Raw genomic sequence first — 55889 nt, forward strand, 5'->3', positions numbered from 1 at the left:
CGGGCCGCGCGTGCGAGCACATCGTCAGCGATACGCGTGAGATCCGAGGCGCCTTCCAGCTCGTCCGCGAGTCGTGCACCCGCCAGACGATAGAACTCGGAGCGGTTCATGCCATGTCGACGCGCTACGCGCTCGAAGCGCGCGAAATCGCCATCCGGGACCGAGATCGCTGTCTTCATGATCCGAGTATAACCATTTATACCCGCAGCGGGCGCACCGTCGCGTAGGCGTCCGCGACATCGCGGGTCTCGCTGTCGTAGACGCGCACGATGCCGGCATCCCCCTCGTGCCGCGGCCACCCCGGATCGCCGTCGGTCACGAACGCCACGGCTGACGCGTGCACCTCATCGGCGAGGCGCTGGGGCGGGTTCGGACCGGCGAGGTTCTCGATGCGCGGGCCGTCGAGGCAGTCGAAGAAGAACGGCACGTCGAGGCAGTGCTCGGCGAACCCGAAGCGACCCGAGGGCCAGGAGAACCGGTACACCCAGGTCGGCGCGTCGCCACGGGCGTCCGACACCCGCAGCACGCCGACGCGGAACATCCGATCGGTGAGCACGCGTCCGGCGAGACGCGGCTTTCCGAGGCGCACGATGTCGGCGTTCGCGGCGAGGTACTCGGCACGGATGCCACGGGGCAGCCCGAGCCGGTTCAGCAGCACGGTGCGAGGCACCCAGCGCAGCGCCTGCGCGGCGGCGCCACCGAACACCATCGAGAACTCGTCGTCGGTCGCGCCGAGCACGAGCGGCTTGTCGGCGCCGATGCCGGCGCGCAGCGAGGCGGGCGTGGGGCGGGGGATCAGGTCGCCGTCGACCGTCGGCCCGAGCGGCAGTCCGTGGTCGACGAGACCGGCGATGCCCGTCGGGCTGAGCTTCATCGCCTCCTTCTGCAGCGCGAGCAGGCGCAGCTCGTCGACGCTCGACATCCCGGCGACGGTCGGCTCGACCCCGGCGGACGCGGCGAGCGCTCGCCCGAAGGCCTCCGCCCGCGCGGACGTGACGTCGGTGAGCGCCGACGACAGCGCGTACACGCCGTGGAACAGGTGCTGGGCGGCCGGCATCCCGAGCAGCGTGAGCACGGCCCCGCCACCCGCCGACTGCCCCGCGATCGTGACGCGCGAGGGGTCGCCGCCGAACGCCGCGATGTTCTGCTGCACCCACTCGAGCGCGAGCAGCCAGTCGCGCACGCCGCGGTTCGTCGGCGCGCCGTCCATCCAGCCGAAGCCCTCGAAGCCCAGGCGGTACGAGAGCGTCACGGTCACGACGCCGTCGCGGTTGAAGCCACGGCCGTCGTACCAGGGGCTCGCCGGCGACCCGGTCGTGAAGCCGCCGCCGTGGATCCAGACGAGTACGGGCAGACCGCTCGCCGCGGGGTCGGGCGTGAACACGTTCACGTTGAGGGTCGATGCGCCCTCGACGCTCGGCTCGGGGATCAGGGTGTCCCCCTGGTCGCCGCGCTGCGCGGTCGCGCCGAACTCGAGCGCATCTCGCACGCCCTCCCACGACGCATGCGGGACCGGGGCGGCGAAGCGCAGGTCGCCGACGGGCGGCTCCGCGAACGGGATGCCGAGGAACGCCGCCGATCGCGGCATCCCCTGCGTGCCTTGCCCTCCCGCGCCTTGCCCTCCCGCGGTCGGGCGCCAGCGTCCGCGGACGCGCCCTGCAGCGGTGTCGACCTCGACGAATTCACTCATCCCAGCAGTCTGCCGGATGCGGCAGGGCGCTAGCCCTGCACGCCTCCGCGCCGAGGGCGTATGTTCCCGCCGAATCCGTATGATCCCGACGTCGGCACGGTGTCACCTCGGCGGCAACATGCCGACTCGGCGGGCGAACGGACGAGCGAGCACGCACCAGGGATGCCGGGGCAGCCCCGCAGGGCCTCCGCGCCGAGAGCGGCGCCGAGGGCGTATGTTCCCGCCGAATCCGTATGATCCCGACGTCGGCACCGTGTCCCCTCGGCGGCAACATGCCGACTCGGCGAGACGAGCGGGTCAGCCCTGCACGACCTCGGCGTGCGGCATCCGCTCGCTCATGACCCGGACGGCCTCGGGGCTGTCATCGACGAGCACGGCGTCGCGCCCGAGCGCCGAGGCGACGGCTCCGGTCGTGCCGCTGCCCGCGAAGAGATCGAGCACCCGATCGCCGGGGCGGCTCGACGCGCGCACGATGCGGCGCAGGATGCCCTCGGGCTTCTGCGTCGGGTACCCCGTCTTCTCGCGTCCGGTCGTCGGCACGATCGTGTGCCACCACACGTCGGTCGGCAGCTTGCCCCGCGCGGCCTTCTCGGCCGTGACGAGCCCCGGAGCCATGTACGGCTCGCGGTCGACGTCGTCGGAGTTGAACACGTACGCCCGCGGGTTCTTCACGTACACGAGGATCGTGTCGTGCTTGGTCGGCCACCGCCGCCGCGACTTCGCCCCGTAGTCGTACGCCCAGATGAGCTCGTTCAGGAAGCAGTCGCGGCCGAACACGGCATCCAGCATGACCTTGGCGTAGTGCGCCTCGCGGTAATCGAGGTGCAGGTACAGCGTGCCGTCGTCGGCGAGCAGCCGCCAGGCCTCCTCGAGGCGCGGCATGAGGAACGCCCCGTAGTCGTCGAAGCGGTCGTCGTAGGTGCGCAACATGCCCCGCACCCGCTCGTACTCGTGGCCGTGGAACCCGTGCCGCACCTCGGTCGCGCGGTGCTCCGGTTCAGAACTCCGGAGATCCGGGTTCGCATCGTCGCCGCCCTCGCGTGATTCCGGGGGCGTGTCCACCGCGACGGACGGGTTCTCCGGAGTTGTGGACGTGCGACGGGCCGTCACGATCTGCCGCTCCTGCGCGCGTCCGGTGTTGAACGGCGGGTCGAGGTAGACGAGCGTGAAGGATGCCGTGGGCAGCGTCGCGGCGACCGCGAGGTTGTCGCCCTGGATGACCGTGACGGCGCCGGGCGCGCCCTCGGTCACGGAACCCGGTGCAGCCACGCGTCCGTGGCGAACTTCGACTCGACGAGCGCCTCGGCGTCGGCGTACTCGTCAGCCGTGATCGCTCCGTCCTCGGCGTGCGTGAGCGACCGGAACGTGGCGATGAACCGCTCGATGATCTCAGCGCGCGACAGGCCCGTCTGGCTGCGGAGCGGGTCGACGCGCTTGGCCGCCGAGGTCGTGCCCTTGTCGCTGAGCTTCTCCCGGCCGATGCGCAGCACCTCGGTCATGGTCTGCCCGTCGATGTCGTACGAGAGCGTGGCGTGGTGCAGCACCCCGCCGTTCGCGAGGCGCTTCTGCGCGGCACCGCCGATCTTGCCCGAGGAGCTCGCGATGTCGTTGAGCGGCTGGTAGACGGCGTCGATGCCCAGCGAGCGCAGCGCCTGCAGCACCCAGTCGTCGAGGAACGCATAGGAGTCGGCGAACGTCATCCCCTGCACGAGGGATGCAGGGACGTACAGCGAGTACGTGATGATCTGTCCCGCGGCCATGAGCATCGCCCCGCCGCCGGAGATGCGGCGCACGACGTCGAAGCCGTGCCGGTCGGCTCCCTCGGGGTCGACCTCGTTGCGGTAGGACTGGAACGAGCCGATCACGACGGCCGACTGGTCCCACTCCCAGATGCGCAGCGTGGGGCGGCGACGCCCCTCGCCGACGCGGGCGGTGAGCACCTCGTCGAGCGCGAGGTTCATGCGCGGGGACACGGCCTTCTCGTGCACGATCTCCCAGTCGAAGTCGCCCCACCCGGGGGCGGTGACGAGGGCGCGGCGCACCGCGGTTCCCACAGCCTCGGGCGTGAAGCCGAGCAGCTGCGCCCCCTCGGGGAGCGCCGCGCGCACGGCGGCGGCGATGGTCGTGGCGTCGGACTCGACGGGCAGGCCGTTCACGGCGGCGTCGATGTCGTCGATCGCCGAGTCCGGCTCGAGGAAGAAGTCGCCGGCGAGGCGGAATCGCGCGATCCGATCGTCCTCGACCTCGAGGTCGACGACCACGAGCTTTCCGCCTGGGACCTTGTATTCTCCGTGCACGGTTCCAGCTTAAGGCGCGCTCCGCGCGGACGGGGGCGGATGCCGGGCTCAGCGCCCGAGCACGACGGCGCGTTCACCCGCGCGGATCGGCAGCGACCACCGGTTCTCGCGCGGCGGCTGCGGGCACACGAACTGGTCGGAGAACGCGCAGGGCGGGAGGTACGCCCGGTTGAAGTCGATGATCGCCGATCCCCCGGCATCCGGTTCTTCGATCGGGAGGAACCGGAAGCGGTACGTCTCGGTGCCGTTCGTGCCGTCGGCGAAGACGGCGGTCAGCGCGCCCTGCGGCGTGCGCGTCGCCGACAACGACAACGGGATGCCGTCGAGCTCGAAGCGCAGGCGCCCGGCGAGCGGCTGCTCGTGCACGGCGCCGTCGATCGCGGTGATCGTGATCGTCTCGTCGGGCGTCGCCTCGAAATCGGCCCGTACCCGCCACCCCTCCCGTGGCGGGTACGCGTCGATGCCGCTGAAGCGCTCGCGCTGCGGCCGCCGCGGATTGAACACCCGCAGCGCGACGACGCCGCGCCGGTCGAACACGCGCAGCTCGCGCCGCCCGAGTCGCATCGTCTCGCGCCCCCGCAGCGTGACGATGTCGCCGGCGGTACCGAGGTCGCTGCCGCGGATGCCGCCGTCGCCCGTGAGCGCCCACAGACCGGGAACGCCCTCCACGGCCGCGGGTTCGGTGATGAGCCAGTTCGTCGATTCGAGCGCGGCGGGCCCGTACTCGGCGCCGGCGTAGCGCTCGCGCGACTCGTGCCAGTGCCGCCACTCCTCCTCGAAGCCCACCGTGCACCTCCCTCTCACCCTCCAGCCGCGAATCTATGGCGAGGAGCGGATGCCGGGAGGGCGCGACGTCACGCGGATTCACCCTCCGTCACACGGGGTCACGGGAGGTCACGGGGAGACATCTCCCGCGGGGTCAGCGCCGGGGGATGCGTGCGTCGAGCCACGACAGCACGTCGGCACGGACCTCGGCCTGGTTCAGCTCGGCGAAGATCTCGTGGCGGGCGTCGGGGTAGACGAGGGTCGTCACGTCGGTGAATCCCGAACGCGTGCGGTACGCATCGGCGAGCTTGTGCACGCTGCGCGGGCCGCCCACCGGATCGTCGCGTCCCACCATCAGCAGCAGGGGGATGTCGTGGCCGAGGTCGCGACGCGGACGCCCGTAGAGCTTGGCGGCCTCGATCGGCCCGAACAGCTTCAGCAGCGGCGTCTCGGTCGTGAGCGGGTCGTCGTGGAACGCCTCCCAGACCGCGGGGTCACGACTGAGCCACTCGAGCCCGGTGGCATCCGTCCCCGCCCAGCGGGCGTTGAGCGGCGCGGCGTTGAGCGATCCCGGCATGCGCAGCGCGGAGCCCGACAGGATCACGGCATCCCACGCCTCGGGGTGGTCGTTCACGAGCATCTGGGCGAGGAACGAGCCCCAGGAGTGCCCGAGCAGCACGAGGGGGAGGTCGGGATGCTCGTCGCGGATGATCCCGGTCAGCTGCCAGATCGCGGCCTCGGTCGCGCGGATCCCGCCGGCGCCCAGACGTCCGAGCTTCGCGGGACCCTCGTGCTGGCGGATGCCGGTGCGGCCGTGACCGCGGTGGTCGTCGGCGTACACGTGGAAGCCGGCCTCGGTGAGCGCCGCGATCAGAGCGACATAGCGGCCGGCGTGCTCGCCGACACCGTGCAGCAGCTGCACGACTCCTCGCGGCTCACCCGCCGCGGGGTGCACGTCGTAGACGATGGCGATGCCGTGGGCATCCGTGAACTCACGCGTATCCGTCACGGATCCACCCTAGTGACCACTGCTCGGCGTCACGACGCCAGAGCGGCCACGACCGCGCGGGCCGTCTCGAGGTCGGTGACCTCGTACCCTCCGACGCCGTCGGCGGCCGATCCCATGCGCACGCCGCCCTGCTCGTGCACGGTGCGCTTGGCCGAGAAGTGCAGGGCGTCGACGCCGATCCCGGCGAGCGCGGCGGCGCACGCGGCATCCACTCCGCTCCCCGCCATGACCTCGATCGCCCCATCGGCCGCGGCGACCATGGCACGCAGGGTGTCGATGCCGTCGACAGCGGCGGACGCGCCGCCCGAGGTCAGCACACGGCGGAGCCCCAGCGACCGTGCGGCGGCGAGTGTCGCGAGCGGGTCGACGCTCACGTCGATCGCGCGATGCAGGGTGACGGATGCCGCGCCTGCGGCGTCGCGCAGACGTGCCATGGCGTCGAGGTCGAGCGCTCCCCCGGCATCCAGCGCGCCGACGACGACGCCGTCGGCCCCCGCCTCGACCGCGCGGCGCACGTCGAGGACGGACAGGGCGATCTCGTCGGCGTCGTAGTGGAACCCGCCCGCACGTGCCCGCACGAGCACGTGCACCTCGATGCCGACCTCGCGCGCGGCCTCGACCGAGAGCTCGAGCGTGGCGGGCGACGGCGTCAGTCCGCCGAGCGCGAGGGCCTGCGCCAGCTCGACGCGGGCGGCGGCCACGGCTCCGGCGATGCGGACTCCCGAGGGTCCGGTGACGGCGATCTCGAGTGCGGGCGTGCGGGTCGTCATCCGTCCATTCTGTCCTGGTCGGCGGACGTTTCCCGGCATCCCGCCTCCGATCGGACTTTCGCACAGGAGGAAAATTACTTAGACTGTCTAAGTAATGTCTGCGCCTGATGAAGCCCTCCACCTCACCGCGACAGACCTGCGCATGGCCGTGTTCCGCCTCGCCCGCCGCCTCCGCTGCGCCCGAGCCGTCGACGCCATGAGCGATGCGCAGCTCGCTGTCCTCGCCACGCTCCGCCTGCACGGACGCCGTACGATCAGCGCGCTCGCCGAGCGCGAGCGCGTCACGGCGCCGTCGATGACCAGCATGATCAACGGCCTCGAAGAGCAGGGATACGTGATCCGCATCCCCGATGAGGAGGATCGCCGACGCGTGCACGTCGACATCACCGAGGCGGGCACCGCGATCGTCGCCGAGACGATCCAGCAGCGCGACCAGCTGCTCGCCGACATGCTCGGCGAGCTCGACTTCACGGACGACGAGCTCGCGACGCTGCGCGAGGCGGCCGCCCTCATGCGCAGGGTGGTCGACCGATGAGCGCCATGTTCCGTTCGTTCGCGAACATCAACTACCGCATCTGGTTCGCCGGCGCGCTGGTGTCGAACGTCGGCGGGTGGATGCAGGCGACCGCCCAGGACTGGGTCGTGCTCACCGAGCTCACCGACAACGACGCCGCCGCCATGGGCGTCACGATGGCGCTGCAGTTCGGGCCGCCCCTCGTGCTCGTGAGCCTCACCGGCTGGGTCGCCGACCGCTTCGAGCGCCGCCGCATCCTCCTCGCGACCCAGACCTCGCTGCTGATCCTCGCGATCGCCGTCGGCGTGCTGCTGCTGAACGGCCTCATGACGCTGCCGATGATGTTCGGCTTCGCCGCCGCGTTCGGCGTCGTCAACGCGTTCGACGCCCCTGCACGCCAGGCGTTCGTGTCCGACATGGTGTCGGTCGGCGACACCTCGAACGCGGTCGCCCTCAACTCGGCATCCTTCAACCTCGCCCGCATGATCGGGCCCGCGGTCGGCGGCCTCCTGATCGTCGCGATCGGCTCGGGCTGGGTGTTCATCGCGAACGCCGCGACGTTCCTCGCGATGCTCGTGGCGCTGCTGATGCTGCGCACCGGACAGCTCGCGCCCCGCCTGAAGAACCGCAGCCGCGGCGGGCTCGCGGCCGGATTCCGCTACGTGTGGGGGCGCAGCGATCTGCGCGTCGTGTTCGTGACCGTGTTCCTGATCGGGGCGTTCGGCATGAATTTCCCGATCTTCGCCTCGACCATGGCGCTGGAGTTCGGCGCCGGGGCCGACGGCTACGGCGTGCTGAGCTCGATCCTCGCGATCGGGTCGCTCGCCGGCGCCCTGCTCGCCGCACGCCGCGACCGCGCCCGCGTGCGGGTCGTGATCTTCGCCGCCGGCGGGTTCGGCATCGCCGCGTTCGTCTCTGCCGCGATGCCGACGTACCTCACGTACGCGATCACGCTGACGTTCACCGGGTTCATGATCGTGACGCTGCTCACGACCGCGAACGGATACGTGCAGATGACGACCGATCCCGCGCTGCGCGGGCGTGTGCTGGCGCTGTACATGGCCGTCATCATGGGCTCGACCCCGGTCGGCGCACCGATCGCCGGGTGGGTCGCCGACACGTTCGGACCGCGGAGCGCGATCATGCTCGGCGGCACGGCGGGGTTCGTCGCCTGTGCGATCGGCCTGATCTGGGTGCTCACCTCGGGGCGCGTGCATCGGCACGAGGACCGCCGCTTCCTGCTCACCCTCGATGAGACGCGGCCGCTCAGCGTGGTCGACGAGACCGAGCTCGACGATCCGTCGACCTCGGCCGAGCCCGTCGACTACAGCGAGAAGGCCACGGCGACGTCGCCGATCCGCATCGCACCTCAGGACTGACCCCCGCCTGTTTGTCAACGCCCTCCGGGGCGCGCGTCGGCGAGCGTAGCGTCGCGATCATGGACGAGAACACAGGACGTACCCCGCACGCCGAGGACCCCGCCGAGGGCGCCGACACCAACGCTCAGGGCGCGGCCCAGGGCGGAGCGATCCAGGGCGACAGCTCACACGGCGCATCGCCGCGTGGAGCCATCCAGGGCGAGGCCGAGGACGGCGACCCGCAGGGCGCGACGCAGGGCGGAGCCATCCAGGGCGACAGCGCGCACGGCGAGTCGCCGCACGGCGCGATCCAGGGCGACGCGAACCCCGACCGCGGCGCGCATCTGGGCGGCGACGCGACGACCGAGGAGCAGCTCGACGCCGACACCGAGGTCGACCGCGACACGCTGCGCACGCTCGACCCCGACGACAGTCCCGCCTGAGCCCGGGCCTGGGGCTACGCCCCCAGCACGTGCTTGAGCTGCTCGACGGCCCAATCCAGCTCGGTCGCGCGCACCACGAGAGGCGGCGCGATGCGGATCGTCTGCCCGTGCGTGTCCTTGACCAGCACGCCGCGGTCGAGAAGCTTCTCGGCGATCTCGCGACCGGCGCCCTTCGCGGGATCGATGTCGACACCGGCCCACAGACCCGCGATGCGCACGGCCGTGACGCCGTGGCCGATCAGGGGTTCGAGCGCAGCGCCGAGGTGCTCGCCGAGGGCGCGGGCGCGCTCCTGGAACTCCCCTGTCTCGAGCATCTCGACCACACGCAGCCCCACGGCCGCCGCCAGCGGGTTGCCGCCGAAGGTCGAGCCGTGCTCGCCGGGTCGGATGACCCCGAGCACGTCGCTGTTCCCCACCACGGCAGACACGGGCAGGATGCCGCCGCCGAGCGCCTTGCCGAGCAGATACAGGTCGGGCACGACGCCCTCGCGATCGCACGCGAACGTCTCGCCCACACGGCCGAGGCCCGACTGGATCTCGTCGGCGATGAACAGCACGTTCTTCTCGTCGCAGATCTCGCGGATGCGGCGCAGGTAGCCCTCCGGCGGGATGATGACCCCGCCCTCGCCCTGGATGGGCTCGATGAGCACGGCGGCCGTGTCGGCCGTGATGGCCGCGGCGACGGCATCCGCGTCCCCGTAGGGCACGACGTCGAAGCCGGGCGTGTACGGGCCGAAGCCGGCGCGCGCCTCCTCGTCGTCGCTGAAGCTCACGATCGTGGTCGTGCGGCCGTGGAAGTTCCCCGCCGCGACGACGATGCGGGCGGCGCCGTCGGCGATGCCCTTGACCCGGTAGCCCCAGGCGCGCGCGACCTTGATGCCGGTCTCAACGGCCTCGGCGCCCGTGTTCATCGGGAGCACCATGTCCTTGCCGGCGAGCTCGGCGAGCGCGGCGGCGAACGGCTCCAGGCGGTCGCTCATGAACGCACGGCTGGTGAGCGTCACGCGGCCGAGCTGCTCGGTGAGCGCCGCGACCAGAGCCGGATGCCGGTGCCCGAAGTTCACGGCCGAGTACGCCGCGAGCAGGTCGAGGTACCGCTTGCCCTCGACGTCGGTGACCCAGGCGCCCTCGCCGCGCGCGATCATGACCGGCAGCGGGTGGTAGTTGTGGGCGACGTGGGGCTCGGAGCCGACCTCTGCCGCCGATCCCGTGGTCTCCTCGACCGCGGTCACGCGGCACCCCGCAGCTCGAGCGTGCAGCACTTGATGCCGCCGCCGCCGAGCAGCAGCTCGGACAGGTCGATGAGGATCGGGTTGTAGCCGCGCTCGCGCAGCTGCTGCTCGAAGCCCTTCGCGCGCGGCGAGATGATGACGTTGTAGCCGTCGCTGGCAGAGTTCAGGCCGAACACCGAGCCGTCCTCGTCGGAGACCAGGATCGCGTCTGGGAAGCGCTCCTCGAGGATCGCGCGGCTCGTCTCGTCGAAAGCCCCGGGGAGGTAGGCGATGTTGGCGCGCTCGGGGCCGCCGTTCTCGACGCCCTGCACGGGGTCGAGCACCGCGATCGCGGTGTCGAGGTGGTAGAAGCGCGGGTCGACGAGGTTCAGCGACACGACCTCGCGGCCGAACACCTCGCCCACCTCGCGGTGGCTGTCGCCCGTGGAGCGGAAGCCGGTGCCCGCGAGGATCACGTCGCCGACGAGCAGGAAGTCGCCCTCGCCCTCGTTGACCTCCTCGGGGATCACGGTGTCATAGCCCGCGGCGCGGAACCAGTCGGCGAAGGCCGGGGCCTCGCCCTGGCGCTCCACGAACCGGAACTTCGGCACGTACGCACGCCCGTCGATCAGGAAGCCGCCGTTGGCGGTGTAGACCATGTCGGGGTAGTCGGCGAGCGGCTCGATGAGCTCGACCTCGTGGCCCAGCTCGAGGTACAGGTCATGCAGCTTCTGCCACTGCGCGACCGCCTTGGCCGTGTCGGTCGGCTTCGCGGGCTCCATCCACGGGTTGATCGAGTAGTTCACCGTGAAGTGCGAGGGCTCGCACATCAGGTACCGCCGGTGGTGGGCGGTGCGGACCGGCGCGGTCGTGGCCGTGGTTTCGACAGACATGGGGCTCCTCGAACGGATGCGGCGGACGCTGTCCAGGGGCCCGGCGGTCCTTCGACCCGTGCCGCTCCGAGGGAGTCGGCGCTCGGGGAAGATGCGACTCGAGCACGCCGGGATCCATTCTGTCACCCGTCGCCTGGACGCCGCCAGAACCCGGATGCCCGGACTCACGCTCCGCGCACGACCACCTTGCCGACCGTGTGCCCGGCCTCGACGTGCCGGAGGGCGTCGCGAGCGTCGTCGAACGCGTACTCGCGCTCGATCACGGGCGTGACGCGTCCCTCGGCGACGAGGTCGAGGAGGGTCGCGAGCACCTCGGCGCGGGGCGTCGCGAGCAGCGGACGGATGCGACGGCGTGACCCGATCGACCGGAACCCCGCCGCGAGGATGCGCGGCATCGGGCCGAGCACGTGGCCGCCGTTGCCCGCCGCCAGCACGACCGTGCCGCCGGGAGCCACGAGACGCTGCAGCGCCGCGAGCTCGAGGCCGCCGGCGATGTCGATCACGGCGTCGAAGTGCCCCTCCGGCAGCGTCGCGAGCGGCGTGCGGCGATGATCGAGGGTGCGGACGGCGCCGAGGTGCTCGACCAGCCGGGAGTTGCGCTCCCCGCACGTGGCCCACACCTCGGCCCCGCGCAGCGCGGCGAGCTGCACCGCGAAGGTGCCGACGCCGCCGGAGGCGCCGATCACGAGCACGCGGCCGGTTCCGTCATCCGGTGTTCCTCCTGCCGTACGGATGCCGACCCCGGCGAGGTCGAGCGCCTGCCAGGCCGTGCCACCGGCGACCGGGAGGGTCGCCGCGATGTCGGAGGCCACGTCGGGCGGCACCGCGACGAGACGCGAGGCGGGCACCGCGACGTGCGGGGCCAGACCGCCTCCGCCGACGAGCTCGCCGACCATGCGGCTGCCGAGCTCGACGCCGATCGCCTCGGGCCCGAGCTCGACGACGATGCCGGTGACCTCCATGCCGCGCACGGGGTTCTTGGGGCGCGTGAGCCCGAACACCGGACGCACGAGCAGCGGGTCGCCGAGCAGCAGGCGCACGTCGCCGGCGTTGAGCGAGGTCGCCTCGACGCGCAGCACGACCTCGCCGCGCCGAGGCACCGGGATCGGGAGCTGTGCGAGGCGCACGCCGTCGGCCGGGCCGTAGGTCTCGCGGCTCCAGGCGGGCATCGTGTCCGGCTGTGAGCTCGGCGTGCTGGTCGGGGTGCGACGTGCTGCGGTCATGTCATGCCTCCGTCGGTGCGGCGTCGGGGTACTGGAACAGATCGTCGAGGCCGACGCCGAAGGCTCGGGCGATCTGGAAGGCGAGCTCGAGCGTCGGAGAGTACCTCTCCTGCTCGATCGCGATGAGGGTCTGCCGGGTCACGCCGATCGTGCGGGCGAGCTCGGCCTGCGTGAGGCCCACGGATTCGCGATGGGCGCGGATACTGTTCGAGACGAGCGTCGGCTTGACCATCACACGAGACCTCGGCGGTAGGCCACGGCCCGGGCGACGCCCCCGACCACGGCCGAGACCGCGAATCCGGCGAACATCGTGTTGGCGATCCAGAAGACGTCGGCGCCCACCGCGCACAGGACGATCACGCCGAGGCCGGCGAGCACGAGGAACGACTGCTCGACGCGCGTCCCCATGCGGCCGATGTCGCGGTCGCGGATGTCCGACCGCCCCACCCCTTCCGGGTCGCGAGCGCCGGCGATCATGCCCCAGACGATGCTGACGACGATGGTCGCGACGATGCCGATGCCGATCGTCCACAGCATGAGCGGGAACCAGTCGATGGTCTCGACGGGCCGGTTCGCCGCCTGCTGCAGGACGATCACGACGTACGCGGGGAGGACGAGGATGCTCACGATGAGCCCCGCCCAGACGTTGCGCTCTTCATAGACCATGACAGCCTCCGTGTAAAAGATTGTTTACACGGAGGCTACGTCGCCCCGGGCATCCATGTCAAGAATCTTTTACACGGGAATCGAGGACTGGTCAGATGACCTCGGCGCTCCAGTCGTCGGGGTTGCCGTAGCGGTGGGCCGTGATCGCGATCGCCTGCTCGTGCACGAACGGCAGCAGCTCGATGCGCCCCGCCGACGTGACCTCCCCGTCGTACACCGCCAGGTCGGGATCTCCGTCGAGCGCCGATGCGAGGGCGCCGTGCAGCGCGGCGACCGCCGGTCGCTGCCCGACGAGACGCACACGGGCGGGATGCTCGGGCGACCGCATCCGCGCGATCCACTCCTCGTCCGTCTCCATGAAGACGACCGCGCCGAGCTCGCCGAGGGCGTGCCGCACGGACGACGGCAGCCCCACGGGCGTCGAGAGCGTGAAGCCCGCGCCGGCGCGCACCGCGGCGACCACGACCCGCAGCAGCTCCTGCCACCCGGCATCCGCGGTCGCACGGATCGCGACCGGCACGGGCCGGTACCGGAACAGGTTGCGCTCGACGCCGAGCTGCGAGACGTCGCGCACCCGGCCGAACTCGCGATCCCACGCGAGCGCATCCGAGAGCGCCGAGCGGCGCAGCCACTCGAACGCCTCGTAGTCGAGCGACGACTGCGCGGCCTCGATGAGGTCGGTGATGCGCGAATCGAGGCCCCGCAGATGCAGCGTGCTCGACACGGGACCCGAGCCCCGCGAGCGCCACGACCCCAGGCCGATCAGATAGTTCGGGCCACCCGCCTTCGCCCCCGCACCGACCGAGGAGCGCTTCCACCCGCCGAAGGGCTGCCGCTGCACGATGGCTCCGGTGATGCCGCGGTTCACGTAGAGATTGCCCGCCTGCACGTGGTCGAGCCACACCCCCAGCTCGTCAGGATCCTGCGTGTACAGCCCGGCGGTGAGGCCGTAGGCGACCGCGTTCTGCATCTCGATCGCCGCCTCGAGTGTGGGCGCGTGCATGACGCCGAGCACCGGGCCGAAGAACTCTTCGGTGTGGAAGCGCGAGCCGGGCTGCACGCCGACGCGGATGCCGGGGCGCCAGAGCCGGCCGGACGGATCGTCGGCGGCGACCGCGGGCTCGATCAGCCACTGCTCGTCGCCCTCGAGCTCGGTGAGCGCCCAGGCGAGCTTGCCCGACGGCCGCTCGATCACCGGGCCCACCTCCGAGCGGGGATCCTGGGGCCAGCCGACATGCAGCGAGCGCGTGGCGTCGGCGAGCTGTCGGGCGAACCGCGGCGAGCGCCCCACCGGACCCACGAGGATCGCGAGCGACGCCGCCGAGCACTTCTGCCCGGCGTGCCCGAAGGCGCTGCGCACGAGATCGGCGACGGCGAGGTCGAGGTCGGCCGAGGGCGTGATGATCATGGCGTTCTTGCCGCTCGTCTCGGCGAGCAGCGGCAGGTCCGGGCGCCAGGAGCGGAACAGCGCCGCGGTCTCCCATGACCCCGTGAGGATCACCCGGTCGACGGCGGGATGCGCGATCAGTTCGCGCCCCAGATCGCCCTCGTCGATGTCGACCAGCACGAGGGCGTCGCGGGGCACGCCGACCTGCCACAGCGTCTCGGCGATCACGGCGGCGCAGCGGCGCGACTGCGGTGCGGGCTTGAACACGACACCCGACCCCGCGGCGAGCGCGGCGAGCACGCCCCCGGCCGGGATCGCGAGCGGGAAGTTCCACGGCGGGGCCACGACCGTCACGCGCGCCGGCTCGAACGAGGCGCCGGCGACGGCATCCAGCTCCCTCGCCTTCGCGGCGTAGTACCGGGCGAAGTCGACGGCCTCGCTGACCTCGACGTCGGCCTCGGCGAACACCTTGCCGGTCTCGGCTGCCGCGACCTCGATCAGGTCGCCGCGGCGCCCCTCGAGCGCGGCGGCGGCCCGCAGCAGCACCTCGGAGCGCTCGGCCGCCGGACGCGCTCCCCAGGAGCGTCCGGCATCCTGCACCCGCGCGACGGTCGCCTGCAGCGTCTCCGGGTCGTCGATCCGCGCGGCGGCGATCACGGCCTCCCCGAGCGTCGATCCGTCGATGCGGGCGAGCACGTCGCGCGCCCATTCGCGGTTCGCCGGCAGAGCCGCGTCGCTGTCGGGGGTGTTCTCGAATCCGGGGGCTCCCCCGGTGCCGCGCTCGAGCTCGCGCGGGTCGTACACGGCCGTCTCGAGGAATCCGGCGTCTCCGCCCGATCCTCGCGAGATCCCCAGCACCGCCTTCGTGAGGTCCTGCTCCGGCGCGGGAGCGGCGACCACCGGCCGGGCGGACTCGTGCACGGGCGCGCTCCGGTCCTGCGTGCGGCGGGCGCCGGTGCGCAGGTTCGGCGAGGTCGAGCGGTCGAGGGCGTCGAGGAACCTGTCCTGCTCGCGCACGAACAGCGCCTCGTCGTCGCCCAGCCGGAACGCCGCGGAGAGGAAGTTCTCGGACGAGGCGTTCTCCTCCAGTCGTCGCACGAGATAGCTGATCGCGACGTCGAACTCGTCGGGCTTCACCACCGGCACGTACAGCAGCACCTCGCCGACCTCGCGCGACACCGCCTGCACCTGTCCCTGGGCCATGCCGAGCAGCATCTCGAACTCGATCGACGGCTGGCCGGCGATGGCCCGGCCCTCCGCCGCGGACGCCGCTCCGACGAGTCCGCGCTCGCCCGCGAGCAGCCACGCGTACGCGATGCCGAAGAGGTTGTGGCCGGCGATGCCGAGATGCACCGCGCCGATGTTCTCGGGGCGCAGCGCCCAGTCGAGGCAGCGCAGGTAGTTCGCGTCGGTGTCGACCTTGGTGTCGTAGGTCGCAACGGGCCAGCCGTGCATGGTGGCCTCGACGTGCTCCATCGCGAGGTTGGCGCCCTTCACGAGTCGCACCTTGATCGGGGCTCCGCCGTGCTGCACGCGCTCCTGCGCCCAGGCGGTGAGCTCCTGCAGCGCAGGCAGCGCGTCGGGCAGATACGCCTGCAACACGATCCCGGCCTCGAGCGCCTGCAGGCGCGGATCCTCCAGGATGCGGGTGAACACCGCGATCGTCAGGTCGAGGTCGCGGTACTCCTCCATGTCGAGGTTGATGAAGGTGCCGTCCGCCGCCGCGGTCAGGTACAGCGGCAGAAGGCGTTCGACGACCGACGCGACGACCTCGTCGAACGCCCACATCGAGATGTGGCTCATGATCGCCGACACCTTCACCGACACGTAGTCGACGTCGGGGCGCCGGATCAGATCGTGGATGCCGTCGAGCCGGCGCCGCGCCTCGGCTTCGCCGAGCACGGCCTCGCCGAGCAGGTTGAGGTTGAGGCGGGCACCGCCCTCGCGGATCTTCGCGATCGCCGGTCCGAGCTTGGCGGGGCGCGCATCGACGACGAGGTGACCGACCATCTCGCGCAGCACGCGACGGGCGATCGGCACGACGGGTGCGGGAAGTACCGGGGCGACGCCGCCGCCGATCCTCACGGCCGAACGCAGATACCAGGGCAGGAAGTCGGGCACGATCGGCGCGATGCGGTGCAGCTGGGATGCCGCGGCGCCGAGGCTCTCGGGGCGCATGACCCCGTCGACGAAGCCGAGCGTGAAGGGCAGGCCGTTCGCATCCTGCAGCACTCCCGCGAGCCGCTCGGCGGCCGGGTCGACGTCTGCCGCGGCGGCCTCGGCGACCCAGCGGCGGGCGAGCTCGATCGCGCGGTCCGCGAGGGTGTCGGATGCGGGTGCGGACGGCGTCTGATCGGCCATGCCCTCAGCCTAGGACGGCGCGGGCTCGTCACCGCGTCCCCGCGCCGCCCGCATCGCCCCTCCCTCGCCCTCGCTGTGCGGCTCACCCCGCACCCAGGTTGCACCATCGCGTCGAAAGTGCATGTTGCCGACGCCGGGAACATACGACCTCGGCGGGAACATGCGACCTCGGCGACGAACAGGCGGGCGTGGGTCAGCTCGCTGAGGCGAGCATCGCGTCGTAGCCCTCGCGGAAGGTCGGGTAGACGAGGTCGCCCAGCAGGGTGTGGGCGCGGGCGCCGTCGAGCACCGTGCCGCCGCCGACCTCCGGGGTCGTGTGCGGGGGCACCGCGACACCCAGCCGCTCGGCGAGGTGCGCGACGACGTCGCCGAGCCGCACGGGTTCGTGGTCGACGGCATGCACGAGCGCGGGCGGGGCGTCGGCACGTAGCAGCGCCTCGAGCAGGCGCACGAGGTCGTGTTCATGGATGCGGTTGGTGCGGCGCTCATGGTCGACCGCCGCCCCCTCGCGCACGCGCCGGATCAGTGAGTCGCGTCCGGGCCCGTAGATGCCCGCCGGGCGCACGACCACAGCGCCGAGCAGGTCGACGGCACGTCGTTCACCGTCGACGAGCGCTTCGCCGCGCTCGCCGGTCAGTCGCGGCTCATCCCGCTCCGTGAGAGGTGCCCGTCCGTCGGCCCCGCCGAAGGTCTCGGAGGCGTAGCCCTCGAACACCCGCGTCGACGACACGAACAGCACCCGTTCGGGACGCGCGGGCAGCGAGGCGGCGACGTGCGCGAGCGCCGCCGGGTAGATCGAGCCCTCCGGCCCCGTCCCCGGCCCCGTCCCCGGCGGCAGCGTGATCACGACCGACTCGAACGACGGCAGACCCTGAGCGAGCGCCGTCGGCAGCGGATGCCGGAGGTCGGCCTCCATCGCCGCGAACGTCGACGGCAGCCCGGCGGCGTCGCGCCGGATCGCCGTGACCTCGTTCCCGTCCGCGACGAGCCGTTCCCCCAGCGCCGTGGCCAACGCGCCGCAGCCGACGAGCAGTGTGCGTCCGGGGCGTCGGCCCCCGGCATCCGTCATGCGTCAGCTCCAGTCGCTCGGCGCGGGCGTGCGTACGGGCGGCAGCGCCGAGGCCGCAGCCCAGTCGTGCACCCAGGAGTCGATCTCACGCAGGCCGTCGGGCTTGCCCACGGCGGCGAACAGCTCCTCGTTGCTCACCGTGCCGCCGGCGCGGCGCAGCATCCGCGCCCGCACGATCGCCCGGGCATAGACCTCCCCGTCGACCACGGCGCGGTGCTCCATGAAGACCGCCTTCTCGTCATGGCCGATGAACCTCGTCTGCACGTCGAACCGCTGCCACAGCTGCAGCGACTTGCGGAACGTGATGGTCTCGCTCGACACCACCGCGTACCAGCCGCGGTCTTTCATGGCGTCGAAGAGGCCCGTGCGGATCAGCAGGTCCCATCGTCCCAGGTCGAACAGCGACAGATAGCGGCCGTTGTTCATGTGCCGCAGGATGTCGATGTCGCTCGGCAGCGTCGTCAGCCGCACGGTGCCCACGGCCGTGGGATCGAGGGTCTTGCCGCGGCGCACGCGGAGGCGGGCGGAGAGGATCACGAGGAGGGTGCGCCAGATCACATTCACGAGGAACGATCGTAGCCATCGATGCACGATCTCCGAACTTCGTTGTGCGATGTCTCCATAGGGTGTTACGGCGACATTTCGGCATTCTCCTCGATTTCCGGTTCTCCGAACCCGCGCGTAGAGTCACGGCATGAGCGCCGAAGCCCAGCCTGAAGTCATCGTCCGTCCGGTCCGTGATGTGGACGCGGAAGCTCTAGGCCGCGTGCACGCGCAGTGCTGGCACGAGACCTACGACCACCTGATCAGCAAGGCCGCGCTCGAGAAGGTCTCGCCCCGCCGCATGGCCGAGCTCTGGACTCACTGGGCGTCGCAGGGCCCCGAGTTCACGATGCAGGCCGCGCTGGTCGACGGCGAGATCGTGGGCTTCGTGGGCTCCGGTCCGGCCCGCGACAAAGACGCCCCGGCGTTCCGCGAGCTGTACTTCATCTACCTGCTCGACGCGTTCCACGGCACCGGCATCGGCCAGAAGCTGTTCGACGCGGCGGTCGAGAAGGACGAGCCGCTGTATCTCTGGGTCGCGGAGGACAACCCGCGTGCACACCGCTTCTACGTGCGCAACGGCTTCACCCTCGACGGCGCCACCCACACCGAGCCCTTCCTCGGCGAGACGCTGACCGAGGTGCGCTTCACCCGCTGAGTCGCCTCCGCTCGACGAGCCGAGCACGCTGCCCTCCCGCGACCGGCCAGCGAATATACCGCCATGCCGGATGCCGCCCATTGACGTGCCGTCTCGCGCGTGCCAGGGTCGGGGCATCGGAGGGGGGTGCGGTCGTGATCACGAGTGCACGAGAAGAAATCCGTGTGCCGGCGGAGCATCGGTTCCTCGGCCTCGATCGCAGGACGTTCGCGGGGCCGCTGGCCGTCGTCGTCGTGTTCCTGCTGTTCACGGTGGTGATACCGCGGATCGACGACGCGATCCCCTGGTCCGATCCGGTGCAGGCGGGTGAGCAGCTCGCGCTGACCGCGGAGGTCGCCGTCACGCCGCCCGTCGGCTGGAACGTCGAAGAGGGACATCGCCTCTCCGCCGACGGCACCGTGGCGCAGAGCGGGAATGTCCAGATCTCCGACTCGGGCGTCACCGTCGTCGTCAGCACCGGCGTATTCGACGGGACTCCGGCTCAGCTGCTCGCCGAGCAGGAGAAGGCCACGGCCGCGACATCCGATCCCGCGCTCCGGTTCCAGGGCTCGCCGGCGACCACGCGCACCGACTCCGGTGAGGTGGGCGCGCTGCAGCAGTACGGCTCACTCCACGACGAGGGGCTCATCGCCGCTTTCGTCATCGACGGGTCGGGCATCACGCTCACCGCGCAGGGCCCCGCGGCGCAGATGCGCGCGGCTGCCCCGCAGATCGAGAAGATGATCGCCAGCATCCGCGCTCTCGACTCGGGGAAGACGTCGTGAGCGCCTCGCTCCGCTCGGAGTCGGCGCGCACGACGACCGCAGCCGAGCGTCGCCGCGACGCCATCGACCTCTCGGGCTGGGGCCGGCGCTTCCGATTCGTGCAGCCGCGATCGCTCGCGTTCTGGGTCTACCTGGTGCTGACGGCCATCGGGCTCGTGCACATCTGGTCGTACTTCCGACAGGACGTCGTGTTCTACGCCGAGCCGTTCGCCGTGGCCGCCGTGCTCTGCCTGCTCTGCGGAGTCGCCTGGGCGACCTGGTTCCATCACATCGACCGCTGGGAGCGCCAGCCCGCCGGTCTTGTGACCGCCGCGATCGTGTGGGGCGCTATTCCCGCGACGTTCGCGTTCGCCCTGCCCGTGAACACCGCGATGCTCGGCATCTACCCCAAGCTCTTCGGGCAGGACTGGGCGTCGAACTGGGCGGCCGGTCTCACGGCGCCCTTCACGGAGGAGGCGGCGAAGTTGTGCGGGCTCGTGCTACTCCTCGGCCTCGCCCCGCGGCTGATCCGCACCGCGAACGACGGACTCATCCTCGGCGCGTTCATCGGTCTCGGTTTCGCGGTGTTCGAGGACTTCCTCTACGCCGCGAACGGCACCATGACCTCGTTCAGCAGCAACCCCGACAGCGCCGCCGTCACGGTGTCGCTCACGCGCATCGCCACCAGCGCGGTCTCGCATCCGCTGTTCAGCGCGCTGGTGTGCAGCGGGGCCATCTATCTGATCGGCACCGCCGCCCAGCCTCGCCGAGTGCTGCGCGGCATCCTGTTCGTGCTGGCTGGGATGTTCCTGCACTTCACGTGGGACGATGCGTCCGGCCTCGGCGGAGACAACGGTCTCGGCATCATCGCCGTGATGGCGGCGTCGATCATCGCCGCTCTGGTGATCCTGACGATCGCCTTCCGCCTCGCAGCGCCGCGCGAGCGCGAGTTCGTGCGCGATCTGCTGGCGCCCGAGGTCGACGACGGCACCGTGTCCGCCGACGAGGTGGACGCTCTGGTGGATCGCCGCGCCCGACGCGCCTGGCTGCGCTCGGCGCCGTCGCACCGCGCCCGCCGCGCGCGCAGGCACCTCCGGCGCGCACTGTTCGACCTGTGCCACGAGGTCGCCCGTGCCGACGGCGTCCCGACGTCTCGCCTCGATCACGCGCGCGCGGAGGTCAGTCGACTGCGCGACCGCGCCGCCGACTGACCGCGCCTCCAGGGCGCACGCATGGCGCCGCTGCGCGCAGCGTCAGCGGCCGGAGACGGTGCCGAACAGCTTCGCGATCGGGGCGATGACGAGCGGCCGCGCCGCGACCCACCCCACCGCGATCACCACCAGTGAGGCGACGAACACCCAGAATCCGGTCCAGGTGACGGCATCCTGCGAGGCGTACATGTGGTTGAGGTTGCGCAGGAAGCCGGTCAGCATCACCAGCGCGACGTGCGCGACGATGAACAGCACGAAGTACAGCATCACCGGGAAGTGCAACGCGCGCGCCCACTCGATCGGGTACGCCTTCGACAGCCGCTCCGCCTTCTTGGGCCACATGCCCGACATGCGGAAGCCCGTGATCGCGGCGAGCGGGGCCGCGATGAACACCGTCGCGAAGTACGCGAGCTGCTGCAGGCTGTTGTAGTTGTTCCAGCCGTTCTCATGCGGCCAGTCGAACGAGACGTACTGCAGCGCCGCCGACAGCGCGTTCGGGAACACCTCCCAGCTCGTCGGGACGATGCGCACCCAGTGGCCGGTCGCGAAAAGCAGCACGACGAAGATCACGCCGTTCACGAGCCACAGCACATCGAGCGCCTGGTGGAACCAGATCGTCAGGCTGACCTTGCCCTTGGGATTGTTGCGGGGGGTCCAGAACGCGGTCGGTCGCTTCTCGGAGCGGATCGTGAGCCCCGACCGGATGATCAGCACCATGAGGAACGCGTTGAAGAAGTGCTGCCATCCGACCCACGGCGCGAAGCCCGGTTCGACCGGCACGGTCGGCGCGTACTCGCCGGGGAACGCGACGAGGAAGTCCTGCAGCGCGGGGAGGCTCAGCAGCGTGCGCACGAAAGCCACGGCGGCGCCGGCGAGGATGCCGAGCGCTGCGGCGCCGAGAAGCACGGCGATCGCCTGCGTCCAGGTCGGGCGTCGGCGTGTGGATGCCGAGGCCGCCGCCGGCATGCGGCGCGGTGCGCGGCCGTTCCACACCGTGCGGGGTGCCCGCAGCGGCGTCGAGACGTCGCGCGTCGCGACGGCAGTCGAGGCCGAGGTCGCAGCCGCAGCCGCCGCCGCCGGTTCGGGGGCCGCCGCCGGTTCGGGGGCCGCCGCCGGTTCGGGGGCCGACACGCCAGATGTCGGCGTTACGGCCGCATTCGGTCCGAGATGTGGCGTGTCGGCCCCCGTTGTGACGGAGGAGGGGACGGTGCCGGCGGGCGGCCACGGCTCGCCGCCGCGGGTGCGGGGAAGGCCTCGGCGGACGGATGCGGTTCCGGCATCCCGACCGTCGCGCTCGGACGACGAGGTCGATCGCGACGAGATGCTCGCGCCGTCGAACGGCTCGCCCGTCGGCGGCCGTGCGGGCGTGGACGCGCTCGCCGCCGCGTCGCCCAGCGGTTCGTCGAGCGAGGAAGCCGCCGACCCCGCCGACCCCGCCACACCCCGCGGCTCATCGAGCGCGGATGACGACGTCACCGGAGACGAATCGCGTTCCCCGATGGACGACGCCGCTGCGGGCGGCCCCGCGGGCGGCCACGGCTCGCCTCCCGGGGTGCGCGGGAGACCGCGGCGGAGCGTCGCGCCGGCGACATCGCGCGTCTCGTCGCGCTGCGCTCGCTCGCCGGCCTCAGCCGTAGCCCCAGCCGTGGCCTCGCTCGTGACCTCATCCACTCCGGGGGCCGACACGCCGGATTGCGGCGTTTCCACGCCGGAAGGTCCGACATGTGGCGTGTCGGCCCCCGGAGTGTCACGCTCCGGAACAGGCGCCACGGAGCCGGCGACGCCAGCGACCTCGGCGACGCCAGCGACCGTAGGAGCCTCCGCGACCTCCGCGACCGCTCCCCCGGGCGGCCAGGGCTCCCCGCCGAGCGTGCGCGGGAGGCCGCGGCGCAGCATCCGCTCTGCCATGGCTACTTCTTCCGCGCCTCGAGCGCCGCGATGATCTGCGGCACGAGCGTGAACAGGTCGCCGACGACGCCGAAATCGGCCACGTCGAAGATCGGCGCCTCGGCGTCCTTGTTGATCGCGACGATCGTCTTCGAGGTCTGCATGCCCGCGCGGTGCTGGATCGCTCCGGATATGCCGAGAGCGACATACAGTTGCGGTGACACCGAGACCCCGGTCTGCCCGACCTGATGCGACTGCGGGATATACCCGGCGTCGACCGCGGCCCTGGACGCACCGACCGCGGCGCCCAGCGCGTCGGCGAGCTCTTCGACGAGCACGAACTTCTCCTTCGAGGCGAGTCCTCGCCCACCCGACACGACCCGGGTCGCGCCGCGCAGCTCGGGCCGTGACGACGCCTGCTCGACGGCTTCGATCGCGCCGACCGTCGCGGCAGGCAGGGCGGATGCCGTCAGAGCGGCGACCTCGTCCGGCGCCCCGCCGTATGCAGCCCCCGCGAACACCGGGTCGTCGACGGCCGCCGCCCGAACCTCGACCGCACCCTGGCGCACCGTGATCACAGGTGCGCCGAACGTGGGCGCCGAGTCGACGAGATACGCGCCGCCGTAGACGGAGTGATGCGCGACGATGCCTTCCTCGTCGCGGGAGACGCCGACCGCGTCGACGGACAGGGCGAGCTTCGCCCGCACGGCGAACCGGCCCGCAACGTCGCGGCCCGCGATCGAGTTCGAGATGAGCACGGCATCCGGCCGCATCGCGTCGTAGGCGCGCTGGAGCGCATCGACGACCGGCACTGTGAGCAGAGATGCATCCGCGTCCTCGGACATGATGACCGCGGCTCCCAGCGCGGCGAGTTCGCCGGCTGCATCCGGCGCCCCGCCCACGATCAGCGCGACGGGCCTTCCGATGGTCGATGCCGCGCCGAGCAGCGCAGCCGTGCTGCTCGCCGGACGCCCGGTCGCGTCGAGGTCGACGAGCACGAGGATCGGGTTCTCGGGATAGCCCATGGTCACACCAGCCTGTTCTGCGCGAGGTACTCGACGAGCTTCTCGGCGGCGTCGCCCTCGTCGACGATCTTGACGCCCGCCGCGCGCGGAGGCTTCTCCGACACCGCGGTCATGATGGTCCGCGGCGCCGCGGACGGGTCGGCGGAGACACCGAGGTCGGCGAGCGAGAGCACCTCGAGGGGCTTCTTCTTCGCGGCCATGATGCCCTTGAAGTTCGGGAACCGTGCGTCCGGCAGCGCCTCGGTGATCGAGATCACGGCGGGCAGGGCGGCCGAGATCGACTGCGCCCCGGCATCCGCTCCTCGCGTGCCGGAGACGCCCTCGGACGTGATCTCGACGGAGGTGAGCGCGGTCGCCTGCGTCCAGCCGAGGTGCTCGGCGAGCATCGCGGGAATCACGCCTCCCGAGCCGTCGGTCGACAGGTTGCCGGTGATGACGAGGTCGGGCTCGCCGCGGCGGATCGCGGCCGCGAGCACCTCGGCGGTGAGGCCGAGGTCGGCGCCCACGAGTTCCTCGTCGGCGACGTGCACGGCCGAGTGGGCGCCGATCGCGAGTGCGCGACGCACCGAGGCCGTCGACCCCTCCGGGGCCATCGCGAGCGCGACCACTTCGGTGCCCTCGTTCTTGTCGGCGTGGCTGAGCGCGACCTCGAGCGCCCGCTCGGTGATCTCATCGAGCACCACGTCGCCCGCACCGCGCTCGGCGAGTCCCGTCTCGAGATTCAGGCTGCGGTCGCCGTAGGTGTCGGGCACCTCTTTGACCAGGACGAAGATCTTCATCGACTACTCCTCACGACTGCCTCGATTCTAGCGCGCTGAAACTGAGTCCCATCCGACGAGCGACCCAGGACCAGCACGCCGCACGCGCCTCCATGCCCTACCGTAGAAGCGTGGTCAGACCCCGTCCGCTCCCCGTGGATCCGCTCGCCGAGGCGAAGCGGCAGTGGCTCGCGCACGGATGGACGGATGCCGCCGACGGCATGACCGTCGTGACCTCGGTCATGCGCGCGCAGCAGCTGCTTCTCGCCCGGGTGGATGCCGCGCTCAAGCCCTTCGCGTTGAGCTTCGCGCGCTACGAGATGCTGCGCCTGCTGGCCTTCAGCCGCTCCGGACGCCTGCCGCTGTCGAGCGTGGTCGCCCGACTGCAGGTGCACGCGACGACCGTGACGAGCACGGCCGAGCGGCTGGTGCGCGACGGGTTCATCGTGCGCGAGCCGCACCCGCACGACGGCCGCGCGGCACTGCTCGCCCTGACCGACTCGGGTCGCGCCCTCGTCGAGCGTGCCACCGCGGCCCTCAACGCCGAGGTCTTCGTCGACCCTGGCGTGAGCCGCGACGACGCCACCGAACTCGTCGCGATCGTGGCCCGCATGCGCAAGGCCGCGGGCGACTTCGCCGATCCGCGCCCCCAGCCCGACGCGCTGTGACATGGCCGCGTTCGTGCTGGAACGCGTGATCGCCGCTCCCCCGGCCGAGGTCTTCGCCGCGTCGCTCGACCCCGAGCTGCACGTGCGGTCGATGGCGCGGCACGGCGAGACGATGGTCGAGGCGCCGGCGGGCGGTGTGTTCACCGAGGGCTCGACCGTCACCTGGCAGGCCGGGCACTTCGGCATCCCGTTCCGACTGCGGTCGCTCGTGTTCGACATCGACGCGCCGCATGGCTTTCGCGACCGGCAGATCGCCGGCCCGTTCAAGGCGTTCCTGCACGAGCACGAGTTCGAGGAGCATCCGCGGGGCACGCTCATGCGCGACACGATCACGTTCCGCTCGCCGTTCGGGCCGCTCGGTCGTCTCGTCGACCGGCTCGTGATGCGCGAGCACATGCGCCGCTTGATCGAGGAGCGCAACGACACGATCGCTGCCGAGATCGAGGGGCGCGGGTCTACGCTGTCGCCATGAGCGAACTGCGTCTGCACACCGTCCTCGAGGGCCGTGGCCCCGCCGCGGCGATCATCCTCTCCGACGAGCAGGTCGCCTCGTTCGGCGCCGGCAAGGCGTTCCCCGTCGCCGTCACGATCGGCGGACGCACCGCGCGGCTGCGCCTCGCGCGGATGGGCGGGCAGAACATGATCGGCTTCAGCAAGGCCGTGCGCGCCGACCTCGGCGTCGAGATCGACCAGGAGGTCGACGCGGTGATTCGACTCGACGCCGCCGAGCGCACGGTCGAGGTCCCACCCGCGCTGGCCGCGGCGCTCGACGCCGACCCCGCCGTGCGCACGGCGTTCGACGCCCTGTCGTACTCGGTGCGCAAAGAGCACGCCCGCACGGTCGCCGAGGCCAAGCAGGAGGCGACGCGCGACCGCCGGATCGCGAAGATCGTGGAGTCGCTGCGCGGCTGAGCCCGCCTCTTCGCTGTCATAACTCCGGAGATCCGGGCACCGCAACGCCGTATCCGTGGCCTGGAGGGCCCATCGGGGCCGATTCTCCGGAGTTGCGCTCATCGATCAGCGGTTCTGGAAGTCGGGTGCACGCTTCTCCCGGAAGGCGGCCATGCCCTCCTTCTGGTCGGCGGTGTCGAACAGCGCCGAGAACGCCTGCTTCTCGTGCGCCAGACCGTCGGCGAGAGTCGTCTCCATCGCGGCGTCGAGAGCGGCCTTCGCGGCGAGCACCGACGGCAGCGACTTCGCGGCGATCGTGTCGGCGAGCGCTGTGGCCTCGGCGAGCAGCTCGGATGCCGGCACGACGCGCGACACGAGACCGGAGCGCTCCGCCTCGACGGCATCCATGAGCCGCCCGGAGAGCACGAGCTCTGCGGCCTTGTAGTAGCCGACCGCACGGATGAGCCGCTGCGTGCCGCCCATGCCGGGGATCACGCCGAGGTTGATCTCGGGCTGGCCGAACTTGGCGGTGTCGGCGGCGAGGATGATGTCGCACATCATCGCGAGCTCGCATCCGCCGCCCAGGGCGAAGCCCGAGACCGCGGCGATCACGGGGGTGCGCACGGCGGCGAACTCGCTCCAGATGCCGAAGTGGTCGGTGTCGCGCATCTCGGCCCCCGACATGCCCTCCATCTCCTTGATGTCGGCACCCGCGGCGAACGCCTTCTCCGAGCCGGTCACGACGATCGCACCGACGCCGTCATCGCCGTCGAACGCCTGCGCCGCGGCGGTGATCTCGTCGGCGAGGCGGGAGTTCAGGGCGTTCAACGCCTGCGGACGGTTCAGCGTGATCCATCCCACGCGTCCGCGCTGCTCGACCAGGATCGTCTCGTACTCGGTCATGAAGGCCCTCTCCGTCGTGGTGATTCCAGTATGTCGCCGCAGTTGCATGCCCGACCGACGGATGCATGCCCGACGCGGCGCTCCCGGCACGCATCCGCGGTGTCGATATGCATCCGTCGAAAGCCTCACACGACTCCGTCGCGGATGTCGGTGATGATGCCCGAGAAGTCGCGGCTCGCTCCCTCACCGGCGGCGAACGCGGCGTAGAGCTGCTGCGCGAGACGGCCCATGCGGGCATCCGTCGAGGTCTGCTCGATCGCCTGCAGTGCGAGACCGAGGTCCTTGGCCATGAGCGCCCCCGCGAAGCCCGGCCGATAGTCGCGGTTCGCCGGGCTCGTGGGCACCGGACCCGGCACGGGGCAGTTCGTGGTGATCGACCAGCACTGACCGGATGCCTGCGACACGACGTCGAACAGCGCCTGATGCTCGAGCCCGAGCCGCTCGCCGAGAACGAACGCCTCGGCGACGGCGATCTGCGACACCGCCAGCACCATGTTGTTGCACACCTTCGCGGCCTGGCCGAGCCCGGGTCCGCCGCAGTGCACGATGCGCTTTCCCATGACCTCGAGCAGCGGCAGCGCGGCGGCGTAGTCGTCGTCGGATCCGCCGACCATGAACGCGAGCGTGCCGTTCTCGGCGCCGACGACGCCTCCCGAGACGGGGGCGTCGATGTTGCGGTGCCCGGCGGCGAGCGCGAGCGCGTGGGCGGCCCGCGCCTCATCGACCGCGATCGTCGACGACTCGATGAACAGCGTCCCCGGTCGCGCGGCCGCGAGCAGCTCGGTGCGGTACGCGTCGATCACGTGCCTCCCTGCCGGGAACATCGTGATGACGACGTCGGCATCGGCGACGGCTTCCGCTCCGCTCGCGGCGACCGGGATGCCGGCGGCGCGTGCCGCGTCGATCGCTGCCGGCACGGGGTCGAAGCCGTGCACCTCGTGCCCCGCTGCGACGAGGTTCTTCGCCATCGGCAGGCCCATGTGGCCGAGTCCGAGGAACGCGATGCGGGTCATGACTGGCTCCGCATCGATGCGGAGCCAGCCGGACGCAGCATCTCGCGCCCGACGATCAGGCGCATGATCTCGTTCGTCCCCTCGAGGATCTGGTGCACGCGCAGATCTCGCACGACCTTCTCGATGCCGTAGTCCTGCAGGTAGCCGTAGCCGCCGTGCAGCTGCAGCGCGCGGTTGGCGACGTCGAATCCGGCATCCGTCGCGAAGCGCTTGGCCATGGCGCAGCGCATGGTGGCGTCGGGCGCGTGCGCGTCGACCGCCTCAGCGCCGTCGCGGACCATGAGCCGTGCTGCCTGCAGGTCGGTGCGCATGTCGGCGACCTGGAAGAGGATCGACTGCTTCTCGGCGAGCGGCTCGCCGAACGCGACGCGCTCGTGCACGTACTGCACGGCCCGGTCGAGCGCCCACTGCGCGCCGCCCAAGGAGCAGGCGGCGATGTTGAGGCGGCCGCCGTTGAGCGCCGACATCGCGATCGCGAAGCCGCACCCCTCCTCGCCGAGGCGAGCGGATGCCGGCACACGCACCCCGTCGAGGATGACCTGCCGTGTGGGCTGCGCATGCCAGCCCATCTTCTTCTCCGGCGCTCCGAAGCTCAGGCCGTCGGCGTCGCCCGGGACGAGGAAGGCGCTGATGCCCCGCGCGCCGGGCTCGCCGGTGCGCGCCATCACCACGTACACCGCGGCCTCGCCCGCGCCCGAGATGAACTGCTTCACGCCCGTGAGCAGGTAGTCGTCGCCGTCGCGCACCGCGCTCGTGGCGATGTTCGCGGCATCCGATCCCGCTCCCGGCTCGGTGAGGCAGTAGCCGCCGAACTCCTGCATGGCGGTGAGCCGGGGCAGCCAGGCCCCGCGCTGCGCGTCGTCGCCGTAGCTGTCGATCATCCACGCGACCATGTTGTGGATCGAGATGTACGCCGCGACCGCGGGGTCGCCCTTGGCGAGTTCCTCGAAGATCGCGACCGTGTCGGTGCGGCTGAGGCCCGTGCCGCCGAACTCCTCGCGCACATAGATGCCGCCGAGGCCCAGCTCGCCGCCGCGCTGCAGCGCCTCCCTCGGGAACAGGTGCTTCTCGTCGCGCTCGGCGGCGAACGGGGCGAGCTCGGTCTCGGCGAACTCGCGCACGGCGCCGATGATGGCCTCGCGCTCCTCGGCGGTGGTGGTGACGGTGATCGTGTCGCTCATGATGTGTCCTCGCTCGACCGGTGGTCAGTGCATGGTGGGGATGACGAAGCTGGCGCCGTCCTTGATGCCGCTGGGCCAGCGGCTCGTGACGGTCTTGGTCTTCGTGTAGAACCGGAAGGCGTCGGCGCCGTGCTGGTTGAGGTCGCCGAACCCCGACCGCTTCCAGCCGCCGAACGTGTAATACGCGATCGGCACGGGGATCGGCACGTTCACACCGACCATGCCGACCTCGACCCGGGCGGCGAAGTCGCGGGCGGCGTCGCCGTCGCGTGTGAAGATCGCGACGCCGTTGCCGAACTCGTGCTCCGACGCCATGCGCAGCGCCTCCTCGTAGTCGGCTGCACGGGCGATCACGAGCACGGGGCCGAAGATCTCCTCGCGGTAGATCGCCATGTCGGTCGTGACGTGGTCGAACAGGGTGGGCCCCAGGTAGAAGCCGTCCTCGTGACCTGCGACCGTGAAGCCGCGGCCGTCGGCGAGCAGGGCCGCCCCCTCGTCGACGCCCTGCTGGATGTAGCCCTCGACGCGCTCGACCGCCGCCCGGGTGACGAGCGGGCCGTAGTCGACGTCGTTCGCGAGCGAGGGGCCGACGCGCAGCTGCGCCACGCGCTCGACGAGCTTCGCGGCGAGAGCCTCCGCCGTCTCCTGCCCCACCGGAACCGCGACCGAGATCGCCATGCAGCGCTCCCCCGCCGAGCCGTAGCCGGCGCCGATGAGCGCATCGACGGCCTGGTCGAGGTCGGCGTCGGGCATCACGATCATGTGATTCTTGGCGCCGCCGAAGCACTGCGCGCGCTTTCCGTGAGCGGCTGCGGTGGCGTAGATGTACTCCGCGATCGGGGTCGACCCGACGAAGCCCACCGCACGGATGCGATCGTCGGCCAGCAGGGCGTCGACGGCCTCTTTGTCGCCGTGCACGACGTTGAGGACGCCGGCGGGGAGACCTGCCTCGAGGAACAGCTCGGCCAGTCGGACCGGCACCGAGGGGTCGCGCTCGCTGGGCTTGAGAACGACGGCGTTGCCGGCGGCGAGCGCGGGCCCGGCCTTCCACAGCGGGATCATGGCCGGGAAGTTGAACGGCGTGATCGCGGCGACGACACCGAGCGGCTGGCGCATCGAGTACACGTCGATGCCCGCGCCCGCTCCGGTCGAGTACTCCCCCTTGAGCAGGTGGGGCGCGCCCGCGGCGAACTCGATCACCTCGAGGCCGCGCTGGATGTCACCCTTCGCATCGTCGACCGTCTTGCCGTGCTCACTCGCGAGGAGTTCGGCGATCGACTGCATGTCGCGCTGCACCAGGTCGAGGAAGCGCAGGAGCACGCGGGCGCGCTTCTGCGGGTTGGTCGCGGCCCACTCCGCCTGCGCGGCCGCGGCGTTCGCGACCGCCGCGCGGACCTCGTCGGTCGACGCGAGCGGCACGCGGGCCTGCACAGCGCCGGTGCTCGGGTCGAACACGTCGGCGAAGCGACCGTCGGTTGCGGTCACGGGCTTTCCGCCTACGAGATGCGGGATGGTGCGAGTCATTGTGCGATGTCCCTTCGAGCCGTCATTGGCACATTGCGATCATACTTCGGCATCCATACATTTACTAGGATGTCCTACTATCGTGGCGATCTCGATCTCCGCAGTAGTTCTCCCCTCGTTCACCGACCGGACATCTCGGCCGACTACAACTGCACATGCGCGGACACACGACTCAGACCGGATCGGGTAGTCACGTCATCCGCGCCTCACGGTGAGCGTCTGCTCCCGTCGCGGCGTCACCGCCGCGAAGACCCCCGCCGAATCGGGTCGGCGGGGGTCTTCTCCGTCTCGGCGCGATGCCTTCGCTCGGCGATTCGCGCTCCGCTCGGCCCCTCTCGACACAGAGGGCCGAGGGAGGGTTGAAAGGCCGAGGCTAGATGCGCTCGACGAGAGTCGCGTTCGCCATACCGCCGCCCTCGCACATGGTCTGCAGCCCGAGTCTGCCGCCCGTGGCCTCCAGGTGGTCGACGAGCGTGCCGAGCAGGCGCGTGCCGGACGACCCGAGCGCATGCCCCAGAGCGATCGCTCCTCCGCGGGGGTTGAGCTTCGCGGCATCCGCGCCGAGCTCCGCCGCCCACGCGAGCGGCACCGACGCGAACGCCTCGTTGACCTCGTACACGTCGAGGTCGTCGATCGTGAGACCCTCGCGCTCGAGGATGCGCCGCGTCGCGGGGATCGGACCGGTGAGCATCATGAGCGGATCGTCGCCGACCACCGTGAAGGCGCGGAAGCGCGCTCGCGGCGTGAGACCGAGATGCTCCGCACGCTCGGCGCTCATGAGCAGCGCGGCCGAGGCGCCGTCGGTGAGCGGTGAGGAGTTCCCCGGCGTGATGCGCCAGTCGAGGTCGGGAAAGCGTGCCGCGAGCGCGTCGGTGCGGAACGCCGGCTGCAGCCCCGCCAGACCGGATGCCGTCGTCGCCCGCACGGTCTCGTCGCGCCGCGCACCCGGCGCTTCGGCCACCGGCACGACGGCGCGGTCGAAGAAGCCCTCGTCCCACGCGGTCGCCGCGCGGCGATGCGACTCCGCGGCGTAGGCGTCGAGAGCATCGCGGTCGAGCCCCCAGCGCTGTGCGATGAGCTCGGCCGACACCCCCTGGTTCACGAGCCCCTCGGGGTAGCGCTCACGCAGACGCGGCGACATCGGGCTCCCGCCCGCCGCCGACGACCCGAGGGGCACGCGACTCATCGACTCCACACCTCCGACGATCACGGCGTCGTAGGCTCCGGCGATGATGCCCTGGGCCGCGAAGTGCACGGCCTGCTGGCTCGATCCGCACTGCCGGTCGATCGTCGCGGCCGGCACGGTCTCGGCGAAGCCCGCCGCGAGCACGGCCTGCCTCGCGACGTTCGACGACTGATCGCCCACCTGGCTCACGCAACCGAGCAGCACGTCGTCGATCTGCGCCGAATCGAGCCCGGTGCGGTCGAGGAGAGCCTGCAGCACGCCGGCCGCGAGATCGACCGGATGCACGCCCGACAGCATCCCTCCGGGCTTGCCGCGTCCCACCGGGGTGCGGACGACATCGATCAGGACGGCTTCGCTGCGCGCGCTCATGCCTCCATTCTGACCCCGCACGCAGGGCGCGGCCCCGCATCCGAAATAGAATCGGAACGCGCCGCACCCTGGCGCCGTCCCCTGCCGATGCGCCCGCGATCCGGGCCGTGCTCTCCCGAGGATCCGCCATGTCCAGCGACTCCATCACCGTGTCCATCCGCCGCGAGGTCGACCCCGCGCGCATCGCCGAGACCACCGAGTGGGTGCAACGCGGTGTGAACAAGGCGAACACGTATCCGGGGTTCCTGGGATCGGGGTGGGTGCGCGCCGGCGCCGACTCGCACGTGTGGCACATGCTCTACCGGTTCGCCGACGAGGACACGCTCGTCGCCTGGGAGGACTCCGAGGAGCGTGCCGCCTGGCTGGCCACGGGCGAGGGCCTCGTGCTGAGCGAGCGCTCGCGACGGCGCAGCGGCATCGAGGGGTGGTTCGACGAACCCGCGACGGGGTCGGTGACGGTGCAGACCGCGGAGGGCACCGCATCCTCCGCCATCGTGAAGGCTCCGCCGCGATGGAAGCAGGCCGTGTCGATCTGGCTGGGCTTCTTCCCCGTGAACCTGGCGTTCACGTACGCGATGAGCCCGGTTCCGGGTTTCAACGAGCTGCCGATCTGGCTGCGCGTGCTCGCCACGACGCTCGTGCTCACGCCGGTCATGACGTACTGGGTGCTGCCCTGGGTCACGCGCGCGCTGCGCCGCTGGCTCGCCCGCTAGTCGCCCACTCGGCCACGAGAGATCGAAAACGCGTCGGAACAGGGTGCGTCAGAGGCGTTTCTGATCTCTCGTGACGTCCGGCGGTCAGATCGGGCAGGATGCCGCGTGCGCGGCGAGGCGGAGCCGACGACCGGAGCGCGGCGCGGTCACAGCCCGAGCTCCGCGAGGTGGTCGTTCACGAGTCGTCGCTCGGGGTCGAACCGTGCGACGAGAACGGCGAACTCGTCGAAGCGGGGGTAGCGCGACCGCACCTCCGCGCCGTCGAGCGTCGACACCTTGCCCCAGTGCGGGCGCGCCGTCCCGGGGAGCGCCGCCTCGATGACCGGCAGCAGCGCACGCACCGCGACCTCATCGGGCTTCCACGTGAAGTGGATGCCGACGGCATCCGTCCCCTGCGAGGAGCTGAGCCACAGGTCGTCGGCACGCACCGTGCGGATCTCGTTGACGAGCAGCAGCGGCGCGATCTGACCCGCGAGCGTGCGAACGACCTGGATCGCCTCGACGGCGTCGGAGCGCGGCACGAGGTACTCGCTCTGCAGCTCCGCGCCCGCCGACGGCGTGAACTCGAGGCGGAAGTGCGGCAGCCGGTCGAACCACGGACCAGGAACGCCGCCCTGCTCGGTGCACGCGACCGGATCGACGCCGAGGATCGGATGCCGCTTCGTGGCCGCCGCGCGGGCGTCGAGGCGCGAGAACAGGTCGGCGCGGGCGAGTTCGCGCGCTTCGGGCAGTCGCTGCTTGACCCAGATCTGGTCGGCGCTGTCGGTGTGCTCCCAGGTCGAGAAGATGCTGACGCTCGTGCCGATGCCGGTCACGTCGTCGAAGTCGCGCAGGATCGCGTCCCACGCGGGCGCCTCGAACACGTGCTGGGCGATCTCGTAGGCCGGTTCGACGTCGAGCGTGAGGTCGACCACCGCGCCCAGCGCCCCGAGGGAGACGACCGCGCCGTCGAAGTCCTCGTCGCCGCGGGCGAGACTCCGCGTCTCCCCGGCGGGGGTCACGATCGTGAGCGCACGCACCGCGCTCGCGAGCGAGCCCAGAGCGTCACCCGATCCGTGCGTTCCGGTCGCGACGGCCCCTGCCACGGAGATGTGCGGCAGGGACGCGAGGTTCGCGAGCGCGAGCCCCTCGGCGTCCAGGAGCGGGGCGAGGTCACCGTAGCGCAGCGCGCCGCTCACCCGCACGGCGTCGCGTTCGGGGCTCGCCTCGAACACCCGCGGCATCCGGTCGAGGGCGATCAGCGTGCCGGTCGTGTCGGCCAGCGCATTGAAGCTGTGGCGGGAGCCCAGCATCCGCACCGCGCCGCCCCGCGCGAGAAGGTCTCCCAGCTCATCCGACGATGCCGGGTGCTCGACCCGCGCGGCACGATAGGAGAGATTGCCTGCCCAGTTCCGTTCGGAAGCCATCACGTCAGGATATCCAGACGCGCTCCGCGCTCGACGACCGGAGCGAGACGAAACGCGCCTCAGCCCTCGACGTGCCTCTCGTCGACGCCGTCGTAGTGCGAGAGCGGACGGATGAGCGCGTTCGCGCCGGCCTGCTCGATCACGTGCGCGGTCCAGCCGGTCATCCGTGCCGCCACGAACAGCGGAGTGAAGGTGAGGGTGTCGAAGCCGATGAGGTTGTAGGCGGGGCCGGACGGGTAGTCGAGGTTCGGGTAGATGCCCTTGCGCTCGACGAACTCCGACTCGAGGGCGTCGTACAGCGCTGCGACCTCGGGCTTGTCGTAGTGCTCGACGAGCGTGTCGAGCGCCGCCTTCATGGTCGGCACACGTGAGTCGCCCTTCTTGTACACGCGGTGTCCGAAGCCCATGATCTTGCGCTTCTCGGCGAGGGCCTTGTCGAGCCACGGCACGACGTTGGCGGCATCCCCGATCTCGTCGAAGATATGCAGCACGGCCTCGTTCGCGCCGCCGTGCAGCGGGCCCTTGAGCGCGCCGATCGCTCCGACCACGGCCGAGTACAGGTCGCTCAAGGTCGAGGTGATGACGCGGGCCGTGAACGTCGAGGCGTTGAAGGAGTGCTCGGCGTACAGGATCATCGAGCGGTTGAAGGCGTCGACCACCACAGGATCGGGCTCCTCGCCGAACGTCATCCAGAGGAAGTTCGAGGAGTAGTCGAGGTCGTCGCGCGGCTCGATGAGCTCCTCCCCGCGGCGGCGGCGCTGCCCGTAGGCGACGATCGACGGCAGCGCGGCGAAGAGGCGGATGCTGCGCTCGAGGTTCTGCTCGGGGCTGCCGCCCGCGTCGAGCACCGATCCGCCGGCAGCGGGGTCGGACGCGCCGATCAGGCTCACGGCCGTGCGCACCTCGTCCATCGGGTGCGCCTCGAGCGGGATCAGGTCGATCGCGGCCTTGACGTTGTCGGCGAGCGCCCGGTGGCGGCGCTCTTCGATCCGGAACGCCGCGAGCTCCTCGGGCGTCGGGAGCTCGCCGTGCCAGAGCAGGTACGCGACCGCCTCGAAGGGCTGCGTGTCGGCCAGCTCCTGCACGGGGTAGCCGCGGTACAGCAGGCTGTTCGTCTCGGGGTTGACCTTCGAGATCGCCGTGGTGTCGACGACGACGCCCGCGAGGCCCTTCTTGATGTCCGGCTCGGTCATGCTCACTCCTTCGTGATGGTGAAGTTGAAGACCCCGGAGTCGAAGTGGTTGTACGACTCGTAGTCGATCAGGTCGTAGAGATCGGCGCGGTGCTGCATCTCGCCGAGCTTCGAGGTCAGGTGCCCCTCGTCGTTCAGCGTATCGAGCGCGCGGCCCGCCGCGCCCATCGCGATCCGCAGCAGCGAGACCGGCCAGATGACCATGCTCACACCGGCCGCCTGCAGCTGTGCGGTCGAGAAGAGATCGCTCTTGCCGAACTCGGTCATGTTGGCGAGGATCGGCACGTCGAGCGCATCAGCCATCGCCTCGAACTCGGAGAGGTCGCGCATCGCCTCGGGGAAGATCGCGTCGGCTCCCGCGTTGACCAGGGCCTTCGCGCGGTCGATCGCCGCGTCGAGCCCCTCGATCGCCCGGATGTCGGTGCGCGCCATGATGAGGAAGTTCTCGTCGCGTCGCGCGTCGGCCGCGGCTCGGATGCGCTTGATCGCGGTGTTCTCGTCGACCACGCTCTTGCCGTCGAGGTGCCCGCAGCGCTTGGGGTTGATCTGGTCCTCGATGTGCGTGCCGGCGAGTCCGGCATCCTCGAGCTCCTGGATCGTGCGCGCGACGTTCATGGGCTCGCCGAACCCGGTGTCGGCGTCGACGATCGCGGGGATGTCGGTCATGCGGGCGATCTGCTTCGCGCGGCCGGCGACCTCGGTCAGCGTCGTCAGGCCGATGTCGGGCAGGCCGAGGTCGGCAGAGAGCACCGCGCCCGAGATGTAGACGCCGTCGAAGCCCTTCTGCTCGATGAGCTTGGCGCTCAGCGGGTTGAACGCGCCGGGGAAGCGCAGCAGCTCACCCGAGGCGAGCCGTTCGCGGAACAGCCGCCGCTTCTCGGCGGGCGTCACGGTGGAGTACAGCATCAGAACAGCCCCTTCGTCATCGGGCGGGTGTCGTCTCCGTCATAACTCCGGAGATCCGGCTGGGTATGCCCCGGAGAAGGCCCCAGCAGCGGCGCGGCGCCCCGGTTCTCCGGAGTTGTGGCGGCCGCGCGCCGGAGACCACGCATCAGAACAGCCCCTGCGGCGCATCCGCGCCCTCGAGCAGCCCGGGCTTCGCGATGATCGACAGCTCGCCGACCTCCTCCGCGGTGAGCTCGGGCAGGCGCTGCACGAGTTCGAGGAACCGCTCGATCTCGGCAGGCTCCAGCACGGGCTCGGCCAGCAGACGGAACTTCGCGATGTAGTTCTCGCGCACGAACGGGCGGGCGCCGAGTGGATGCGCGTCGGCGACGGCGATCTCGTCGACCACGGTCGAGCCGTCGGCGAGGCGGAACTCCACGCGACCGCCGAACGCCTTCACGTCGGGGTCTTCGGAGTGATAGCGGCGCGTCCACTCGGCATCCTCCGCCGTGGTGATCCTGTGCCACAGCGCGACCGTGTCGGCGCGGCCCGCACGCTCGGGAGTGTACGAGTCGACGTGGTGCCAGCCGCCGTCCTGCAGCGCGACCGCGAAGATGTAGGGGATCGAGTGGTCGAGCGTCTCGCGGGATGCCGTGGGGTCGTACTTCTGCGGGTCGTTCGCCCCTGAGCCGATCACGTAGTGCGTGTGGTGGCTCGTGTGCAGCACGATGGATTCGACGTTCGCGGGGTCGCGCAGCGCCGGGTTCTCGGTGCCGAGCCTGCGGGCGAGGTCGATCCAGGCCTGCGCCTGGTACTCGGCCGAGTGCTCCTTCGTGTACGAGTCGAGGATCGCGCGCTTCGGCTCGCCGGATGCCGGCAGCGGCACCTCGTACGCGGCGTCCTTGCCGTCGAGCATCCAGGCGATCACGCCGTCTTCGCCCTCGTAGATCGGGGCGGGGCTGGTCTGCCCGCGCATGGCCCGGTCGACGGCCTCGACCGCCATCTTGCCCGCGAACGCCGGTGCGTGGGCCTTCCACGTGGAGATCTCGCCCTTGCGGCTCTGCCGGGTGGCGGTCGTGGTGTGCAGGCCCTGACCGACGGCCTGGTAGATCGTCTCGACGTCGAGTCCGAGCAGGGTGCCGATGCCCGCGGAGGCCGAGGGACCGAGGTGCGCGACGTGGTCGATCTTGTGCCTGTGCAGGCAGATCGCGCGCACGAGGTCCATCTGGATCTCGTAGCCGGTCGCGATCGCCCGCACAAGAGAGCGGCCGTCGGACCCGACGTGCTGCGCGACCGCGAGGATCGGCGGGATGTTGTCGCCCGGGTGGGAGTACTCCGCCGCGAGGAACGTGTCGTGGTAGTCGAGCTCGCGCACCGCCACACCGTTCACCCATGCGGCCCACTCGGGGCTCGTGCGCCGGTCGAGGGCGGCGCCGAACACCGTCGCGCCGGCCCCGCCGGTCGAGACGGGGTGGCTGAAGGCCTGTGCGCGGGCCGCGTTGATGGGCGCGCGGGTGAGAGATGCCGCGGCGACCGAGGCGTTGTCGATGATGCGGTTGATGATCATGTCGACGACGTCCTGCTCGACTTCGACGGGGTCGGCGGCGACCTCCGCGATCTTCCAGGCGAGCTGGTCTTCGCGTGCGAGGTTCTCGGAGCTCGCGTGGACGCGGACGTGATGGATGACGGTCATCGGTGCTTCCTATCGATCGGCGGCAGAGAGTCCACGGCATCCAGGGATTCCAGGATGCCGGTGAGCGCGTTGTGCAGGTGCACGTGCGTGGCGTGCGCGGCGAGGTCGCTGTCGCGGGCGGCGAGCGCCTGCGCGATCGTGCGATGCTCGGCAGCGGATGCGGCGAGGCGCGCGGGCTTGTCTCGCGCCATGCGACGCACGCGCACGAGGTGGGCGCGGGCGGTGCGCAGCGCCGAGGCGATGTAATCGTTCGCGACCGCGGCGTCGATGGCCGCGTCGAAGCGGGCGATGAGGGCGTAGTACGCGTCACGCCCTTCGTCGGCGGTGAGATCCACGTGAGCGAACTCCTCCGCGAGCCCGTGGAACATCCCGGCATCCCCGCGCTGTGCGGCGAGCCGCGCGGACGTCTCCTCGAGCGCCCGACGGATCTCGAACAGGGCGCGGATGTCGTCGGCGTCGAGAGCCGCGACGACCGTGACCCGCGGGGACTGCTGCACGACGAGACCGTCGGCCGCGAGGCGGCGGAGCGCCTCACGCAGGGGCGTGCGGCTGACACCGAGCCGGGCGGCCTGCTCGACCTCGCCGAGCACGGAGCCCGCCGGCAGCGCACCCGACTGGATGTCGTCGAGCAGGGCTGCGTGGGCGCGCTCGCTCGCCGAGATCCTGTCGACCGAGGGCAGCGCCATGCGTTTAGTGTATACACAAAGCGCGGCCGAGTCTCAGCGAGACGAGGATTCTGCCTCTCCGGTATACACTGCACCCGTCAGCGCAGGCTCGATGAACTCCGAGTCCGGAGAAGGCTCGCCGAGTTTCACGACCACCACGCCGACAAGCACGAGCACACCCCCGAGGGCCTGCAGCAGATCGGGGAGCTGCCCGAGCAGCAGCCATCCGAACAGCAGCGCCGCGACGACCTCGGCGAGTGCGACGAACGACGCGAGGCGGGAGCCCAGCATCCTGGTCGAGGCGATGCCGAGCACATAGGCGAGGGCCGTCGCGATGAACCCGATCGCGAGTACGGGCACGAACCACGGCACGGTGCCGAAGCGGTAGGCGATGTCGTCGGTGGTCCAACGGAAGGGCAGGATGCCGACGGCGGCCGCGATCGAGAGCACGACGGCTCCGAGCAGCAACCCCGAACCCGCGAGGGCGATCGGCGGGATGCCGGTGTCGGCCCGCGCGGAGAGCACGAAGTAGGTCGCAGCGCCGACCATGGCGGCGAGCGCCCACAGGATGCCGGCCACGTTGACCTCTGCGCCCGTGACGACGTCGAGCATGAGGACGAGTCCGATGAAGGCGACGCCGGCCCCGATCACGCTGCGACGGCTGGGCCGCTCGCCGCGACGCAGCCACAGCCACAGCAGCACGGCGATCGGCGCGGTGTACTCGATGAGCAGGGCGATGCCGACGTCCATGACGGCGACGGCCTGGAAGTAGAACAGCTGCGTGGCGGCGACGGCGAGGATGCCGTACGCCGCGACCATGCCGGCGTTGCGCCACAGCGCCCGCCACCGACCGCGGAGGGCCAGGATCGTCGGGATGAGCAGCACGAGTGCGGCGACCCAGACCCGCACGGTCACGGCGGCGCCTGGTGTCCATCCGGCGTCGATGAGCCCGCGCGCCCAGGCGCCGGACATGCCGAACGAGAACGCCGCGGCGATCGCCAGCGGCAGCCCGAGACGCATGCTCGTCACGCGCCTGTCATCAGTGACCATGCTCATGGCAAGTGACGCTACTCGTGCGCAGAGTAAGGTGTCAACATGATCTTCACCGATGACACCGAAGAGGCGCTGCGTTCGGCGGTCTGGTTGGTGAACTCGGCCGAGGACCCCGACACCCTCGAGTCGCTCGCCGACCACCACGCCTTCCTCGCCGACTTCCCCTACTCGGGCAGACTCGACCGCGACCAGCCCGAGCTCGACGCGCTGCGCGGCATCCGCCCCCGCCTGCGCACCATGCTGCTGGCCTCTCGCGACGACATGGCCGGGCACGTCAACGCCGTCCTCACCGAGACGCACCTCACCCCGCGACTTGTGCGGCACGACGCCGCCGACTGGCACCTGCACGCCGTGGCCGATGAGCGACCCCTCGCCGAGCGCGTGCTGATCGAGACGGCCATGGCGCTGATCGACGTCATCCGCACCGACGAGGGCTCGCGCATCTCGGTGTGCGCCGACGACACGTGCGAGGCGCTCGCGCTCGATCTCTCCCGCAACCGCTCGAAGCGCTACTGCTCGCCCACCTGCACCAACCGCAACGCCGTCGCGGCGTATCGCGCCCGCCAGGCGAGCGTCTAGGCCTCCCCGGTCCTCGGATCGCGCAACGCGCGCATCGCATCCATCAGGCTCACGTGGATGCACTCGAGCTCGGGCGAGGTGAACGCCGACCAGTCCTCCTGCTCCACGCTCTCGTCGTCGCCGGTCGCACTCCACTCCCCGGCATCCGCGGCACCCTCCGCCGGCACGTGGCGATACACCCACCAGAGGTTGCCCGCGGGGTCGGCGAAGCGCGAGAGGGTGTCGCCGAAGAAGTCGGTCGGCGCGGTGACGATCCGTGCCCCGCGCTCGACCGCGCGGGTGAGCGTCGCCTCGACGTCGTCGACGTACACCTGAGTGAAGCCCGGAGTGAAGGGCCAGTCGGGCTTGCGGTCGGCGACGGTGATGACCGAGTCCCCGATGCGCAGCTCGGAGTGCAGGATCAGACCGTCGGTGTCGAGGGTGCGCGCCTCGGGCACGTCGTCCGCGCCGAACACGTCGACGAGGAAGGCGATGATGCGCGGGGCGTCGTCGGTCATCAGGAAGGGGTTCACGGTGTTCGATCCGGCGGGGATCGCGGGGAGATGAGTCATGGCTCGTCCTTTCGTCGCGGCCATCATCCCGAGCAACCAGGACATATTCGGTCCTGAATGGTGTGCGGGATACGGTCGAGTGACCATGACATTCCCCGCACCGTACGACACCTGGTTCCCAGACGCCGCGTTCGACGGCACCTACGGGCTCGATGAGCGGATGCTGCGGCAGATCGCCCCGGTTACACCGCCGCCGGATCTCGCAAAAACCTGGCGGCGCTGGCGCGCGGAGGCGAACGGCGTGGCTGCCGCGCCGCGCACCCTCTCGACCGGCACCCACGAGGGCCGCGCGGTCTCGGTCGTCGAGCACGCCGGCGTCGACGGCATCCGTCTGCGCTCCTGGGTGGTGGGCCCGACCTCGGGCGTCGCCCGTGTCGGCGTCGTGCACTCGCACGGCTACGGCGGGCGCGACGCGATCGACCTCGCGCGGGTTCCCGACGACGCGGCGGCGATCTTCCCGGTCGCTCGCGGACTGCCGACGCTCAACGCCGGAGTCGGCGCCCCCGAACCCGTGGAGCAGCACGTGCTCGCGGGGATCGACGACCCCGACCGGTACGTCCTGGGACTGTGCGCGCGCGACCTCTGGCTCGCGGGCGACGTGCTCCAGGAGATCGCCGGCGATCTGCCGCTGTACTACGTGGGCGAGAGCTTCGGCGGCGGCATCGGCGCCCTCGCGCTGCCCTGGGACGACCGGCACATCGGCGCCACGCTCATCGTGCCGAGCTTCGGCCAGTACGACGAACGACTCGCGGTGCCGTGCCTCGGCAGCGGCGAGGTCGTGCGGGCGCACGTCGCGGCACACCCCGAAGCGCGCGATGCCCTGCGCCTGTTCGATGCGTCGAGCACGATCGGATTCGCCGACATCCCGGTGCGGGTCGAAGCGGCACTGTGGGATCAGTACGTGCCGCCGCCCGGACAGTTCGGCGTCGCGAACGCCGCCAGCGATCTCGAGCTCGCAGTGCTCCCGGCGGGGCACGCGGAGCACCCGGGATGGGATGCCGTCACGGCCGACGCCGTCCGCGACGGGAACGCCCACCTCGGGCGCGCGCTGCGCGCGGCATCCTGAGCATCCACCCTCCCGCAGACGCGCCCTCGACCCCGCGCAGATGAGCACTGGACACCACTTGTCATAACAGGTACGCTCAACTTGTCATTACAGGTTGCGCAGCGCCGCAGCACCTACGAGGAGCACCGATGCCCGAGTTCCACACCCCGCCGATCTCTCCGATGGCGATCGCGTTCGACGCCGAGAAGCTCACGCTGTCGCCGGAGGGCCCGACCCTCACCCGGCGGATGTCCGACCTCGAGGGCCTGTTCCTCGACCACGACGCCTGGACGGCCGCGAGCGAGGGCGACAACCCCGTCGTCTACACGGTCGTCAGCTCCCCCGTGCCCGAGATCGACCGCGAACTGCCGCAGTCGATCACGACGATCATGCCGGGCGACACCTCGGGCGAGCTGTGGATGACGAAGGGCCACCAGCACCCGAACCACCAGGGCGAGATCTACCTCGCGCTGAAGGGCCGTGGCGGACTGCTCATGTTCGACGGCGAGCGCACCGAGTGGCTCGACATGCTGCCCGGCACGATCGGCTACATCCCGCCGGGCTGGGCCCACCGTTCGGTCAACACCGGCGACGAGCCCTACGCGTTCCTCGCGGTCTACCCCGGCGGCGCCGGCCACGACTACGGCTGGGTGCTCGAGCACGGCATGGGCTCGCGGGCGTACCGCGCGGCCGAGGGCGTGGACCTCCGCCCCTACTCCGCTCCCGCCGAATAGGCTCCGGCCATGATCATCGCGCACGACCTGGGCACGACCGGCAACAAGGCGTCGCTGCACCACGACGACGGCCGCCTGGTGACCTCGGTCACGGTGCCGTACCCGGCGCACTTCGCGGCCGGCGGCATCGCCGAACAGGACCCGTCCGACTGGTGGGGCGCCGTGGTCTCGGCCACCCGGCAGCTGCTGTCGCAGTCGAGCCTCGCCCCCGAGACGGTCGGCGGACTGGTCGTGAGCGGCCAGATGATGGGCACCGTGCTGCTCGACGGCCACGGCGACCCGGTGCGTCCCGCGATCATCTGGGCCGACACCCGCTCGGGCGCACAGACCAGGATGCTGGAGCAGGCCCTCGGCGCCGAGGCGGCCTACCGGGTGCTCGGCCACCGCCTGAACCCGACCTACTCGCTCGAGAAGGTCATGTGGGTGCGCGACAACGAACCCGAGGTGTGGGCACGCGTGCGTCACTTCTGCGTCGCGAAGGACTACATCGTCTACCGCCTCACCGGGCGCCTGGCGACCGAGCGCTCCGACGCCTCCGGCACGAACGCCTACGACCAGGCGGCCGGCATGTGGTCGGCCGACGTGCTCGCGGCGGCCCGACTCGACCCCGCCCTGTTCCCCGAGATCCTCGACTCGACGACCGTGGCCGGCACGCTCACGACCGAGTCCGCGGATGCGCTCGGGCTGCCCGCGTCCACCCGCGTCGTGATGGGCGGCGGCGACGGTCCGCTCGCCGCGGTCGGCTCCGGTGTCGTCGCGCCGGAGGACGGCGCGTACGTGTGCCTGGGCACCTCCTCGTGGATCTCGTTCGCGAGCCCCACCCCGCTGCACGATCCGCAGATGCGCACCATGACGTTCGACAACGTCGTTCCGGGCTCCTTCGTGCCGACCGCGACCATGCAGGCCGGAGGCGCATCGGTGCAGTGGATCGCCGAGGCGCTCTCGACCGATCCCGCGCGCCCCGAGACCTCGCGGCTCACGGCCGAGGCCGCGGGAGACCTCGACACCGAGGACCTCTACTTCCTCCCCTACCTGCTCGGCGAGCGGTCGCCGCTGTGGGACCCGGCGGCGCGCGGCGCGTTCGTCGGCATCGGTCGCCACCACACCAGGGCGCACCTCACCCGCGCGGTGCTCGAAGGCGTCGCATTCAACCTGCTCACCTGCATCCAGGCGTTCCGGGAATCGGGCGCCGTGATCGACCGCATCGACGCGGTCGGCGGCGGCGCGCAGAGCGACGTGTGGCTCGGCATCCTCGCGGATGTCTGGGGCGTGCCGATCCGGCGCCGCACGATCGTCGAGGAGGCGAACAGCCTGGGCGCCGCGGTCACGGGAGCCGTGGGTCTCGGCCTCGCCGACTTCTCGGCCGCCCGCGCGTTGAGCGAGGTGACGGCGGAGTTCGCACCGGATGCCGGTCGGCACGCCGTGTACGCGCAGCGCCACGCCCGCTTCACGTCGGCGTACGACGCCCTCGCGCCGTGGTTCGCCGCCGCGCCGACCGCCGGGGAGAACGTCTGATGGGCGTCATCCTCGCCACGAGCCGGTCGTTCTCCGACGGCGACCTCGACCTCGTCGCCCGGGCGGAGGCCGCAGGGCACGAGATCGTCCGCGGCCCCGCGCACCACGACCTCGCCGAGCTCGCCCCCCTGCTCGCGACAGCCGCGGGCTGGGTCGCCGGCACGGGTCCCGTGACCGACGAGCACCTCGCCGCCGCGCCGGATCTGCGCATCGTCGCCCGCTACGGCGTGGGCACCGAGGCGGTCGACATCGCCGCGGCGGAGCGCCGTGGCATCCTCGTGACCAACACGCCCGGGGCCAACGCCGACGCTGTCGCCGACCACGCCGTCGGCCTGATGCTCGCGGCTCTGCGCTTCATCCCCGACGGCGACCGCCGGGTGCGCTCCGGCGATTGGAGCGTGCGGCGCGGGCGGGAGCTCGGCGCCGCCACGGTCGGCATCGTGGGCTTCGGACGCATCGGCCAGGGCGTCGCGCGGCGGCTGTCCGGGTTCGGATGCCGGGTGCTCGCGGCCGATCCGTTCCTCCCCGCCGAGCGGATCACCGACCTCGGGGCGACGCCCGTCGACCTCGACGAGCTGTTCCGCACGGCCGACCTCGTGACGCTGCACGCGCCGGGCGGGCAGACGCTCGTCGATGCGGCGCGTCTCGACGGCATCCCTCGCGGGACGATCATCGTGAACACCGCCCGCCCCGATCTCGTCGACGAGGACGCGCTGGCGACCGCCCTGCGCGACGGGCGCCTGGGCGCGTACGCGGCCGACACCCTCGCGGGCGACACGGCGGCGAGCGCGAGCCCGCTGCTCGCACCCGACCTCGCCGAGCGCGTGACCGTCACCCCGCACCTCGGCGCGCAGACCACCCAGGCGGTCGACAACATGGGCTCGCTGTCACTCGACGACGTGCTCTCCGTGCTCGCGGGCGCTGCGCCCGCGCATCCCGTCTCCCCCCGATCCTGAAGGGCACGACATGACCATCACCGAGACCCCCGCCACCTCGACCGGCGGCTACATGGGCTTCGTCGGCGTGAGCACCGGCTCATCGTCGATCATGCAGGTCTTCCCGCGCTGGGCCGAGGTCCTGGGCCTGCCGACGACGGAGCTCGTCGGCCACGACCTGCCCATGGACGCGACGCCCGCGCAGTACCGCGCGATGGTCGAGCAGATCCGCGACGACCCGCACCACCGCGGCGCCCTGGTGACGACGCACAAGATGAACGTGTTCGCCGCCGCATCCGACCTGTTCGACGAGCTCGACCCGTTCGCGGTGTCGTGCTCGGAGATCTCGAGCATCTCGAAGCGCGGGGAGCGTCTGATCGGCCGCGCGAAAGACCCTCTCACGGTCGACCTGGCGCTGAACGACTTCCTGCCGACCGACCACTTCGCGCGCACCGGAGCGGAGGTCGTCATCCTCGGCGCCGGCGGCTCGGGCACCGCGCTCAGCTGGGCGCTCGCGGAGCGCGAGGACGCCCCCGCGAAGATCACCGTGACGGCCCGCAACGACGACAAGCTCGAGCACCTGCGCGAGGTGCACCGGCAGCACGGCACCCGCGAGGGGCTGATCTCGTATGTGCGCACCGACACGGTCGAGGACGCGGCCGCGATCGTGGCCGCGGCACCCGCGGGCTCGCTGATCGTGAACGCCACCGGCCTCGGCAAAGACCGCCCCGGCTCGCCCCTGCCCGACGACGTCGTGTTCCCCGTGGATGCCTGGGTGTGGGAGTTCAACTACCGCGGATCGCTGGAGTTCCTGCACCAGGCCCGCGCGCAGGAGGCCGCGCGCGACCTGCACGTGGTCGACGGGTGGCGATACTTCATCCACGGCTGGTCGCAGGTCGTCGCCGACGTGTTCGAGCTCGACCTGACGCCGGAGACCGTCGAGCGCCTCGCCGAGGCGGCGGAGTCGGCCCGGCGATGATCCGCACCGTCCTCGGCGACGTCGAGCCCGCGGATCTGGGAGCGACGAACTACCACGAGCACCTCTTCCAGGTCTCGCCGCTGCTGCCGGGCGACGAGCTCGACGACGAGAAGCGCTCGGGCGCCGAGGCGGCACTGCTGCGCGACAGCGGTTTCGCGGCCATGGTCGACGCGACCCCGTACGGTCTGGGCCGCGACCCGGAGGCTCTGGCACGCATCAGCGCGTCGACCGGGCTGCGCGTCGTCGCGACGACGGGACGCCACCGCGAGGCGCACTACGCCGCCGATCACCCGACGCGCGACAAGGATGCCGAGGCGCTGGCACGGCGGTTCGTGCGCGAGATCGCCGAGGGGATGCCGCGGAACGACGCCGACCCCGAAGGCCCACCGGCCCTCGCCCCGGGCGGAGCCCCCGCACGCGCGGGCCTGCTGAAGGGCGGCGTCGACTACTGGCGCATCAGCGGCTTCGAGCACACGACGCTCCTCGCCCTCGCCGCAGCCCATCGGGCGACCGACGCGCCGATCATGGTGCACCTGGAGTTCTGCACGGCCGCGCACGAGGTGCTCGATCTGCTCGGCGCCGAGGGCGTGGCATCCGATCGCGTCGTCCTCGCGCACGCCGACCGCGATCCGGACGCGGGTCTGCACGTCTCCCTCGCCGAGCGCGGCGCCTACCTCGGATACGACGGGTTCGCGCGTCCACGCACGCGGTCGGACGCCGAGCTGCTCGCTCTCACGGAGGCCGTGGTCGCCCGCGGCGCCGGTGACCGCGTCGTGCTGGGCGGCGATGTCGCCCGCGCGACCCGGTACATCGCCTACGGCGGGATGCCCGGCCTCGCCTACCTCGGCGAGCGCTACGTGCCGCGCCTGAGGGCGGCGCTCGGCGACGACGCCGTCGATCGGATGCTGGTCGCCAACCCCGCCCGCCTCCTCACCCTCCCCGGCCGTTGAGCCCGCGGACCACGGTCGTTGAGCGAGCGGAGCGAGACGAAACGCGCCACGCCCCGCAGCATCCTCGCCCCGCAGCATCCTCACCCCGTTTCGTCTCGGTCACTCCGCCCCCTGGCTCAACGACCGAGGTGTGAACCCCCTCACCGAAGGAGCCCGTCATGACCGAACCGACCATCCTCCACGCGACGTTCACCGCCCGCCCGGGCGAGGGCGACCGCGTCGCCGCCCTGCTCGCCGACTTCGCCGAGGGCGTGCGTGCCGAGGAGGGCAACGTCGTGTTCGACGCGACGCGCCTCGTCGACGACCCCGACTGCTTCTTCGTGTACGAGGTCTACCGCGACGAGGCCGCGTTCCAGGCGCATCTCGCCTCCCCCGCGGGCGGTCCGTTCAACGAGGCGCTGCAGCAGCTCATCGTGGAGCCGTCGTCGCAGCTCACGTTCCTGCGCCGCGTCTGACGGCATCCCGTCCGCAGTCTCAGCGAATAGGCCGCTTCATCCTGAGCAATCGCAATCTCCCGCGGCTCCGCTTAGCGTCGATTTCTCCGACGCCGCCGGAGCAGGGATGCCGACACTCCCGCCGCTGTCGCAAGGATCACCAATACACCCATCACTAACGACGTCGTCAGGTCCGAGAAGACGCCTTGTTGACGCCCCCACAGGAGTCCCGCGACCAGGAGCAGAAACACACCCACCGAGATCCATCGAGCCACGTTTATCACCTCGAAATCGCTCGCCTTTTTCATTGCCCGTAACATCCGGTGATGACCCGGGCCCACTGACGAAGGCGGACGCCACTGCCCTTCTTGCTACATCCCAGCAGCTGCGCCTGGTTGTTCCATGCCCATGTTGCGTCCTTCACCACGCCATATTTCGCGATCAACGACTTGACCTTGCACGAATCGATCTGAATGTCCTCAACGGTGACCCCGGTCGAATAAGTCGAATGTCACTAGCGTGCGGGCGTTGTTTCCCTTGCAGGGCGCCGCCTGAGCGAGTTCAGGGACTGCGACACCGAAGCCCAGCGCTAGGGCAATCGCCGCGATCCCAGCCACGATTTTTCGTCTCATCCAGTTCTCCTTCGTTTGAGTGACTCGTCGATCGCTGCGAGCATCACGGCGATCGAGTCACAGTCGATGTGTTCGTTCTCTTCGGCCGACTCCTCAACACCCACACTGGACGACCTGCCCGCCATCTCTCGACGAAGAAGATCGCTGTATCTTGGGATTCCGAAGTAGAGCACGTCCCGAATGACGCAATCATCAGCGCCGCCTCTGACCGGCGTCACGGCCCCCGCCACTATCCGCGATCCATCGGCGGAGCTTGGGCGTGTCGGCGCCGAGCCACCCCGGTCGCACCGAGCCACCCCTCTGCAGACAGTGCGCAGAGGGGTGGCTCGTACGTAAGGGGGTGGCTCGGCGAACGGAGGGCGCAACGAAAGAGCCCCTCACCCGAAGGCGAGGGGCTCATCCGTTCTCAGAGGATCACTCGTACAGGACCGCGGCGATCTTCGAGTCTTCGAGGTTCGTGCTGTCGTACCAGTACGACCCCGTGTCGTAGAACTTCTCGACCGACTTGCCGTTGGCGGCGTCGTACGCCGCCTGCACGACCTGCGCGCCGATGCCGATCGGGTCCTGCGTGATGGCGCCGGCCATCGTGCCGTCCTTGATCGCGTTGATCTGCGCGGCGCCGGAGTCGAAGCCGACGATCGTGATCTTGCCCTTCTCGAGGCCCAGCTCGTTCACGGCGTTGACGACGCCGATCGCCGACCCCTCGTTGGTGCCGTAGATGCCCTTGAGGTCGGGGTGCGCCGCGATGAGCGTCTTCGCGATGTCGGCCGACTTCAGGTGGTCGCCGTCACCGTACTGGATGTCGACGATCTCGATGTCGGGGTAGTCCGCCTCGATCTTCTCGACGAAGCCGTCGCGACGCTCGACACCGGTCGAGTTGATCTGCGAGTGGCCGACGATCGCGACCTGACCCTCTCCGCCGATCAGTTCGGCCATGTGCTCGGCGGCGAGCGCACCGGCGACCTTGCTGTCGGTGGCGGCGAGGCTCAGGCCCACGTCGCCGTTGCAGGGGGCGTCAAAGTAGACGACCGGGATGTCCTTCGACTTGGCCTGCTCGAGCGGGGCGACGCACGCCTCGGGGTCGAGCGCGGCGTACGCGATGGCGTCCGGGTTCTTGTCGATCGCACTGGTCAGCATCTCGAGCTGCTGCGCGATCTCGGTCTCGGCCGCGGGGCCCTCGAACGTGATGCGCACGCCCAGCTCCTCGGCCTTCTCCTCGGCGCCCTGCTTGACGGCCTGCCAGAACTGGTGCTGGAAGCCCTTCGACACCATGGCGATGTACATCTCGCCGTCGCCGCTGCCTCCGTCGCCGCTGCCTTCTTCGATGACGTCACCGCCGCCGCCGGCACAGCCGGCGAACACGAGGGCGGATGCGGCCACGAGTGCCGCGAATGCGGTCTTCTTGCCGAATTTCATGAAAACTCCATTGTTCGTGGTGGGTACTGCTGTGGTGGGTACTTCGGGTGGTGCTGCTCGGTGGTGCTGTGCGGGATGGGTCAGGTGCGCTGGCGGTTGCGCAGCGAGTCGAGGAACACGGCGACCAGCACGACGATGCCGACGACGATGTTCTGCCACTCGGACTGGATCGACAGGATCCGCAGACCGTTGACGAGCACGCTCATGATGAGCGCGCCGATCACGGTGCCGAGGATCGAGCCGCGTCCGCCGAGCAGCGACGTGCCGCCGATGATGACGGCCGCGATCGCCTGCAGTTCGTAGCCCATGCCGATCTGCGGCTGCGCCGAGTCGAGGCGAGCGGCGATCACGATGCCCGCGACGCCGGTGAACGCGCCGGCGAACATGTAGATGAGGATCGTCCAGCGTCGCGTGTTGACGCCCGAGAGCCGGGTGGCCTCCTCGTTCGAGCCGATCGCGAAGGTGTACCGGCCGAGCAGTGTCTTCGACAGCACGAGCCAGGCGACGATCGCGAGCGCGGCCGTGATGAGCACGGCGTTCGGGATGCCGGGGATGATGACGCCGAGCGCGATCTTCTTGAAGTCGGGGGCCGACGTCGAGAAGTAGATCGGCGCGACGTTCGAGATCACGAGGGCGAGACCGCCGGCGATCATCATCATCGCGAGCGTCGCGATGAACGGGGGCAGGCGGAGGAACGTGATGTTGACGCCGTTCACGAGGCCCATCAGGACTCCCGTGAGCACGCCGCCGATCACGCCGATCCAGACGGGCAGGCCCATGTTGGTCACGATCACGCCCGTCATCACGGCGCACAGCGCCATGCCGGTGCCGATCGACAGGTCGATGCCGCCGGTGATGATCACGAAGGTCGTGCCGAGTGCCAGGATGCCGATGACGGCCGTCGAGAGCAGCACGGTCGCGATGTTGCTGAACGTGAAGAAGTTCGGGCTGGCGATCGAGAAGAACAGCACCAGCACGATGAGCGTGCCGAAGGCCAGCGACTGCTGGACCTGGCGCTTGAGGAAGCCGACGACGTCGCGCTTGTCGGTGTTCTCGTCGAGAGCCGTCTGGATGATCGTCGTCGTGGACGATCCGTTCTGCGGAGCGCTCATCAGTCTTCCTCTCCGTGGGCTGCGAGTTGCATGATCTTCTCCTGGCTGGCGTCCTCGTTGCGGAGCGTGCCGGTGATGCGTCCGTTCGCGAAGACCGCGATGCGGTTCGCGACGCGGAGGATCTCCGGCAGCTCCGACGAGATGACGATGATGGACTTGCCCTGATCAGCGAGCTGCTGCATCAGGCGGTAGATCTCCTCCTTGGCTCCGACGTCGATGCCTCGGGTCGGCTCGTCGAAGATGAGGATGTCGCAGTCGCGCATCAGCCACCGGGCGATGACGACCTTCTGCTGGTTGCCTCCCGAGAGGAGTTTGACGACCTGGTTCACCGAGGGCGTCTTCACGCGCAGCTGCTGCACGTAGTCCTTGGTGCGGTTCTTGGCCTTGCCGTCGCCCATCCATCCGATCGCGTTGGCGTACGAGCCGAGCGAGGCGAGCACCGTGTTGAACGTCACGTCCTGCTCGAGCATGAGGCCCAGCAGCTTGCGGTCCTCCGAGAGGTACCCGACCCCGTGCTTGACGGCATCCGCGGGCTGGGCGATCCGCACGGATCGCCCGCCGATCGTGACGACGCCGCCGTCGCTGTGGTCGGCCCCGATGATCGCGCGAGCTGTCTCGGTGCGACCGGCGCCCATGAGCCCCGCGAATCCGAGGATCTCACCCTTGTGCAGCTGGAACGAGACGTCCTTCAGCAGCGCCTTGGTCGACAGGCCCTGCACGTCGAGCACGACCGGGTCGTTCAGGTGATCGCGCGCCTGAGGACGCGTTCCCTCGTCGATCACGCGACCGACCATCATCTCGATGATCTTCGGGATGCTGATCTCCGACTTCTCCAGTGATCCGATGTATGCGCCGTCTCGGAGCACCGTGACCCGGTCGGCGAGGCGCCGCAGCTCGTCCATGCGGTGCGAGATGTAGACGATGCCGGTGCCCGCCGCCTTGAGCTGCTCGATGAGCACGAACAGGGTCTCGACCTCGGAGTCGGTGAGCGCCGAGGTCGGCTCGTCCATGATGAGCACCTTGGCGTTGAACGAGAGCGCCTTCGCGATCTCGACCATCTGCTGCTCGGCGACCGTGAGCTCGCCGACCTTCTGCCGCGGGTCGAGGCGGATGTTCAGCCGCTGCAGCAGCTCGGCCGTCTGCACGTTGAGCTTGCGCTCCGACAGGAACGGACCGGCGGTGGGCTCGCGCCCCACGAAGATGTTCTGCGCCACGGTGAGGTCGGGCATCAGGTTGAGTTCCTGATGGATGATCGTCACGCCGAGCTGCTGCGCCTGCAGCGGGCTGGTCAGCTCGACCTCCTCACCCTCGAACGTGATGGTGCCCTCGTCCTTGGTGTAGATCCCGGAGAGGATCTTCATGAGCGTCGACTTGCCTGCGCCGTTCTCGCCCACGAGAACCAGCACTTCTCCGGCATGCACCTCGAGGTGCACGCCCTTAAGAGCCTGCACGCCGGGGAATCCCTTGCTGATCCCGTCCACTCGGAGGATGGGGTCGCTCATGCGCTCACCTGCTTCCTTGAAGGTAGTTTCCTCTGCTCCGGACGAACCGGAAACATCGGATCAATTCTGCGGCCTGCGATGCCTGCACCGCAAGTTGTATCTAAATGTATCTACTCGATCCCGGAAAAGGAAGACCTGTAATAACAAGTCGGTCACAGGTTGCCGGACCCGGGCGGCCAGTTTAGGTGAAACCGATTTCAGGTCAACCCTCACCGGCGGGCGTGGTCAGTGCAGGCGGATGCTGTCGACCGCGACGAGCTTGTCGCGGATGAAGGCGTTCGCGTGCGCCCCCAGCTCGACGTTGTCGGTCCACAGATTGCGCCAGATGCCCAGCATCCGACTCAGGTCCGGCGCCACGACCGCAGACGAGAACGACTCGAACACGATCGGGCCGTCGAAGCCCACGCGCCCCAACGCCTTGAAGAACGTGTCGAAGTCGACCGAACCGGTGCCGAGGTACCCGCGGTGGCTCTCCCCGATGTGCACGTAGCGCAGCGACGGCGCCGCATCCAGCACGGGGGCGAACATGTCCGACTCCTCGATGTTCATGTGGTACGTGTCGAGATGGATGCCGAGGTTCGGTCGATCCACCGCGGCGAGGTAGTCGATCGCCTGTCGCGCGGTGTTCAGGACGTTCGTCTCGTAGCGGTTCACGACCTCGAGCGCGACGTCGACTCCGCGGTCGGCGGCATGGTCGGCCACGCGCGCGATCGTGCGGCGGCTGGTCTCGAGCCCCTCCGGGGTCACCGGCTCCATGTACTTCTTCATGGCGCTGTAGATCACGCCGCAGAAGTGACGGCCGCCGAGATCGGCGAGCACGTCGACGGCGCGGAGCAGCAGGTCCTCACCGGCCTGGACGATCGCCGGATCCGCACTCGTGATATCGGTCGCCTCGGAGAGCCCGAGCGAGGCGCTGACCGCGAGCTCGTGCTCGGCGAGCGCCTCCCTGGCAGCGGCGACGTCGAACGAGAACGGGTCCATCAGCGGGAACTCGATCAGGTCGAAGCCGGCCTGCTTGGTCTTCTCGACGGACAGGCGGATGCCGTCGGCGTCGAAGCGTCCGGTCCATACCAGCCCGTGGCATCCGATGTTCATGGCACCTCTCGGAGGCGGGTGTGCGGCACCGTCGCCTCCGTCGAGTTGGCACGTGCCAACCCGACGCGCGAGCCACGTTACGTGCGCGATGGCGACACTGTCAAGGATTTTCTTGGCACGTGCCAAGTCGCGCGCTGCCCCGCGGGAATCCTGCACTACTCTGGTGTCGCATCGTGTCAGCAGAGGAGCTCCATGCCCGCCAGCGTCAAAGACGTCGCCGCCCTCGCCGGGGTGTCCTCGTCGACGGTGTCGAACTACCTGAACCACCCGCACGTGCTCGGCGCGGCGAGTGCCGAGCGGGTGCGCGCGGCGATCGCCGAGCTCGGCTACGTGCCCAACGAGTCCGCACGGCAGCTTCGTGCGGGATCCAGCACGACGCTCGCGCTCGTCCTCCTCGACGCCTGGATCCCGTACTTCCAGGAGCTCTCCCGCGGGGTCGAGGACGTCGCCCGCGAAGAGGGCTGGTCGCTCTTCTTCAGCAACAGCAACCGCGACGACGACATCGAACGCGGCAACATCGACATGTTCGAGGCCCACCGCGTGCAGGGCATCGTGATCTATCCCCTGGGCGACGTCGTGCCGCGACTCGAACAGCTCGCCGACCGCGGCATCCGCTCGGTCGTGATCGGGCCGATCCGCGATTCCGCGAAGGTCGGATCGGTGCTCTTCGACGATCGAGGCGGCGGACGTCTCGCAGGCGAGCACCTGCTCGCGCTCGGACGCCGCCGCATCCGCTTCCTCGGCGCTCCGTCGGTCAGCCAGTCGAACGACCGGCTGGCAGGACTCCGCGATGCGGTCGAGGGGTCGGTGGCAACGGTCGAGGTCGACGAGGTCGCGCATCTGATCACGGAGGACGGCCTGGAGGCCGGCGCTCGCATCGTCGCGCTCCCTGCCTCTGAACGACCCGATGCCGTGTTCGCCGCGAACGACCTGGTGGCGATCGGCGTGCTGACGCAACTCGTGCGCCACGGCATCCGCGTGCCCGAGGACATCGCGCTCGTCGGGTTCGACGACGTCGCGCAGGCACACCAGTCGATCGTGCCGCTGACCACGGTGCGGCAGCCGGGCTACGAGATCGGACGCGCGGCCGGCGCCGCCCTCCTGCGTCAGCTCGCGGATCCCGACGCGCCCCTCCCGGCGCCGACGCCGTTCGCCGCCGAGCTCGTCGTGCGCGAGTCGACCATCGGACGCTGACCTCCGCTCGTTCTCTCCTTCACAACTCCGGAGAAGCGGGTGCGAAGGCGGGTCTGCGCACGCTGCACCCCGAAATCCGGCCGGTTCTCCGGAGTTATGAACGGGGCACCGGCGACAGCGACAGCCACGAGCGGCCGCCTCAGGCCGGAATCAGCCCCTCCGCCGCGAGCTCCTGCCACAGCGCGACCGGTATCTCCCGCGCCGCATGCTCCGCGTTCTGCCGCAGCTGCTCCGGACGACTGCCGCCCACCACGACCGAGCGCACCACGTCGGACTGCAACGGGTACTGGATCGCCGCCGCCGGCAGCGGCGCACCGTGCGCCGCGCACACGGCAGCGATGCGCACGAGCCGGTCCCACAGCTCGTCGGGCAGCTGGCCGTACTCGTAGCGACCGTCACGGCGCGGCTCGTCGGCGGCGAGCAGCCCGGAATTGAAGACGGATGCCGCGACGATGCCTGTTCCGCGTTCGCGACAGGCCGGGAGCACGTCCGCCGCCGCCGGCTGTTCCAGCAGGGTGTACCGTCCGGCGACCATGACCAGATCGAGGTCCGCTCCGCGCACGGCCGCCGCGAGAGCATCCGAGACCATCGATCCGATGCCGACCGCTGCCACCTCTCCGTCGGCGCGCAGCTGCTCGAGCGCCGGCAGGGCCTCGGCGAGCGCGAGATCGAGGTCGTGCCGCTCCGGGTCGTGCAGGTAGAGCAGGTCGATGCGCTCGATGCCCAGCCGCTCGCGCGACTCGTCGAGGCTCACCCGGATGCCGTCGGCCGAGAAGTCCCACACCCGCTGCAGGTCGTCGGGCACGTGGAAGTCGTTCGCGGTGTCGAGACCGCCCGCATGATGGGGGTTCGGGCGAAGGAGCCGCCCGACCTTGGTCGACAGCACGTACTCCTCGCGGGGCTTGGTCTGCAAGAACGCCCCCAGGCGCCGCTCCGAGAGCCCGAGCCCGTAGTGCGGAGCCGTGTCGTAGAAGCGGATGCCGCTCTCCCACGCCGCATCGAGCACGGCCCACGCCTCGTCGTCGGTCAGCGCACGGAAGAGGTTGCCGACGTTCGCGGCGCCGTAGCCGAGGGTCGGGACGGCGAGTCGTGGGACGGCACCGGTGCTCACCGCGGGGGCCGACACGCCAGATCCCGTCGCCTTCGCCCCGTTTCGTCCGACATGTGGCGTGTCGGCCCCCGAAGTGTCAGCGTCAGGCGACGACATGCGCGCCCGTCCACGCGTAGGTCGCGATGCTGTCGTCCTTCATCTGCATGCCGGCACCGGGCGCGGTCGGCGCCGTGTACGAACCGCCGCGGATGTCGGTCGGCACGGTGAAGTGCTCGTGCAGGTGATCCACGAACTCGATCATGCGTCCTTCCCTCGTGCCCGTCACGGCGACGAAGTCGAACA

General features: G+C 70.6%; 55 protein-coding genes (2 of these 55 only partly in view). 19 read left to right on the forward strand and 36 right to left on the reverse strand.

Annotation, left to right across the window (positions count from 1 at the left end; genetic code table 11):
- From ACIPYT_RS02245 to ACIPYT_RS02275, 7 genes are all read right to left on the reverse strand, one after another.
- Positions 1-179, reverse strand: the 5' portion of a protein-coding gene (locus tag ACIPYT_RS02245) for a CopG family transcriptional regulator (RefSeq protein ID WP_401070211.1). It extends 67 nt beyond the left edge of the window; only the first 179 of its 246 coding nucleotides appear in the window; its start codon is at positions 177-179; the stop codon falls past the left edge of the window.
- 17 nt (positions 180-196) lie between these two features.
- Positions 197-1690, reverse strand: coding sequence for a carboxylesterase/lipase family protein (locus ACIPYT_RS02250; RefSeq protein ID WP_401070214.1), 1494 nt, complete (start codon positions 1688-1690; stop codon positions 197-199).
- 297 nt (positions 1691-1987) lie between these two features.
- Positions 1988-2959: a DNA-methyltransferase gene (locus ACIPYT_RS02255; RefSeq protein ID WP_401070217.1), complete on the reverse strand. Its 972-nt coding sequence runs from the start codon at positions 2957-2959 to the stop codon at positions 1988-1990.
- Positions 2938-3987, reverse strand: coding sequence for a biotin/lipoate A/B protein ligase family protein (locus ACIPYT_RS02260; RefSeq protein WP_401070220.1), 1050 nt, complete (start codon positions 3985-3987; stop codon positions 2938-2940). Before ACIPYT_RS02260 ends, ACIPYT_RS02255 begins: the two co-directional genes overlap by 22 nt.
- Before the next feature lie 48 nt (positions 3988-4035).
- Positions 4036-4773, reverse strand: a complete 738-nt coding sequence (locus tag ACIPYT_RS02265) for a DUF1684 domain-containing protein (protein WP_401070223.1) — start codon at positions 4771-4773, stop codon at positions 4036-4038.
- Between the two features lie 133 nt (positions 4774-4906).
- Positions 4907-5761 carry an alpha/beta fold hydrolase gene (locus tag ACIPYT_RS02270; RefSeq protein ID WP_401070226.1) on the reverse strand — a complete coding sequence of 285 codons (855 nt, stop codon included), beginning with the start codon at positions 5759-5761 and terminating at the stop codon, positions 4907-4909.
- 29 nt (positions 5762-5790) lie between these two features.
- A complete protein-coding gene (locus ACIPYT_RS02275) occupies positions 5791-6531 on the reverse strand; it encodes a copper homeostasis protein CutC (protein WP_401070228.1) in 741 nt (246 codons plus the stop codon).
- 94 nt (positions 6532-6625) lie between these two features.
- Here ACIPYT_RS02275 and ACIPYT_RS02280 point away from each other — a divergent pair, with 94 nt between their 5' ends.
- The 3 genes from ACIPYT_RS02280 to ACIPYT_RS02290 are packed head-to-tail and all read left to right on the forward strand — an operon-like array spanning position 6626 to position 8846.
- Positions 6626-7066 (forward strand): MarR family winged helix-turn-helix transcriptional regulator, encoded by a 441-nt coding sequence (locus ACIPYT_RS02280; protein ID WP_401070230.1) that lies wholly within the window; start codon positions 6626-6628, stop codon positions 7064-7066.
- Positions 7067-7071: 5 nt separating this feature from the next.
- The gene (locus ACIPYT_RS02285) at positions 7072-8424 is read left to right on the forward strand and encodes an MFS transporter (protein ID WP_401074718.1); all 1353 of its coding nucleotides are present in this window, start codon (positions 7072-7074) and stop codon (positions 8422-8424) included.
- Positions 8425-8483: 59 nt separating this feature from the next.
- Positions 8484-8846, forward strand: a complete 363-nt coding sequence (locus tag ACIPYT_RS02290; RefSeq protein WP_401070233.1) for a hypothetical protein — start codon at positions 8484-8486, stop codon at positions 8844-8846.
- Between the two features lie 14 nt (positions 8847-8860).
- Here the strand turns inward: ACIPYT_RS02290 and rocD are convergent, their stop codons facing one another.
- The 8 genes from rocD to ACIPYT_RS02330 all read right to left on the reverse strand — a co-directional run bounded on the left by rocD (position 8861) and on the right by ACIPYT_RS02330 (position 18220).
- Entirely contained in the window at positions 8861-10078 is a 1218-nt protein-coding gene (gene rocD, locus ACIPYT_RS02295; RefSeq protein WP_401070236.1) for an ornithine--oxo-acid transaminase, read from the reverse strand.
- Entirely contained in the window at positions 10075-10950 is an 876-nt protein-coding gene (gene ddaH, locus ACIPYT_RS02300) for a dimethylargininase (RefSeq protein ID WP_401070239.1), read from the reverse strand. The genes rocD and ddaH overlap by 4 nt, the downstream gene beginning before the upstream one ends.
- Before the next feature lie 164 nt (positions 10951-11114).
- Complete coding sequence (locus ACIPYT_RS02305; RefSeq protein WP_401070241.1) at positions 11115-12173, reverse strand: NAD(P)-dependent alcohol dehydrogenase; 1059 nt, start codon at positions 12171-12173, stop codon at positions 11115-11117.
- A 1-nt stretch (position 12174) separates the two neighbouring features.
- Entirely contained in the window at positions 12175-12405 is a 231-nt protein-coding gene (locus tag ACIPYT_RS02310) for a helix-turn-helix transcriptional regulator (protein ID WP_401070244.1), read from the reverse strand.
- Positions 12405-12839 carry a hypothetical protein gene (locus tag ACIPYT_RS02315; RefSeq protein ID WP_401070247.1) on the reverse strand — a complete coding sequence of 145 codons (435 nt, stop codon included), beginning with the start codon at positions 12837-12839 and terminating at the stop codon, positions 12405-12407. The genes ACIPYT_RS02310 and ACIPYT_RS02315 overlap by 1 nt, the downstream gene beginning before the upstream one ends.
- 91 nt (positions 12840-12930) lie before the next feature.
- Entirely contained in the window at positions 12931-16587 is a 3657-nt protein-coding gene (locus ACIPYT_RS02320; RefSeq protein WP_401070250.1) for a proline dehydrogenase family protein, read from the reverse strand.
- 193 nt (positions 16588-16780) lie between these two features.
- Positions 16781-17656 carry an SDR family NAD(P)-dependent oxidoreductase gene (locus ACIPYT_RS02325; RefSeq protein ID WP_401070253.1) on the reverse strand — a complete coding sequence of 292 codons (876 nt, stop codon included), beginning with the start codon at positions 17654-17656 and terminating at the stop codon, positions 16781-16783.
- A 3-nt stretch (positions 17657-17659) separates the two neighbouring features.
- The gene (locus tag ACIPYT_RS02330) at positions 17660-18220 is read right to left on the reverse strand and encodes an acyl-CoA thioesterase (RefSeq protein ID WP_401070256.1); all 561 of its coding nucleotides are present in this window, start codon (positions 18218-18220) and stop codon (positions 17660-17662) included.
- A gap of 130 nt (positions 18221-18350) precedes the next feature.
- Here ACIPYT_RS02330 and ACIPYT_RS02335 point away from each other — a divergent pair, with 130 nt between their 5' ends.
- From ACIPYT_RS02335 to ACIPYT_RS02345, 3 genes are all read left to right on the forward strand, one after another.
- Complete coding sequence (locus tag ACIPYT_RS02335) at positions 18351-18857, forward strand: GNAT family N-acetyltransferase (protein ID WP_401070259.1); 507 nt, start codon at positions 18351-18353, stop codon at positions 18855-18857.
- A gap of 164 nt (positions 18858-19021) precedes the next feature.
- Positions 19022-19621 (forward strand): hypothetical protein, encoded by a 600-nt coding sequence (locus ACIPYT_RS02340; protein WP_401070262.1) that lies wholly within the window; start codon positions 19022-19024, stop codon positions 19619-19621.
- The gene (locus tag ACIPYT_RS02345; RefSeq protein WP_401070265.1) at positions 19618-20811 is read left to right on the forward strand and encodes a PrsW family intramembrane metalloprotease; all 1194 of its coding nucleotides are present in this window, start codon (positions 19618-19620) and stop codon (positions 20809-20811) included. The genes ACIPYT_RS02340 and ACIPYT_RS02345 overlap by 4 nt, the downstream gene beginning before the upstream one ends.
- Positions 20812-20853: 42 nt before the next feature.
- Here the strand turns inward: ACIPYT_RS02345 and ACIPYT_RS02350 are convergent, their stop codons facing one another.
- Genes ACIPYT_RS02350 through ACIPYT_RS02360 form a run of 3 tightly spaced genes read right to left on the reverse strand, consistent with a single transcriptional unit; the run spans position 20854 to position 24502 of the window.
- Positions 20854-22719, reverse strand: coding sequence for a cytochrome b/b6 domain-containing protein (locus ACIPYT_RS02350; RefSeq protein WP_401070268.1), 1866 nt, complete (start codon positions 22717-22719; stop codon positions 20854-20856).
- 2 nt (positions 22720-22721) lie between these two features.
- The gene (locus ACIPYT_RS02355) at positions 22722-23723 is read right to left on the reverse strand and encodes an electron transfer flavoprotein subunit alpha/FixB family protein (RefSeq protein ID WP_401070271.1); all 1002 of its coding nucleotides are present in this window, start codon (positions 23721-23723) and stop codon (positions 22722-22724) included.
- A 2-nt stretch (positions 23724-23725) separates the two neighbouring features.
- A complete protein-coding gene (locus ACIPYT_RS02360) occupies positions 23726-24502 on the reverse strand; it encodes an electron transfer flavoprotein subunit beta/FixA family protein (RefSeq protein ID WP_401070273.1) in 777 nt (258 codons plus the stop codon).
- Between the two features lie 110 nt (positions 24503-24612).
- On the opposite strand from ACIPYT_RS02360, the gene ACIPYT_RS02365 reads away from it, so the two are divergent.
- Genes ACIPYT_RS02365 through ACIPYT_RS02375 form a run of 3 tightly spaced genes read left to right on the forward strand, consistent with a single transcriptional unit; the run spans position 24613 to position 26061 of the window.
- Positions 24613-25149, forward strand: a complete 537-nt coding sequence (locus ACIPYT_RS02365; protein WP_401070276.1) for a MarR family winged helix-turn-helix transcriptional regulator — start codon at positions 24613-24615, stop codon at positions 25147-25149.
- Between the two features lies 1 nt (position 25150).
- Positions 25151-25621, forward strand: a complete 471-nt coding sequence (locus ACIPYT_RS02370; protein WP_401070279.1) for an SRPBCC family protein — start codon at positions 25151-25153, stop codon at positions 25619-25621.
- Entirely contained in the window at positions 25618-26061 is a 444-nt protein-coding gene (locus ACIPYT_RS02375; RefSeq protein WP_401070282.1) for a YdeI/OmpD-associated family protein, read from the forward strand. The genes ACIPYT_RS02370 and ACIPYT_RS02375 overlap by 4 nt, the downstream gene beginning before the upstream one ends.
- Positions 26062-26166: 105 nt before the next feature.
- Here ACIPYT_RS02375 and ACIPYT_RS02380 read toward each other — a convergent pair whose 3' ends face one another.
- The 5 genes from ACIPYT_RS02380 to ACIPYT_RS02400 all read right to left on the reverse strand — a co-directional run bounded on the left by ACIPYT_RS02380 (position 26167) and on the right by ACIPYT_RS02400 (position 32216).
- Positions 26167-26943 (reverse strand): enoyl-CoA hydratase-related protein, encoded by a 777-nt coding sequence (locus tag ACIPYT_RS02380; RefSeq protein WP_401070285.1) that lies wholly within the window; start codon positions 26941-26943, stop codon positions 26167-26169.
- Positions 26944-27068: 125 nt separating this feature from the next.
- Positions 27069-27956: a 3-hydroxyisobutyrate dehydrogenase gene (gene mmsB / locus ACIPYT_RS02385; RefSeq protein WP_401070288.1), complete on the reverse strand. Its 888-nt coding sequence runs from the start codon at positions 27954-27956 to the stop codon at positions 27069-27071.
- Positions 27953-29137 (reverse strand): acyl-CoA dehydrogenase family protein, encoded by a 1185-nt coding sequence (locus ACIPYT_RS02390; protein ID WP_401070291.1) that lies wholly within the window; start codon positions 29135-29137, stop codon positions 27953-27955. Before ACIPYT_RS02390 ends, mmsB begins: the two co-directional genes overlap by 4 nt.
- Positions 29138-29161: 24 nt before the next feature.
- The gene (locus ACIPYT_RS02395; protein ID WP_401070293.1) at positions 29162-30661 is read right to left on the reverse strand and encodes a CoA-acylating methylmalonate-semialdehyde dehydrogenase; all 1500 of its coding nucleotides are present in this window, start codon (positions 30659-30661) and stop codon (positions 29162-29164) included.
- A 373-nt stretch (positions 30662-31034) separates the two neighbouring features.
- Positions 31035-32216: a thiolase family protein gene (locus ACIPYT_RS02400; protein WP_401070295.1), complete on the reverse strand. Its 1182-nt coding sequence runs from the start codon at positions 32214-32216 to the stop codon at positions 31035-31037.
- 128 nt (positions 32217-32344) lie between these two features.
- On the opposite strand from ACIPYT_RS02400, the gene ACIPYT_RS02405 reads away from it, so the two are divergent.
- Entirely contained in the window at positions 32345-32929 is a 585-nt protein-coding gene (locus tag ACIPYT_RS02405) for an antibiotic biosynthesis monooxygenase (RefSeq protein ID WP_401070297.1), read from the forward strand.
- Between the two features lie 146 nt (positions 32930-33075).
- Here the strand turns inward: ACIPYT_RS02405 and ACIPYT_RS02410 are convergent, their stop codons facing one another.
- The 6 genes from ACIPYT_RS02410 to ACIPYT_RS02435 form a co-directional block, all read right to left on the reverse strand.
- Complete coding sequence (locus ACIPYT_RS02410; protein WP_401070299.1) at positions 33076-34335, reverse strand: FAD-binding protein; 1260 nt, start codon at positions 34333-34335, stop codon at positions 33076-33078.
- 59 nt (positions 34336-34394) lie between these two features.
- Entirely contained in the window at positions 34395-35528 is a 1134-nt protein-coding gene (locus tag ACIPYT_RS02415) for a bifunctional 2-methylcitrate synthase/citrate synthase (protein WP_401070301.1), read from the reverse strand.
- Between the two features lie 2 nt (positions 35529-35530).
- Complete coding sequence (gene prpB, locus ACIPYT_RS02420) at positions 35531-36433, reverse strand: methylisocitrate lyase (RefSeq protein ID WP_401070303.1); 903 nt, start codon at positions 36431-36433, stop codon at positions 35531-35533.
- 145 nt (positions 36434-36578) lie between these two features.
- Positions 36579-38105, reverse strand: a complete 1527-nt coding sequence (locus tag ACIPYT_RS02425; RefSeq protein ID WP_401070305.1) for an MmgE/PrpD family protein — start codon at positions 38103-38105, stop codon at positions 36579-36581.
- Positions 38102-38791, reverse strand: coding sequence for a GntR family transcriptional regulator (locus ACIPYT_RS02430; RefSeq protein ID WP_401070306.1), 690 nt, complete (start codon positions 38789-38791; stop codon positions 38102-38104). Before ACIPYT_RS02430 ends, ACIPYT_RS02425 begins: the two co-directional genes overlap by 4 nt.
- 33 nt (positions 38792-38824) lie before the next feature.
- Positions 38825-39826: an EamA family transporter gene (locus tag ACIPYT_RS02435; RefSeq protein WP_401070308.1), complete on the reverse strand. Its 1002-nt coding sequence runs from the start codon at positions 39824-39826 to the stop codon at positions 38825-38827.
- 39 nt (positions 39827-39865) lie between these two features.
- Here ACIPYT_RS02435 and ACIPYT_RS02440 point away from each other — a divergent pair, with 39 nt between their 5' ends.
- Positions 39866-40402 carry a CGNR zinc finger domain-containing protein gene (locus tag ACIPYT_RS02440; protein ID WP_401070309.1) on the forward strand — a complete coding sequence of 179 codons (537 nt, stop codon included), beginning with the start codon at positions 39866-39868 and terminating at the stop codon, positions 40400-40402.
- Here the strand turns inward: ACIPYT_RS02440 and ACIPYT_RS02445 are convergent.
- Positions 40399-40953: a VOC family protein gene (locus ACIPYT_RS02445; protein WP_401070311.1), complete on the reverse strand. Its 555-nt coding sequence runs from the start codon at positions 40951-40953 to the stop codon at positions 40399-40401. The genes ACIPYT_RS02440 and ACIPYT_RS02445 overlap by 4 nt on opposite strands.
- Positions 40954-41038: 85 nt before the next feature.
- Between ACIPYT_RS02445 and ACIPYT_RS02450 the strand changes: the two genes are divergently transcribed.
- The 7 genes from ACIPYT_RS02450 (at position 41039) to ACIPYT_RS02480 (ending at position 47566) form a co-directional block, all read left to right on the forward strand.
- Positions 41039-42019 carry an acetylesterase gene (locus tag ACIPYT_RS02450; RefSeq protein ID WP_401070313.1) on the forward strand — a complete coding sequence of 327 codons (981 nt, stop codon included), beginning with the start codon at positions 41039-41041 and terminating at the stop codon, positions 42017-42019.
- Positions 42020-42147: 128 nt separating this feature from the next.
- Complete coding sequence (locus tag ACIPYT_RS02455) at positions 42148-42732, forward strand: glucose-6-phosphate isomerase family protein (RefSeq protein ID WP_401070315.1); 585 nt, start codon at positions 42148-42150, stop codon at positions 42730-42732.
- A gap of 9 nt (positions 42733-42741) precedes the next feature.
- Positions 42742-44247, forward strand: coding sequence for a xylulokinase (gene xylB / locus ACIPYT_RS02460; RefSeq protein WP_401070317.1), 1506 nt, complete (start codon positions 42742-42744; stop codon positions 44245-44247).
- A complete protein-coding gene (locus tag ACIPYT_RS02465) occupies positions 44247-45203 on the forward strand; it encodes an NAD(P)-dependent oxidoreductase (protein ID WP_401070318.1) in 957 nt (318 codons plus the stop codon). Before xylB ends, ACIPYT_RS02465 begins: the two co-directional genes overlap by 1 nt.
- A gap of 10 nt (positions 45204-45213) precedes the next feature.
- Positions 45214-46161 carry a shikimate dehydrogenase family protein gene (locus ACIPYT_RS02470; protein WP_401070320.1) on the forward strand — a complete coding sequence of 316 codons (948 nt, stop codon included), beginning with the start codon at positions 45214-45216 and terminating at the stop codon, positions 46159-46161.
- A complete protein-coding gene (locus ACIPYT_RS02475; protein WP_401070322.1) occupies positions 46158-47111 on the forward strand; it encodes a phosphotriesterase in 954 nt (317 codons plus the stop codon). The genes ACIPYT_RS02470 and ACIPYT_RS02475 overlap by 4 nt, the downstream gene beginning before the upstream one ends.
- 158 nt (positions 47112-47269) lie before the next feature.
- Entirely contained in the window at positions 47270-47566 is a 297-nt protein-coding gene (locus ACIPYT_RS02480; protein ID WP_401070324.1) for a putative quinol monooxygenase, read from the forward strand.
- A gap of 1025 nt (positions 47567-48591) precedes the next feature.
- On the opposite strand, the gene ACIPYT_RS02485 is transcribed toward ACIPYT_RS02480, so the two are convergent.
- The 4 genes from ACIPYT_RS02485 to ACIPYT_RS02500 form a co-directional block, all read right to left on the reverse strand.
- A complete protein-coding gene (locus ACIPYT_RS02485; RefSeq protein ID WP_401070326.1) occupies positions 48592-49593 on the reverse strand; it encodes an ABC transporter substrate-binding protein in 1002 nt (333 codons plus the stop codon).
- A gap of 80 nt (positions 49594-49673) precedes the next feature.
- On the reverse strand, positions 49674-50705 hold the full coding sequence (locus ACIPYT_RS02490; protein ID WP_401070328.1) for an ABC transporter permease: 1032 nt from the start codon (positions 50703-50705) through the stop codon (positions 49674-49676).
- Entirely contained in the window at positions 50705-52207 is a 1503-nt protein-coding gene (locus ACIPYT_RS02495; RefSeq protein ID WP_401070329.1) for a sugar ABC transporter ATP-binding protein, read from the reverse strand. Before ACIPYT_RS02495 ends, ACIPYT_RS02490 begins: the two co-directional genes overlap by 1 nt.
- Positions 52208-52432: 225 nt before the next feature.
- Positions 52433-53302 carry a sugar phosphate isomerase/epimerase family protein gene (locus ACIPYT_RS02500; protein WP_401070331.1) on the reverse strand — a complete coding sequence of 290 codons (870 nt, stop codon included), beginning with the start codon at positions 53300-53302 and terminating at the stop codon, positions 52433-52435.
- Between the two features lie 192 nt (positions 53303-53494).
- On the opposite strand from ACIPYT_RS02500, the gene ACIPYT_RS02505 reads away from it, so the two are divergent.
- Positions 53495-54496, forward strand: coding sequence for a LacI family DNA-binding transcriptional regulator (locus ACIPYT_RS02505; RefSeq protein WP_401070333.1), 1002 nt, complete (start codon positions 53495-53497; stop codon positions 54494-54496).
- A 139-nt stretch (positions 54497-54635) separates the two neighbouring features.
- Here ACIPYT_RS02505 and ACIPYT_RS02510 read toward each other — a convergent pair whose 3' ends face one another.
- Together ACIPYT_RS02510 and ACIPYT_RS02515 are read right to left on the reverse strand one after the other, a co-directional pair.
- Positions 54636-55622 (reverse strand): aldo/keto reductase, encoded by a 987-nt coding sequence (locus ACIPYT_RS02510; protein ID WP_401070335.1) that lies wholly within the window; start codon positions 55620-55622, stop codon positions 54636-54638.
- Between the two features lie 67 nt (positions 55623-55689).
- A protein-coding gene (locus ACIPYT_RS02515) for an enolase C-terminal domain-like protein (protein ID WP_401074721.1) crosses the window boundary here: on the reverse strand, positions 55690-55889 show its end. Its footprint extends 1096 nt past the window's final position; 200 of the gene's 1296 nt are visible here — the last part of the coding sequence; its start codon lies beyond the right edge, outside the window — the gene reads right to left on this strand; its stop codon occupies positions 55690-55692.

It is taken from the genome of Microbacterium sp. NPDC089695 (genome assembly GCF_044749085.1).
In the GTDB taxonomy this organism is placed as follows: domain Bacteria; phylum Actinomycetota; class Actinomycetes; order Actinomycetales; family Microbacteriaceae; genus Microbacterium.

Coding starts and splice junctions, on each gene's coding strand:
- mmsB (WP_401070288.1), bottom strand. CDS start 27,956: ATGACCCGCATCGCGTTCCTCGGACTCGGCCACATGGGCCTGCCGATG.
- ACIPYT_RS02485 (WP_401070326.1), bottom strand. CDS start 49,593: ATGAAATTCGGCAAGAAGACCGCATTCGCGGCACTCGTGGCCGCATCC.
- ACIPYT_RS02250 (WP_401070214.1), bottom strand. CDS start 1,690: ATGAGTGAATTCGTCGAGGTCGACACCGCTGCAGGGCGCGTCCGCGGA.
- ACIPYT_RS02290 (WP_401070233.1), top strand. CDS start 8,484: ATGGACGAGAACACAGGACGTACCCCGCACGCCGAGGACCCCGCCGAG.
- ACIPYT_RS02280 (WP_401070230.1), top strand. CDS start 6,626: ATGTCTGCGCCTGATGAAGCCCTCCACCTCACCGCGACAGACCTGCGC.
- ACIPYT_RS02425 (WP_401070305.1), bottom strand. CDS start 38,105: ATGACCGTCATCCATCACGTCCGCGTCCACGCGAGCTCCGAGAACCTC.
- ACIPYT_RS02490 (WP_401070328.1), bottom strand. CDS start 50,705: ATGAGCGCTCCGCAGAACGGATCGTCCACGACGACGATCATCCAGACG.
- ACIPYT_RS02480 (WP_401070324.1), top strand. CDS start 47,270: ATGACCGAACCGACCATCCTCCACGCGACGTTCACCGCCCGCCCGGGC.
- ACIPYT_RS02440 (WP_401070309.1), top strand. CDS start 39,866: ATGATCTTCACCGATGACACCGAAGAGGCGCTGCGTTCGGCGGTCTGG.
- ACIPYT_RS02325 (WP_401070253.1), bottom strand. CDS start 17,656: ATGACGGATGCCGGGGGCCGACGCCCCGGACGCACACTGCTCGTCGGC.
- ACIPYT_RS02465 (WP_401070318.1), top strand. CDS start 44,247: ATGGGCGTCATCCTCGCCACGAGCCGGTCGTTCTCCGACGGCGACCTC.
- ACIPYT_RS02320 (WP_401070250.1), bottom strand. CDS start 16,587: ATGGCCGATCAGACGCCGTCCGCACCCGCATCCGACACCCTCGCGGAC.
- ACIPYT_RS02455 (WP_401070315.1), top strand. CDS start 42,148: ATGCCCGAGTTCCACACCCCGCCGATCTCTCCGATGGCGATCGCGTTC.
- ACIPYT_RS02450 (WP_401070313.1), top strand. CDS start 41,039: ATGACATTCCCCGCACCGTACGACACCTGGTTCCCAGACGCCGCGTTC.
- ACIPYT_RS02415 (WP_401070301.1), bottom strand. CDS start 35,528: ATGACCGAGCCGGACATCAAGAAGGGCCTCGCGGGCGTCGTCGTCGAC.
- ACIPYT_RS02430 (WP_401070306.1), bottom strand. CDS start 38,791: ATGGCGCTGCCCTCGGTCGACAGGATCTCGGCGAGCGAGCGCGCCCAC.
- ACIPYT_RS02500 (WP_401070331.1), bottom strand. CDS start 53,302: ATGAACATCGGATGCCACGGGCTGGTATGGACCGGACGCTTCGACGCC.
- ACIPYT_RS02305 (WP_401070241.1), bottom strand. CDS start 12,173: ATGACCGCAGCACGTCGCACCCCGACCAGCACGCCGAGCTCACAGCCG.
- ACIPYT_RS02315 (WP_401070247.1), bottom strand. CDS start 12,839: ATGGTCTATGAAGAGCGCAACGTCTGGGCGGGGCTCATCGTGAGCATC.
- ACIPYT_RS02505 (WP_401070333.1), top strand. CDS start 53,495: ATGCCCGCCAGCGTCAAAGACGTCGCCGCCCTCGCCGGGGTGTCCTCG.
- xylB (WP_401070317.1), top strand. CDS start 42,742: ATGATCATCGCGCACGACCTGGGCACGACCGGCAACAAGGCGTCGCTG.
- ACIPYT_RS02370 (WP_401070279.1), top strand. CDS start 25,151: ATGGCCGCGTTCGTGCTGGAACGCGTGATCGCCGCTCCCCCGGCCGAG.
- ACIPYT_RS02375 (WP_401070282.1), top strand. CDS start 25,618: ATGAGCGAACTGCGTCTGCACACCGTCCTCGAGGGCCGTGGCCCCGCC.
- ACIPYT_RS02360 (WP_401070273.1), bottom strand. CDS start 24,502: ATGAAGATCTTCGTCCTGGTCAAAGAGGTGCCCGACACCTACGGCGAC.
- ACIPYT_RS02475 (WP_401070322.1), top strand. CDS start 46,158: ATGATCCGCACCGTCCTCGGCGACGTCGAGCCCGCGGATCTGGGAGCG.
- ACIPYT_RS02495 (WP_401070329.1), bottom strand. CDS start 52,207: ATGAGCGACCCCATCCTCCGAGTGGACGGGATCAGCAAGGGATTCCCC.
- ACIPYT_RS02285 (WP_401074718.1), top strand. CDS start 7,072: ATGTTCCGTTCGTTCGCGAACATCAACTACCGCATCTGGTTCGCCGGC.
- ACIPYT_RS02380 (WP_401070285.1), bottom strand. CDS start 26,943: ATGACCGAGTACGAGACGATCCTGGTCGAGCAGCGCGGACGCGTGGGA.
- ACIPYT_RS02400 (WP_401070295.1), bottom strand. CDS start 32,216: ATGAGCGCGCGCAGCGAAGCCGTCCTGATCGATGTCGTCCGCACCCCG.
- ddaH (WP_401070239.1), bottom strand. CDS start 10,950: ATGTCTGTCGAAACCACGGCCACGACCGCGCCGGTCCGCACCGCCCAC.
- ACIPYT_RS02275 (WP_401070228.1), bottom strand. CDS start 6,531: ATGACGACCCGCACGCCCGCACTCGAGATCGCCGTCACCGGACCCTCG.
- ACIPYT_RS02350 (WP_401070268.1), bottom strand. CDS start 22,719: ATGGCAGAGCGGATGCTGCGCCGCGGCCTCCCGCGCACGCTCGGCGGG.
- ACIPYT_RS02395 (WP_401070293.1), bottom strand. CDS start 30,661: ATGACTCGCACCATCCCGCATCTCGTAGGCGGAAAGCCCGTGACCGCA.
- ACIPYT_RS02310 (WP_401070244.1), bottom strand. CDS start 12,405: ATGGTCAAGCCGACGCTCGTCTCGAACAGTATCCGCGCCCATCGCGAA.
- ACIPYT_RS02335 (WP_401070259.1), top strand. CDS start 18,351: ATGAGCGCCGAAGCCCAGCCTGAAGTCATCGTCCGTCCGGTCCGTGAT.
- ACIPYT_RS02470 (WP_401070320.1), top strand. CDS start 45,214: ATGACCATCACCGAGACCCCCGCCACCTCGACCGGCGGCTACATGGGC.
- ACIPYT_RS02355 (WP_401070271.1), bottom strand. CDS start 23,723: ATGGGCTATCCCGAGAACCCGATCCTCGTGCTCGTCGACCTCGACGCG.
- ACIPYT_RS02390 (WP_401070291.1), bottom strand. CDS start 29,137: ATGAGCGACACGATCACCGTCACCACCACCGCCGAGGAGCGCGAGGCC.
- ACIPYT_RS02445 (WP_401070311.1), bottom strand. CDS start 40,953: ATGACTCATCTCCCCGCGATCCCCGCCGGATCGAACACCGTGAACCCC.
- prpB (WP_401070303.1), bottom strand. CDS start 36,433: ATGCTGTACTCCACCGTGACGCCCGCCGAGAAGCGGCGGCTGTTCCGC.
- ACIPYT_RS02405 (WP_401070297.1), top strand. CDS start 32,345: ATGTCCAGCGACTCCATCACCGTGTCCATCCGCCGCGAGGTCGACCCC.
- ACIPYT_RS02410 (WP_401070299.1), bottom strand. CDS start 34,335: ATGGCTTCCGAACGGAACTGGGCAGGCAATCTCTCCTATCGTGCCGCG.
- ACIPYT_RS02435 (WP_401070308.1), bottom strand. CDS start 39,826: ATGAGCATGGTCACTGATGACAGGCGCGTGACGAGCATGCGTCTCGGG.